Here is a 55,990-nt window from a genome sequence, read left to right on the forward strand (position 1 = left end):
TGCAGGACCAGGTCGGCGCCGCCGAGCGCCGGCTGGCCGCGCTGCGCGAGCAGTCGACCGCCCAGGACGGCCGGCTGGCCGCGCTCTCCGAGCGCGCTGCAGCCGAGGAGCGCCGCCTGGCCGGGCTGCGCCAGGCCGCCGCCGCGGAGGAGCGCCGACTGGCCGACCAGCGCCAGCAGGGCGTGGCCGAGAACGGGCGCCTCGCCGCGCTCCGCACCTCCATCGAGGAGGCGCAGCGCTCGCTCAACGAGCGCCAGCAGGCAAGCGCCGAGACCGAGCGCCGCCTCGCCGCGCTGCGCAACGACACCACGGCGGCCGAGCGCGACCTGGCCGCGCGCCGCGCCTCCATCGGCGAGGCGGACGGGCGCCTTGCCCGGACGAACCAGGCGGCCGAGGAGGCCACGGGCCGCGTCCGCGCCCTCGAGGCGCGCGCCTCCGGCCTCACGGATTCGACCGGCACCGCCGAGCGGCGCTTGGCCGAGCTGCGCGCCTCCCTCGCCACCGCCGAGAGCAGCGTGAACGACCGGCAGACGGCGGTGACGCAGGCGCAGGCGGAGTTGACGCGCATCTCCGCCGCGCGCGACGAGGCCGCCAACACGTTGCGCGGGCTGGAGGCGCGGACCGCCGAGCTCCGCACCCAGGTGGGCGCCGCCGAGCGCCGCCTCGCCGAGCTGCGCGAGGGCGCCACGGCCGAGGAGCGCCGCCTGCAGGCCGCGCGCTCCCAGGCGCAGGCCGCGGAGGCGGAGCTGGCCACGCGCCAGGCCGCGCTGCGCGAGGCCGAGGGGCGGCTGGCGGGGGTGAACCGCGCCTCCGACGAGGCCGGCGGCCGCGTCCGCACCCTCGAGGCCCAGGTCCAGCAGATCGCGGCGAGCAGCGACACGGCGCGCCAGGAGCAGGGCCAGCTTCGCGAGCAGGCGCAGAGCCTGCGCAACGAGGTCCGCGGCCTGGAGCAGCGCCGCCAGGAGCTGAGCGGCCAGATCGCCGAAGCGCAATCCCGCCTCGAGCAGCAACGCCGCGAGCTGGCGGAGCTCGGCGCGCAGCTCACGCGCGACCGGCAGGCGGCGCCGCAGCGCCTGCTGCCGACCAACGGCAGCGGGCCGGAGCAGCCCCCGGCCGGCCAGTCCGCCAGCCCCTGAGGCGGCCTAGAGGCTCATCAGGCTGGCGTTGCCGCCGGCGGCCGCCGTGTTGGTGCTCGTCGAGCGCTCGGCGGCGAGCATGTCCAGCGGGTAGACCTCGCCGCGCGCGAGGGCCCCGGGCGCGAGGGCCAGGACGGGCCGGATCGGCCCCTCCATCGCCGCGACCTCGCGGTTAAGGGCCCGCAGGCCCGCCTCCTCGCCCTCGAACAGCACGGCGTCGAAGGAGGTTCCCTCCGGCGCAAGGCGAGCGGCGACGCCGGCGGGGAGCCCGACCGGCCGCCTCGCCAGCAGGGCGCGGTTGCCCGTGGCGAGGCAGGCCGCGAGCTGCAGGGCCGTGCCCTCCTCCGAGGCGGCCTCGCAGCGCACCACGCCCCGCGGGTGCAGGGCGTAGCGGTTCACCTCCCCGACCGGCCCCGGCAGGACAATCCCGAGCCCGGCGCGGCCCGCCGAGACCTGGCGCGCGCAACGCGCGGCCAGGGCGTCCAGGCCCCGCTCCTGCAGCCAGTCGACGAAGGCGGTGGCCTCCGCCGGGGGCTCGACCGTGGGCAGCGGCGGATCGGCGGGCGCGGCGGCCAGGAGGCGCCGGAGGTAGAGCGGCCCGCCGGCCTTGGGGCCCGTGCCCGAGAGCCCGTGGCCGCCGAAGGGCTGCACGCCCACCACGGCGCCGATGAGGTTCCGGTTGACGTAGACGTTCCCCGCCGAGGACAGGCCCACGAGGCGCTCGATCGTCTCGTCGAGGCGGGAGTGCACGCCGAAGGTCAGGCCGTAGCCGGTGGCGTTGATCGAACGCACCAGCGCCTCGGCGTCCGCGCGGCGGAAGCGCAGGACGTGCAGCACGGGGCCGAAGACCTCGCGCTCCAGCTCCTCCAGCCCGCCGATCTCGATGATGGTGGGCGCGACGAAGGTGCCGTCGCGGCAGGCCTCCGGCAACGGTGCGGCGTACACCTTCCGCCCGCGCGCGCGCATCGCCTCGACATGCGCCTCGATGCCGCGCCGCGCCTCCTCGGTGATGACGGGGCCGATGTCGACGGAAAGCCGGTCGGGGTTGCCGAGGGAGAGCTCCGCCAGCGCGCCGCGGAGCATGGCCAGCACGCGGTCGGCGACCTCCTCCTGCAGGCAGAGCACGCGGAGCGCGGAGCAGCGCTGCCCCGCGCTGTCGAAGGCGGAGGCGAGGACGTCCGCCACCACCTGCTCGGCGAGGGCGGAGCTGTCGACGACGAGCGCGTTCTGCCCGCCCGTCTCGGCCACCAGCGGCACGGGCTGCCCGTCCGGGTTCAGGCGGCCGGCGAGCTGGCGCTGGATGAGGCGCGCGACCTCGGTCGAGCCCGTGAACATCACGCCCCGCACGCGCGCGTCCGCGACGAGCCGCGCGCCGACCGCACCATCCCCGGGCAGGAGCTGCAGCGCGGCGGGCGGCACCCCGGCCTCGCGCAGGAGGCCGGTGGCGAGGGCCGCGATAAGCGGCGCCTCCTCCGCGGGCTTGGCGAGGACGGGGTTGCCCGCGGCGAGCGCCGCCGCGACCTGGCCGGTGAAGATCGCGAGCGGGAAGTTCCAGGGCGAGATGCAGGCGACGGGGCCGAGCGGCCGGTGCGCGCCCGCCGCGAGGTCCTGCGCCCCGGCGGCGTAGTAGCGGAGGAAGTCGACGGCCTCGCGCACCTCCCCGATCGCGTTCGGGATGGACTTGCCGGCCTCGCGGACGATGGGGCCGATCAGCGCGTCCATCCGCGCCTCCATCAGCGCGGCGGCGCGCTCCAGCATCGCCGCGCGGTCGGCCGGAGGGGTCGCTGCCCAGGAGGCGGACGCCTCCTCCGCCGCGGCGAGGGCGGCCTCCACCGCCGCCGGGGAGGCGTCGGTGACCTGGCCGACGAGGTCGCGGCGGTCCGCGGGGTTGCGCGCCTCCCGCGCCTCGCCCTCCCTCTCTCCCCCGGCCAGCATCGGCGCCGCGCGCAGCGGACGCGTGTCCAGCGCGGCGGCGAGGGCCGCGAGGCGGTCCTCGTTCGTCAGGTCGAGGCCCGCGGCGTTCGCGCGCGCGCTCCCGAACAGCGCGCCCGGCTGCGCGATGCCGTCATGCGGCCGGCCCGGCGGCACGAGGGCTGCGGCCTCGGCCACGGGATCGGCGAGCAGCGCCTCGATCGGCACGGAGAGGTCGTTGATGCGGTTCACGAAGGAGGAGTTGGCGCCGTTCTCGAGCAGGCGGCGGACGAGGTAGGCGAGCAGCGTCTCGTGCGTGCCCACGGGCGCGTAGATGCGGCAGGGGCGGTCGAGGCCCTTCGGCCCCACGACCTCCTCGTAGAGCGGCTCGCCCATGCCGTGCAGGCACTGGAACTCGTACTGGCCCGGCGTGAAATGCGGCCCGGCCATCTCGTGGATGGCGGCGAGGGTGCGCGCGTTGTGGGTGGCGAATTGCGGGAAGACGGCGTCGGGCGCAGCCAGCAGCCGGCGCGCGCAGGCGAGGAACGACACGTCCGTGTGGATCTTGCGCGTGAAGACGGGGAAGCCCTCCAGCCCGTCCATCTGCGCGCGCTTGATCTCGCTGTCCCAGTAGGCGCCCTTCACCAGCCGGACCATCACGCGGCGGCCGGTGCGGCGGGCGAGGTCGACCACGAAATCGATCACGAAGGGCGCGCGGCGCTGGTAGGCCTGGACGACGAAGCCGATGCCGTCCCAGCCCGCCAGCCGCTCGTCGTGGCAGAGCGCCTCCAGCAGGTCGAGCGAGAGCTCCAGCCGGTCCGCCTCCTCGGCGTCGATGTTGAGGCCGATGTCGTACCGGCGCGCGCGCAGCGCGAGCCCGGCCAGGCGGGGCAGCAGCTCCGCCATCACGCGGTTGCGCTGGGCGCGGGCGTAGCGGGGGTGCAGCGCGGAGAGCTTGATCGAGATGCCCGGCCCCTCCTGGATGCCGCGCCCCGCGGCGGCGCGCCCGATGGCGTCGATCGCGCCCTCGTAGTCCCGGAGGTAGCGGGCGGCGTCCTCGGCCGTCGTCGCGGCCTCGCCAAGCATGTCGTAGGAGTAGCGGAAGCCCTTCGCCTCCATCGCGCGGCTGTTCGCGAGCGCCTCCTCGATCGTCTGGCCCGTCACGAAGCGCTCGCCCATCATGCGCATGGCGAGGTCCACGCCGCGGCGGATCACGGGCTCGCCCGCGCGCGCGACGAGCCGCGTCAGCGCCGCGCCCAGCCCCGCCTCGCCGCCGGTGGAGGCAAGGCGGCCGGTGACGACGAGCCCCCAGGTGGCCGCGTTCACGAAGAGCGAGGGCGAGTGGCCGAGATGCGCCCGCCAGTCGCCGCCGCCGATCTTGTCGCGGATCAGGGCGTCGCGTGTGGCGTCGTCGGGGATGCGCAGCAGGGCTTCCGCGAGGCACATCAGCGCGACCCCCTCCTCGCTGGAGAGGGAGAACTCCTGCACCAGCGCCTCCACCCCGCCCGGGCGGCGGCGGCCGCGCAGCGCCGTGACCAGGCGCCGCGCCAGGGCGACCGCCCGCGCCTCCGCATCGGGCGGCAGGGCCGCGGCCTCGATCAGCGGCGGCAGGCACCGCTCCTCCGGGCGCCGGTAGGCCGCCGTCACCGCCGCCCGCAGCGGGGATTGCGGCCGGAGGTCGCGGCGGGAGGCCTCGAAGGGGCGCGACGCGGCGACGGGCGCCAGGGTGTCGGAGATGCTCAAGCGGACGCTTCCTCGCTCGCGGGCCGTGCCTCGTCGCGGCCGGGGAAAAGGCACCGCGCTCCCCGCCCGTCCCGGAATATAGGCGCGCGCGCCCGGCGGGGCACCGTCCGCCACGCTTGACCTCCTCCCGGCACCGACAACCTCTGGCCAGCGCTCGCCGGACCCAGGGCGCGAAGCGCGCGGGGAGCGAGGCAGGCATGGCGGAGACGGAGGCGACCGGAAGCGGCCCGGACGCGGCGTGGATCGCGGCGCGCGGGGCGGCGTTCCGCGAGGCGCTGGGCCGCTTCGATCCGGCGTGGCCGGTGCTGGTCCTCGGCCACCACGACGCCGACGGGCTCTCCTCCTCGGCCATCCTCGCCCGCGCCCTCGCGCAGGCCGGGCGGCGGGCGGAGGTGCGGGTGCTCGGCCGGGGCGAGAACGCCTGGTCGGAGGAGATGGCAGCCGAGCTTCGCGAGCGCGCGATGGGCGGGCTGATCGTCGCCGACCTCGGGACCCGCGCGGAGCCGCCGCTTCCCGGGATGCCCACGATCCTGATCGACCACCACGTCCCCACGGGCGTGCCGGCGGAGGCGACCCTGATCGGCGGCCACGGCCTGCAGCCGACGCCGACCACCTCGCTCCTCGCCTGGTGGTGCGGCTCGGCGATCGGGGAGGCGGAGAGCCTCCTCTGGCTCGCGGCGCTCGGCATCATCGGCGACATGGAGGAGGGCGCTGGCTTCGCCGAGATGGTGGCGGCGCGGGCGCGCTGGGGCATCACCGCGTTGCGCAACGCCGCCTCCCTCGTGAACGCGCCGCGGCGGGCGAGCGCGGGCGATGCGGGCCCGGCCCTCGCGCTGCTGATGAAGGCGGACGGCCCTAAGGCGGTGCTGTCCGGCGAGCACTCGGAGACCGCGGTGCTCCGGGCCGCCAAGGAGGAGGTGCAGCAGGCCCTGGCGGAGGGGCGCCGCGCCGCGCCCCGCATCCGGGGGGAGGTCGCCGTCATCCCCCTCCACTCCGCCTGCCAGATCCACCCGCTGATCGCGCAGCAATGGAAGGGACGGCTGCGGGACAAGGTCGTCATCGCCGCCAACACGGGCTACCGGCCGGGCTGGGTGCATTTCGCGGCCCGGGCCGGGACGGGCACGGACCTCATCCGCTTCTTCGCCGAGCACCGGCCGGAGGGCGCCGATCCCGTGCACTACGGCAACGGGCATCCCCAGGCCTCCGGCGGGGCGCTGCCGCCCGAGGCCTGGGACCGGTTCCTCGCGGGGCTCGGCTTCGGGGCCGAGGCGGGGCTTGCGGCTCCGGCGGGCGGCGCCGACTAGTCCCGCCCGCGGACCCCTGGGCACCAGGACCCGCGCGGCACCGAAGCCGACGGGACACACCCCGCGCGCACCCGCCGCAAAGAGCACCGGGGCGCGAGAAAACGCTTCAACGGATTGTGATCTCCCGATAACGTGTCCGTGAGCGAGGCGGGGGCCTTGCGGGGACAGGGACCAGGGTGATGCTGGACTTCGTTGAGGCGGCTTCCGCGCGGTTCGCGGCCCTCGAACCGGCGCCGCGCCCGGGCTTCATGTTCGCGACGGGGATCGAGAACAGCGCCCCCACCATCGGGGGCGGCCGGATCCGGCGCGACCAGCTCGCCGAGTGCGGCCACTACGACCGCTGGCGGGAGGACTTCGCCCTCGTGCGGGAGGTCGGCTGCGGCTACCTCCGCTACGGCCCGCAGCTTCACCGCTGCCTCGTGGCGCCCGGCGTCTACGACTTCAGCTTCGCCGACGAGGCCTTCGCCGCCCTTCGCCGCCAGGGCACGGTCCCGATCGTGGACCTCTGCCACTTCGGCGTGCCCGACTGGATCGGCGACTTCCAGAACCCGGACTTCCCCGAGATCTTCGCCGACTACTGCGGCGCCTTCGCGCGCCGCTTCCCCTGGGTGCAGCTCTACACCCCCGTGAACGAGATGTTCATCACGGCCGTCTTCTCCGCGAAGTACGGGTGGTGGAACGAGGAGCGGAAGGACGACCGCTCCTACGTCACGGCCATCAAGAACATCGTGCGCGCGAACGTGCTGGCCATGCACGCGATCCTCGAGGTGCGGCCGGACGCGCTCTTCGTGCAGTCGGAGTCGACCGAGCACTTCCACCCGGAGTGCCCGGCGGCCCTCGCCCACGCGGAGTTCCGCAACGGGGAGCGCTTCCTCACGCTCGACCTCAACTACGGCCAGCGCGTCTGCAGCGCGATGTACGAGTTCCTGCTCGACAACGGCATGACCCGCGACGAGTACCGCTTCTTCATGACGCAGGACCTTCGCCGCCACTGCATCATGGGCAACGACTGGTACGCGACCAACGAGCACCTGATCACCGGCGAGGGCACCAGCCGCTGGGCCGGCGAGGTCTTCGGCTACGGCCCGGTCACGCGCCTCTACCACGACCGCTACCGCCTGCCGGTCATGCACACCGAGACGAACTGCGACGAGGGGCCGAACGGCGACGAGTCCGAGCGCTGGCTGTGGAAGCAGTGGGCCGGCATCATGCGGCTGCGCCAGGACGGCGTGCCGATCCTCGGCTTCACCTGGTACTCGCTGACGGACCAGGTGGACTGGGACGTCGCACTCCGCCAGCAGCGCGGGCGGGTGAACCCGCGCGGCCTCTACGACCTCGACCGTCGCCCGCGCGCGGTCGGCCGCGCCTACCAGAAGCTCATCCGCGGCTGGTCCGAGGTGCTCTCCCGCCAGAGCTCCTGCCTCCACCCGGTGCTCGCCTCCATCGCCTGAGCGGGCCGTCGCGCGGGGTCGCCGCCGCCGCCGGGGGAAAGTGCCCCCGCCGGGGAACGACGGGGGCGCCGCCACGTTCTGCCGGGACAGTGGAGGACACCCTCATGGCCCCGATTTCCGAGCAGCGCCTCTTCGACGCCCTCGCCACCATCACCCACTCCTTCGCCGACGGCGGCGTGCCGGGCGTGGAGGGGCCGGGCGCCGGCGCGGCGACGGAGAGCGGCGAGGGTCCCTCCCCCGCCATCGAGGCGCTCAGCCCCCACACGCGCGAGGTCCTGGGAGAGGCCGCCCTGGCCGTCGCCTACGGCGCCTTCGCCTCCCGGGGCGGCGAGGGCGGGGCGATGCACACGCTCATCGCGGCGATGGGGCTGATGGCGCACCTCTCGGGCGAGGAGCCCGACCCGCCCGCGGAGATCCTGGCCATCGGCGCGCAGGACGGCCGCGTGGAGGAGGAGATCGACCGCGCCGGAGACGCCGTGGACGAGGAGTTCGGCCGCGACGCCTCGCCGGAGGCTCTCGTGGCCGCGCTGGAGGCTCGGATCGTCGGGACCGCCATCACGCTTGCGGGCTGCACGCTGCCCGAGGGGGCAGGCGGCCAGGCGGCGGTCCGCCTGCGGGCGGCGCGCGCCCTGGCGCGGCTCTCGGCGGGGCTGATGGCGATGAACGTCGCCGGCGGCGTGGGGGCGGCGAGGCCCGCTTCCGATGCGGCGCCGCAGCCGGCCGAGGCGCGGTAGACCGTACCGCCGCAACGAGCCGGCGGGGACTTAGCCCCGCCGGTCAGGAGTCTCCGCGCCGGGCGCGAAGACCGGTGACACGAGAAGGCGGCGGACCGGAAGCCCGCCGCCCGTCGCCGTCAGCGCTTGTCGGCCGCGTCGCGGAGGGTGTCCTTGGCGCCGCCCATGGCGTTCTCGCCGGTGCCCTTCGCCTTGTCCATCTTGCCCTCGGCCTGCATCTTCGAGTCGCCTGTGGCCGAGCCGACAGCGTCCTTTACAGCGCCCTTGGCCTTGTCGACCGCGCCGGAAATCCGATCCTTGTCCATCTCGCGTCCCCTTGCTGCCCGTTGATTCGGGTCATGGGATAGAACGCCCCCCTCTTCCCGCGGTTTCCCCGGCCCCCCGGCCCGGCTTGCGCACCGGCCCCTCCTGCCCGGATGCTGGCGCCCGTCCCTCCCGCGCCCCTGGGTCCCGCCACCGCGCGGCGGGAGGGAGGAGGACGCCGCCATGCTTCGCCGAGCCCTGATCGCGGCCGCCGCGCTGCCCCTCGCCCGGCCCTCGGTGGCGGCCGAGGCCTTGCCCGTGCTGAACGTCCTCGTCCCCGCGGCGCCCGGGGGCGGGTGGGACGGGCTCGGGCGGGCGGTCGAGCGCGCGGCGGTCGCGGCCGGGCTGGTTGGCCGCTTCGCCTTCGAGAACGTGCCGGGCGGCTCCGGCACGGTGGGGCTCGCGCGCTTCGTCAACCAGCGGCGCGGCCGGGCGGAGAGCCTTCTCGTCGCCGGCGCGAGCGTCGTCGGCGCGGCCATCGCCAGCCGCTCGCCGGTCAGCCTCAAGGACGTCGTGCCGGTCGCGCGCCTGACCGAGGAGGCGGGCGTCATCGTCGTGCCCGCCGGAAGCGAGTACCGCAGCATCGGCCAGCTCGCCGAGGCGCTGCGGGCGGAGCCGCGGGGCATCCCTATCGCCGGGGCGGGCGGCGGGTCGGTCGACCACGTCATCCTCTGCCTCCTGCTGAAGGCGCTCGGCCGCCGGCCGCTCGAGGCGCAGCTCGTCGCCTTCCCGGGCGGCGGCGCGACGCAGGCGGCGGTGATCGGCGGGCAGGTGAAGGCCGCGGTGGCGGGCTGGGGCGAGTTCGCCGAGCAGGTCGCCTCCGGCCGCGTCCGCGCGCTGGCGACGAGCGGCGAGCGGCGCCTGCACCCGGAGGTCCCGACGCTCCGGGAGAGCGGCTACGACGTCGCCGCGACGAACTGGCGCGGCCTCTTCGCGGCGCCCGGCGTGAGCGAGGCCGCGCGGCGGGCGCTGGTGGACCTCGCCACCGCCCTGCACGGCACCCGCGCCTGGCAGGAGACGCTCGCGGCCCGCGGCTGGGACGACGCCTTCCTCGCCGGCCCCGACTTCGCGGCCTTCGTCGCCCGCGACCAGGCGGACACCGAGGGCGTGCTGCGGGAGCTCGGCCTCGCCTGAGCCCCGGCCCTCAGCCTCGCTCTCAGCTTGGGCGCCGCTGGTAGAAGGGCACGCCGCCCGTGCTCATCAGCGCGTGGTCCGTGGCGAAGAGGTCGGCGTAGTGCAGCAGCCAGGCCTCGGTTGTGGAGCCGTGGAAGGGCGCGTTGGTCGCGTGGGTCGCGACCGTGTTCACCACCCGCGGCGCGAAGCCCATCTCCCGCAGCATCATCGCCCCGGGCACCCCGTGCGGCAGCTCGGCGGCGAGCGGCGACGCCCGCACCACCCCGTCCTCCCGCCGCATCAGCAGCGGCTTGTCGATGTCGTGCAGCACGAGGATGGGCACGAGCACCTCGGGGTCGGTCTCGCGCCCCCAGTCGCGGGCGGCGCGGCGCGCGAGGTCGATCCCCGCCCGCGTCACCTCGTTGACGTGGTCCATCAGCCGGTAGGCGGGCGCGATCAGCGAGTAGGGCATCTCCTCCAGCGTCTCGAAGGGGCTCGCGGCCCAGCTCGACACCCAGGCGGTGACGATGGCCTCGCGCGTCTCCGGCCGGACGCCCTGCAGCCCGTCCAGCCAGCCCGCGACGCGCTGGCGGCGCGCGGGATCGCCGCGCTCGATCCTGTAGAAATCCATCGGCCCGGCCCCCCTGCCATCCGCCGGCATTGTCGACAACTTCGGGCGCGCGGCCTAGACCGGCGCCATGGAGACGCCGCGCCTCGCCCTCATGCGATCGAAGCTCTTCGTGCCGGGCAGCCGGCCGGAACTGTTCCCCAAGGCGCTCGCCTCCGAGGCCGACGCCCTCTCCCTCGACCTCGAGGACGCCGTCACCCCCTCGCGCAAGGAGGAGGCCCGCGCGGCCGTCGAGGCCTTCCTGCGGGGCCGGCCGGAGGGAGGGGACGGCAAGATCGTGATCGTGCGGGTGAACGGCCCCGCGACGCCCCTCTTCGAGCCGGACCTGCGGGCGGTGCTCGGCCGGGGGCTGGATGTTGTGAACCTGCCCATGGTGGAATCGGCCGCGGACATCCAGCGGGCGGTCGACGCCATGCAGCGCGTCGAGCATCTCGGCGGCCTCTCCTCCCGCGCCCGGATCCTCGCCAACATCGAGACGCCGCGCGGGCTCCACGCGGCGGCGGAGATCGCGGCCGCCCACCCGCGCGTGGCCGGCCTGCAGGTCGGCTACGGCGACCTCTTCGAGCCCGCGGGCATCGCGCGCGACCACGCGGCGGCGCTCGACCACGTCCGGCTCGTCGTGCGCTTCGCGGCGGCAGCGGCGGACATCCCCTGCTTCGACGGCGCGCTGGCGGACGTGGCCTCGCCCGAGCGCTGCCGCGCCGAGGCGGAGGCGGCGCGGCGGCTCGGCTTCGCCGGGAAGTCCTGCATCCACCCGTCCCAGGTGCTGGTCGTGAACGCCGCCTTCGCGCCGACGCCCGGGGAGGTCGCCCGCGCGCGCCGGCTGCTCGACGCCGCGCGCGAGCGGATCGGCAGCGGCACCGGCGCCTTCCTCGTGGAGGGGCAGATGGTCGACGCGCCCTTCATCGAGAGCGCCCGCGCGCTCGTCGCGCTCGCGGCGCGCCTCGGGATGCCGGAAGCGCGCGGGGAGACGCCGTGAGCGCGCCGGCGGGCGGCCCCTCCCTGCATCGGCGCCGCTTCGACCCCGGCGCGCGGGGCGCGCTCGACGGGGTGCGCGTGGTGGACCTCTCGCGCCTCGTCGCGGGCAACCTGCTGACCAAGGTTCTCGCCGACCACGGGGCCGAGGTGGTGAAGGTCGAGCCGCCGGAGGGGGACTCGCTCCGCGCCTGGAAGGTCCAGGGGGTCGAGACCTCCTGGAAGACCTGGTGCCGGAACAAGCGCAGCGTCTGCCTCGACCTCCGCCGCGCCGAGGCCCAGGCGATCGTGCGGCGCCTCGCGGCCGGCGCGGCCATGCTGGTCGAGAGCTTCCGCCCCGGCGTCCTGGAGGCCATGGGCCTCGACCCCGACGCGCTTCTGGCGGCCAACCCCGCCCTCGTCGTCGTCCGCGTCTCCGGCTGGGGGCAGACGGGTCCCTACCGGCACAAGCCGGGCTTCGGCACGCTGGTGGAGGGCTATTCCGGCTTCGCGGCCATCAACGGCTTCGCCGACCGCGAGCCCGTGCTGCCGCCGATGTTCCTGGGCGACGCCTATGCCGGCCTCTACGGCTCGGCGGCCGCCCTCGTCGCGCTTCGCCACGCCGAGGCGACCGGGCAGGGCCAGGTGATCGACCTCTCGCTCTTCGACCCGATGCTGGCCGTGCTCGAGCCCCAGGCGGCCAGCTACGCGGTCACGGGGCGGCTGAAGCAGCGCACGGGCAGCCGCTCTACGAACACCGCGCCGCGCAACGCCTACCGGACGAAGGACGGCGGCTGGGTCTGCCTCTCCTCCTCCACCCAGGGCATGACGGAGAAGCTGTTTCGCTCCATCGGGCGGTCGGACCTGATCGAGGACCCGCGCTTCCGCACCAACCCCGACCGGCTGCGGAACTGGGAGGTGCTGGACGGCATCGTGGCCGGCTTCGTCGCGGCGCGGAGCACGGCGGAGAACCTCGCGCATTTCGACGCGGCGGGCGTCACGATCGGTCCCATCAAGGACGCCGCCGGGCTGCTGGAGGACCCCTTCGTGGCGGAGCGGGAGTCCCTCATCGAGGTGCCCGACAGCGACATGCCCGGGGGCTGGCTGCCGATGCACGGGGAGGTGCCGCGCCTCTCCGCCACCCCCGGCATCCTCGCCCGCCCCGCCCCCCGCCTCGGCGAGCACAACGAGGAGGTCCTCTCCCCCCTCCTCGGCCCGGAGGAACTCGCCCGCCTTCGCGAGGCGGGGGTGATCCGGGGCTGAGGGACGGGCTTGCACCGGGGCCGCCGGGCGTGCACCCCATCCGCCCAGCAGCGTCGAGCAGGAGCATCCGCAATGAAGGCCCAGAGCGTCCTCGAAACCATCGGCGGCACGCCGCATATCCGCCTCAACCGCCTCTTCCCCGACCACGAGGTCTGGATCAAGTCGGAGCGCTCGAACCCCGGCGGCTCCATCAAGGACCGCATCGGCATCGCGATGATCGAGGCGGCGGAGGCGGCGGGCACGCTCCGCCCCGGCGGCACCATCATCGAGCCGACCTCGGGCAACACCGGCGTGGGGCTGGCCATGGCCGCGGCGGTGAAGGGCTACACCCTCGTGCTCGTCATGCCCGAGAGCATGTCGATCGAGCGGCGCCGCCTGATGCAGGCCTATGGCGCGACCTTCGACCTGACCCCGCGCGAGAAGGGGATGAAGGGCGCGATCGCCCGCGCGGAGGAGCTCGTGGCGGCCACGCCCGGCGCCTGGATGCCCCAGCAGTTCGAGAACCCCGCCAACATCGACGTCCACCTCCGCACCACCGTGCCGGAGATCCTGGCGGACTTCCCGGAGGGGGTGGACGCCCTCGTCACCGGCGTGGGCACGGGCGGGCACATCACGGCCTGCGCCCAGGCGCTGAAGCCGAGATGGCCGGGGCTGAAGGTCTTCGCGGTGGAGCCCTCGGCCTCGCCGGTGATCTCGGGCGGCGCCCCCGCCCCGCACCCGATCCAGGGAATCGGTGCGGGCTTCGTGCCCGCCAACCTCCACGCCGCGCTCCTCGACGGCGTCATCCAGGTCTCGGCCGAGGACGCGAAGGAGTACGCGCGCCGCTCCGCCCGGGAGGAGGGGCTGCTCGTCGGCATCTCCTCCGGAGCCACCCTCGCGGCCATCGCGCAGAAGCTGGCCGAGCTGCCCGCGGGGGCGCGCGTGCTCGGCTTCAACTACGACACGGGCGAGCGCTACTTCTCCGTGCCGGACTTCCTGCCGGGCTGAGGCGGGGCGCCCCGGCCGGGGGGCAGCCCGAGCCGGCAATTGACCTTTCGGGCCGGCCGTGCGGCAATCCCGGAAGGCGTCGCCGGCAACAAGGGGACCCTTTGGGCAGGGCGCCGTCACCCCCCTCGTGACGGAGACTTCCATGGCCAGCACAAACACCCGGCTGCCGCGCCGTGCCTGCCTCGCGCTCCCGGCGCTCGCCCTGCTGCCGCGCGGCGCGGCCCTCGCCCAGGGGAGCGGGGCGCAGGGCGCCTCGGCCGCCGGGTCGTCGACGCTGAACCTGGCCGTCGCGGCCCCGCCGACGACGCTCGACCCGCACTACCACACGCTCTCGCCCAACAACATGATGGCCGAGCACTTCTTCGACCGGCTGGTGGGCCTCGACTCCCGCGCGCAGCTCCGCCCCGGCCTCGCGGAGAGCTGGAAGCTGGTGGACGACAGCACCTGGGAGTTCAAGCTCCGCCAGGGCGTGAAGTTCAGCAACGGGGACGACTTCACGGCCGAGGACGTGCTGACGACGCTGCGCCGCATCCCCAACGTCGTGAACAGCCCCGGCTCCTTCTCGATCTACACGCGCGGCATCGCGTCGTCCGAGGTGGTGGACCCCCACACGATCCGGTTCCGGACGAACGGCGTCTACCCGCTGCTGCCGCAGGACCTGAGCCAGATCTACATCATCTCCCGCTCGGTGGGCGACCGCGTCTCGACCGGCGACTTCAACAACGGCCGCGCGATGATCGGCACCGGCCCCTTCCGCCTCGTCTCCTTCTCGCCGGACGACCGCGTGGTGATGGCCCGGAACGACGCCTACTGGGGCGAGAAGCCGGACTGGTCCCAGGTGACCTACCGCTTCATCGCGAATGACGGCGTGCGGGTCGCGGCCCTTCTCTCGGGCGACGTCCAGCTCATCGACGTCGTGCCGCCCGCCGACATGCCGCGCCTGCGCACCACCCCCGGCATCACCTTTGCCGAGACCCCGAGCCTGCGCTCTATCTACATCAAGCTCGACATGGAGCACGAGGTCTCCCCCTAGATCACCGGGCCGGACGGGGGGAAGCTGGACCGGAACCCGCTGCGCGACCTCCGCGTCCGGCAGGCGCTCTCCATCGGCATCAACCGCCAGGCGATCGTGGACCGGGTGATGCAGGGGGCGGGCGTCCCCAGCGGGCAGATGATGCCGGCCGGCGCCAACGGCTACGTCGCCGACCTGCCGGCCCCCGCCCTCGACATCGAGCGGGCCAAGGCGCTGCTGGCCGCGGCCGGCTACCCGCAGGGCTTCGGCATCACGCTCCTTGGTCCCAACAACCGCTACGTGAACGACGCGCAGATCATCCAGGCCGTGGGGCAGATGTGGCAGCGCATCGGCGTCCGCACGCGGGTGGAGGCAGTGCCCTTCTCGGTGCTGGCGCAGCGCCAAGCGCGCAACGACATGTCGGCCATGCTGATCGGCTGGGCCACGGCGGGCGAGCCCTCCACGGCGTTGCGGGGCAACCTCACCACCCGCATTCCGGACAAGGGCTTCGGCACGGTGAACTTCAGCGGCTACTCCAACCCCAAGGTCGACGACCTCGTGGAGGAGGGGCTGCGGACCGCGGACGACGAGAAGCGGGAGGACACCTTCAAGCGGGCGATGCGCATGGCGATGGAGGACGTCGCGCTGATCACCCTGCACATGCAGAAGAACATCTGGGCGCTCCGCAGCGGCCTCTCCTACGAGGCACGGGCGGACGAGTACACCCTGGCCATGGGGGTGAAGCGCGCCTAGCGCCCGCCGGGCGGGAAGGGTGGCGGCGGGGTTTGAAATAGTTGACGCGTGGGGCCAAATGCCGCGGAATAGGAAGGGCGCCACCGCGCCCAACAGAGGAAAGAGAGCCGCATGACCTGGAAGACCCCCAAGATCGTCGAGATCTCCGTCGCCATGGAAATCAACTCCTACGCCTGCGCCGAGGTCTGACACGGGCTCTCCCCGGCCCTCGCGGCCGGGGGAACCGACCCGGCCCGGGACAGCGATGCTGCACCTGATCGTGCTCGGCTCCGCGGCCGGGGGAGGCTTTCCGCAGTGGAACTCCGCCGGCCCGGGGTGTCTTCGCGCGCGCGCGGGCGACCCCGCGGCCAGGCCGCGGACCCAGTGCTCCCTCGCGGTGAGCGCCGACGGGGAGCGGTGGGTGCTGCTGAACGCCGCGCCCGAGTTCACGAGCCAGATCGCCGCCACCCCCGCCCTTCACCCGCGCCCGGCACCCGGCCAGGTGCGCCATTCCCCCATCGCCGCCGCCGTCCTGACGGGCGCCGAGGTGGACACGGTGGCGGGGCTCCTCTCGATGCGCGAGCGACACCCCTTCGCCCTCTACGCGGCGCCCTCGGCGCTGGCCGTGCTGGACGATAACCCGATCTTTCGCGCGCTGGACCCCGCGCTCGTCCCGCGTCGCGCGCTGACCGTCGCCGCACCGCTCCCGCTGCGCGACGCCGGCGGGACGCCCCTTGGCCTGACGGTCGAGGCCTTCCCGGTGCCCGGCAAGGTGCCCCTCTTCCTGGAGGAGGGCGAGGACCCCGGCCGCGACGAGGAGGGCGCCACCATCGGCCTCGCGATCCGGACCGGCGACGGGCCGGCCGCCTACTTTATCCCGGGCTGCGCGGCGATGACGCCCGCGCTGCGCGAGCGGCTGCGCGGCGCCGCCCTCGTCCTCTTCGACGGCACCCTCTGGCGCGACGACGAGATGCCGCGCGCCGGCGCCGGGCCCAAGACCGGCGCGCGCATGGGCCACATGAGCGTGGACGGCCCCGACGGCGTCATCGCCGCCTTCGCCGACCTCGGCGTCGCGCGGCGCGTGCTCATCCACGTCAACAACACCAACCCCGTCCTTCTCGCCGACAGCCCCGAGCGCGCGACCGCGCGGGCCGCCGGCTGGGAGGTGGCGGAGGACGGCATGAGGATCACCCTTCGCGCCATGACTGCGGCCGAACCCGCATGAGCGGCCCCCTTCTCCCGCGCGAGGAGCTGGAGGCGCGGCTCCGCGCCATCGGCGCCGAGCGCTACCACAGTCTGCACCCCTTCCACCGCCTGCTGCACGACGGCCGGCTCAACAAGGGCCAGGTCCAGGCCTGGGCGCTGAACCGCTACTACTACCAGGCGAGCATCCCCGCGAAGGACGCCTCCCTCCTCGCCCGCCTGCCGACGACGGCGCTTCGCCGGGAGTGGCGCCGGCGGCTGGAGGACCATGACGGGGACGGCAGCAAGCCCGGCGGGGTGGAGCGCTGGCTGCGCCTCACCGGCGGCCTCGGGCTGGACGAGGGCTACGTCACCTCGCTCCAGGGGCTGCTTCCCGCCACGCGGTTCGCGGTCGACGCCTATGTCCACTTCGTCCGCGAGCGCACGGTGCTGGAAGCCGTGGCCTCCTCGCTGACCGAGATGTTCTCGCCCGCCATCATCTCCGAGCGGGTGAGCGGCATGCTGCGCGCCTACGACTTCGTGGACGAGGCGACGCTCGCCTACTTCACGCCGCGCCTCACCCAGGCGCCGCAGGACGTCGCCTTCGCGCTCGACTACGTCGCCGAGGAGGCGCGCACGCGCGAGCAGCAGGAGGCCGTCATGGCCGCGCTCCGCTTCAAGTGCGACCTTCTCTGGGCGCAGCTCGACGCGCTGCACCACGCCTATGTCGCGCCCGGCCTGCCCCCGCCCGGCGCCTTCGTGCCGGAGGCCTTCGCGCCGGGCGCGCGCGTCGCCGAGCCCGCATGACGGTGGAAGGTGCCACCGTGCTCCGCCTCGCGCGCGGCATGCGCCTGCGCGAGGACACGGCGCGCGGCCGCTGGGTGGTCATGGGCCCCGAGCGGCTCTTCGTGCCCGACGAGATCGCCCTCGAGATCCTCCGCCTTCTCGACGGCGCCCGCAGCGTGGACGCGATCGTGGACAGCCTGGCCGCCCGCTACGACGCCCCGCGGGACGCCATCGGCAACGACGTCACGGCGCTGCTGCAGGACCTTGCGGGTCGCGGCGTGGTGGCGGCGTGACGGAGCCCCCCGCCCCGCTCGGCCTGCTCGCGGAGCTCACGCACCGCTGCCCGCTGCGCTGCCCCTACTGCTCGAACCCGACCGAGCTCTCCCGCGCCTCCGAGGAGCTCGACGCCGCCACCTGGGGCCGCGTCTTCCGCGAGGCCGCGGCGCTGGGCGTGCTCCAGCTCCATCTCTCCGGCGGCGAGCCCGCCGCGCGGCGCGACCTGCCGGAGATCGTCGCCCACGCGGCGGCGGCGGGCCTCTACAGCAACCTCATCACCTCCGGCGTGCTGCTCGACGCGCCCCGCCTCGCGGCCCTGGCCGCCGCCGGGCTGGATCACGTCCAGCTCTCCGTGCAGGACGCCGAGGAGGGATCGGCCGACCGCATCGGCGGGCTGCCCGGGGGCCACGCGCGCAAGCTGCGCTTCGCCGAGGAGGTGCGCGCCACAGGGCTGCCGCTGACGCTCAACGCCGTGGTCCATCGGCAGAACCTGGACCGGCTGCCAGCGCTCATCGACCTCGCCCTCGCGCTCGGCGCGGGTCGGCTGGAGGTCGCGCACGTGCAGTACTACGGCTGGGCGCTGCGCAACCGCGACGCGCTGCTCCCCACCCGCGCGCAGCTCGACGCCGCGACCGAGGTGGTGCGGGCCGCGCGGGTCGCGCTCAAGGGACGCCTCGTCATCGACTACGTCGTGCCCGACTACCACGCGCACCGGCCGAAATCCTGCATGGGTGGCTGGGGGCGCCAGTTCATCGCCGTCTCGCCGGCCGGGCGCGTCCTGCCCTGCCACGCGGCGGAGAGCCTGCCGGGCTTCCGTTTCCCGAGCGTGCGCGAGCACTCGCTCGCCGAGATCTGGTCCGGCTCGGACGCCTTCCAGCGCTTCCGCGGCACCGCCTGGATGCCCGAGCCCTGTCAGGGCTGCGAAAGGCGGGAGCTCGACTGGGGAGGCTGCCGCTGCCAGGCCTTCGCGCTGACCGGCGACGCCGCGGCGACCGACCCGGCCTGCGCCCTGTCGCCGCACCACCACCTCCTCGACCTCGCCCTGCACGAGGCGGCCGAGGCCGGCAGGGAATTCACCTACCGCGAGATGGGCCGCGCCGCCGCGGCGACCTGATCCTCAGCGCTGGGCGACGTAATGGGCGATCGCCGCGATGTCGGCGTCGCTCAGCCCCTTCACCACGCCGTTCATCTGCGTGTCCGAGCCGCGGCGCTGGTCGTCGCGGTAGGCGCGCAGCGTGCCCGCGAGGAAGTCCTCGCGCTGCGCCGCGATGTGCGGCACCTGGTTCTGGCCGGACAGGTCGGCGCGGTGGCAGATGCCGCAGCGGAGCGGCCCGGCCAGCGCCTCGCCCCGCGCGAAGGCCTCGGCGTTGCGCGCGGGCCGGTCCTCCGGCGGCGCGTGGGGGAGCGAGGCGAAATGCGCGGCGAGGTCCTCCACCTGCGCGTCGGTGAGTCCGGCGGAGGGCGCCTCCATCGGCGGCACGTCGCGCAGCCCCTCCCGGAACAGCACGAGCTGCACCGCGATGAACTCCGCTTGCTGCCCGGCGAGCGAGGGGATGTTCTCGATGGCCGAGACCCCGCGCGGCCCGTGGCAGGCGCCGCAGCCGCGCTCCTCCGCGAGGGCGGCCCCGCGCGCCGCGTCCTGCGCGCGGGCTCCGGCAAACGCGCCAAGAAGCGGGAGGGCCAGCGCGAGCGCCAGCCCTCCCCGAAGCAGTGCCCGCAAGCCCCTCACCGCCCGTAGGAGATGCGGTAGATGGCGCCGTTCTGCTCGTCCGAGACCAGCATCGAGCCGTCGGGCATCACCAGCACGTCGGTCGGCCGGCCCTTGAAGCTGTTGTCGCCGGTGTCGAGAAGCCCGGTCAGGAAGGGCTCGACCGTGCCGCGCGAGCCGTCGGCGTTCAGCGTCACGGTGACGACGTCGAAGCCGCTCTTGTCGTCGCGGTTCCACGAGCCGTGGCGGGCGACGAAGGCGCGGCCGCGATAGGCCTCGGGGAACATCGCGCCGTTGTAGAAGCGCATGCCGAGCGGCGCCGCGTGCGGGCCAAGCAGCGCGACGGGCGCCGGGAACTCGGAGCAGACCCGGCCGGTATGGCCCGGGTCCTGCCACGCCTCGCCCGAGCAGAAGGGGAAGCCGTGGTGCTCGCCCACCCGGTTCAGCCGGTGGAAGCTGTCCTGCGGCGTCTCGTTGCTCACCCAGTCGCGCGCGTTGTTGCTCGCGTAGAGCACGCCCGTGCCCGGCTGCCAGTCGAAGCCGACGGAGTTGCGGATGCCGCGCCCCACCACCTCGCGCCCGGAGCCATCGGGGTTGTAGCGCACGATCAGCGCATGGCGGTTCTCGTCGATCTCGCAGACATTACAGGGCGCGCCGATGTTCATGTAGAGCTTGCCGTCGGGCCCGAAGGCCGCGAACTTCCAGCCGTGATGCGCCTCGGTCGGCAGCGCGAAGGCCTGGGTCAGCTCGACCGGCTCGGCGTTGGGGTTGCTCGCGATGTTGTCGTAGCGCAGCACCCGGTTGATCGCGATGACGTAGAGAGCGCCGTCCCGCACCGCGACGCCATTCGGGTTGTCCAGGCGCTGGGCGAGCACCCGCGGCGTGCGCGTGCCGCCCTCGTCCTTGACCGCGTAGACGCGCCCGATGGTGCGCGTCCCCACATAGACCGTGCCGTCCTCGCCGCGCGTCATCATCCGCGCGCCGGGCATGCCGGAGGCCCAGAGCTCCGCGCGGAAGCCCTCGGGCAGTCGGATGCTGTCGAGCGGGATGCGGTCGGCGGCGGTCGCGGTCAGGCGCGGCGAGTGCGGCGCCAGCGGGCTGGACGCCTGCTCGGGGCTGCGACCCTGCGCCCAGGAGGGCGGGGCGGCCGGCTGCTGCGCGAGGGCGGGCAGGGCGAGGGCAAGGCACAGCGCGCCCGCCAGCGGCGCGCGCCAAGTGATCTGGGGCATCGGTTTCCTCCGGGATGGCGTTTGATGGGCCATTCTTGTGGAATGGTAATCACGCCGCCATCCGCAAGACAACAGGCCTTCGCACCGCGCGGGCGCCGGGGCTTGCCGTCCGCACGGGCGCGCGCCAGCCTTCCGTTCCCGCGCGAGGAACCACCGGATGAGCCGCCTCTTCGAACCACTGCAACTCGGAGGCCTCCGGCTCGCCAACCGCATCGTCATCGCGCCCATGTGCCAGTACTCGGCGACGGACGGCGCGGCGGGCGACTGGCATCTGATTCACCTCGGCCACCTCGCTCTCTCCGGCGCCGGGCTGATGATCCTCGAGGCCACCGCCGTGTCGCCGGAGGGGCGGATCTCGCCCGCCGACCTCGGCCTCTACGACGACGCGACCGAGGCGGCGCTGGCGCGCGTGCTGCCGGCCGTGCGCGCGAACTCGCCCATGCCCATCGCGGTGCAGCTCAGCCACGCCGGCCGCAAGGCCTCCAGCCGCGCGCCCTGGGACGGCGGCGCGCAGATCCCGCCCGGCGCGCCCGGCGGATGGAAGACGGAGGCGCCCTCGGCCGTGCCGCATTCCTCGGACGAGGACGCGCCGCGCGCGCTCGACCGCGCGGGGCTCGACCGCGTGCGCGGGGACTTCGTGCGGGCGGCCGAGCGCGCGGCGCGCCTCGGGCTGGACGGCATCGAGATCCACGGCGCCCACGGCTACCTCCTGCACCAGTTCCTCTCGCCGCTCGCCAACCACCGCACCGACGAGTACGGCGGCAGCCTCGAGAACCGCCTGCGCTTCCCGATCGAGGTCTTCGACGCCGTCCGCGCCGCCTTTCCCGCGGAGCGTCCGGTCTGGATGCGCATCTCCGCGACCGACTGGGTACCGGGCGGCTGGGACGTCGAGGGCACGGTCGCGCTGTCGCGGGCGCTGAAGGAGCGGGGCTGCGCGGCCATCCACGTCACCTCGGGCGGCGTCTCGCCGCAGCAGGCGATCAAGCTCGGCCCGGGCTACCAGGTGCCTTTCGCGCAGCGCGTGAAGGCGGAGGTCGGCCTGCCCACCATCGCCGTCGGCCTCATCACCGAGGCGGAGCAGGCGGAGGCGATCATTGCCAACGGCGAGGCCGACGCCGTCTCCCTCGCCCGCGCCATGCTCTACGACCCGCGCTGGCCCTGGCACGCGGCGGCCAGGCTCGGCGCGCGGGTCGTCGCGCCGAAGCAGTACTGGCGGTCCCAGCCGCGCGAGTACAAGGACCTGTTCGAGGCCGCCAGCTTCGGGCAGCGCTGAGCGAGGCCCCTAGCCGCGCCCGCCGGCGAGCCGCGCCGCGGCAGGGCTGCGGCCGAGGCGCAGCATCGCGGCGCAGCCCAGCGACGGCCCGGCCGCCAGCACCGCGAAGGCTAGGCCCCAGCCGCCGCCCTCCACGAGGACCGGCATCAGCTGGATGGTGAGCAGCGTCAGCGCGAAGCCGAGGCAGGTCTGCAGCGTCAGCATCGTGCCCGTCAGCGCGGGCTCGGAAAGCTCCGCGAGGCTCGCCGAGAACTGCGCGGAATCCGCGACCACCGCGACGCCCCAGAGAAGGCACAGCGCGAGCGTCACGGCCGGGTGCGCCCCGAAGGCGGGGCCCGCGAGGAGGCAGCAGGCGCCCGAGGTCGCCATGGCGCCGACCGTCACGCGCACCCGCCCGAGCCGGTCCGCCAGCCACCCCGCGGCCACGCTGCCGAGCGCGCCCGCGGCGATGACGAGGAAGGTCGCGAGCGAGGCCCCCGCCCCGGCCGCCTCCGCCACGCCGCGCCAGGCGCCGAAGCTCGCCGAGAGATAGAGCCCGACCCAGGCCCACATGGCGTAGAGCTCCCACATGTGGCCGAGATAGCCGAGGGTCACGAGGCGCTTGTCGCGGTCCCGCCACAGCGCCAGCGCCGCGCCCGGGCGGAACCGCGCGGCCCGCGCGTGGCGCGGCCCGGTCCGCGTCAGCCCGATCAGCCCGGCCGCCGCCACGGCCGAGAGCGAGGCCATGCCGAGCGTCACGCGCCAGTCCAGCCCGCCAAGCGCGTTCACCAGGTGCGGCGAGGCCGAGCCGAGCGTGAGACCGCCGACGACGAGGCCGATCACCCAGCCCGCGTCGCCGCGGTCCGCCCAGCCGGCCGCGAGCTTCATGCCCACGGGATAGACGCCCGCGAGCGCCGCGCCTGTCGCGAAGCGCGCCGCGATCGCCGCCGTGCCGCCGGCGGGCAGCAGGAGGATGAGCCCGTTCGCCGCCGCGCCCGCCAGCGCCGCCGCGGCGAAGACGCGCCGCGGGTCGAAGCGGTCGGGCAGCGAGAGCGCCGCGCTGGCGAGCGTGCCCGCGACGAAGCCGGCCTGCACCGCGGCGGTGAGCAGCGCCTGGAAGCCGGGCGCGGTTTCCGCGGCCTCGCGCGCCATGCCCGGCCCCGCCGCCGTGCCCGAGAACCAGAGGGCGAGCGCCATGACCTGCGCGACGACGATCAGGGCGAGGTTGGCGGCCTTCCCGGCCATGCGGTCATCCCCCCAGCGCGCCGGGCGGCAGGTTGCACAGGGCCGGAGCGCGCCGCAAGCTGGCGGCCCCGCCCGCGCCGGCCCTGCCGCGCCGCGGGACCCCAGAACCAGGACACGAGATGCCGCGCGAGATCCGCCTGAACGCCTTCGACATGGCCTGCGTCGGGCACATCCAGCACGGCCTCTGGACCCATCCCCGGGACCAGTCCACGCGCTTCGGGGAGATGGCCTACTGGACCGACTACGCGCGGCGGCTCGAGGCCGGGCTCTTCGACGGGATCTTCTTCGCGGACGTGCTCGGCGTCTACGACGTCCTCGGCGGCAGCCCGGACGCGGCGATCCGCGGCGCGGTGCAGGTGCCGGTGAACGATCCGACCCTCGTCATCCCCGCCATGGCCGCGGTCACGCGGCACCTCGGCTTCGGCGTCACCTGCAACCTCGTCTACGAGCCGCCCTTCCTCTTCGCGCGGCGGATGTCCACGCTCGACCACCTCACGGGCGGGCGCATCGGCTGGAACATCGTCACCGGCTACCTCGACAGCGCGGCGCGCGCGGCCGGCATCGGCGGGCAGATCGCGCATGACGACCGCTACGACCTCGCCGACGAGTACATGTCCCTCGTCTACAAGCTCTGGGAGGGGAGCTGGGACGACGACGCCGTGCTCGCCGACCGCGCGCGCGGGATCTACGCGGACCCGGCGAAGGTGCGCGCGGTCCACCACGAGGGGCCGCAGTACCGGCTCGACGCGATGCACCTCTCCTCGCCCTCGCCGCAGCGCACGCCGGTGCTCTACCAGGCCGGCGCCTCGAGCCGCGGGCGGCGCTTCGCGGCGACCCACGCCGAGTGCGTCTTCGTCAACGGGGGCAAGAAGGAGGCCGTGCGCGAGATCGTGGACGACATCCGCGCCCGCGCCGTGGCCCTCGGGCGCGCGCCCGGCGACGTGAAGGTCTTCATGGGCGCGACCCTCGTCCTCGGCCGCACCGACGCCGAGGCGGAGGAAAAGTTCGAGGAGTACCGGCGCCACGCGAGCAGCGAGGCCGCGATGGCCCACGCCGCCGCCTCGCTCGGCATCGACTTCGCGCGCTACGACCTCGACGAGCCGATCTCGACCGAGGGCACCCAGGCGATCGTCTCGAACGTGGAGGCGATGACGCGCAGCGCCGGCCCGCAATGGACGCGCCGCAAGCTGCTCGACCAGCTCGTCCTCGGCAGCCGCCAGCAGCCCTGGGTCGGCTCGGCCGAGCGGCTGGCGGACCGGCTGGTGGAATGGAGCGAGGAGACTGGGGTGGACGGCTTCAACCTCTCCCGCACCGTGGTGCCCGAGTGCTTCGACGACGTCGCCGCGATGCTCGTCCCCGCCCTGCAGGAGCGCGGCGCCTACAAGACCGCCTACCGGGAGGGCACCTACCGCGAGAAGCTCTTCGGCCGCGCCCGCCTGCCCGCCTCCCACGCCGCGGCGCGGCACCGGGGCGGGTGAGGCCGTCCCGTCAGATGAACTGGCCGTGCAGGAAGCCGAGCGCCGGAAGCGGGCGCCAGCTGCGCGGCAGGTCGGCGCGGCGGATCGGCGAGACGCTGTAGTTCGGCACCGGCATGCTCGAGCTCCGCAGGAAGGCCGCGTAGGCCCGGACCTGCTGCTCCCGCCAGTTGCGGTCGGCGTCCGCCGCCGCCCGGCTGGGGTAGATCTCGGCCACGCGCGTCTTGCGGCCGATGGCGGCGACGACCGCCCAGAGCTTGTCGTCGCGCGCCCGGCTGAGGCTGACGACCCGCTCGGCGGGGCTTCCCTGGACGGTCTGGTTCATGCACCGGGCCTCGTTGGTCCAACGCCGGGGGGATGGCTGCTGGCTGTCGCATGCATCCCCTCCATCTGTGCCCTGCCGGGGCCGCGCACAAGGCGGCCGGGGCACGCGGCGCCGGGGCGTCGCGCTTGCCCGCCGGCCGGGGTTCGGGAATGCTCCGCCTCCCCCGGGCGGCGCGGGGCGGGGCCGACGAGGGCCCCTTCCGGCCGGCCCGCGCGGCACGAAGCACGAGGAAGCGCCCGCCATGACGACCATCCGCCGATCGGAGTTCATCGGCCTCGCCGCCGGAGCCGCCGCCCTCGGCCTGGCCCCGCGGGCAAGGGCCGCGGACTACCCGACCCGCCCGATCGAGCTCATCGTCCCGGCCTCGGCCGGCGGCGGCACGGACGTCCTCGCGCGCGCCTTCGCGGAGGCGGCCAAGCGGCACTCGCCCCAGCCCTTCATCATCGTCAACCGCCCCGGCGCCAGCGGCGCGGTCGGCTTCGGCGAGGTGCTGAACGCGCGGCCCGACGGCTACAAGGTCTGCGTCGTCTTCGTCGAGCTCGCGATCCTTCCCTTCCTGAACCAGATCCGCTTCTCCGCAGACGACTTCCGCATGATCGCCCGGCTGAACGCGGACCCGGCCTCGATCCTCGTGCGGACGGAATCGCCCTGGCAGAGCTTCGAGGACTTCATCGGCGAGGCGAAGCGGCGGCCCGGCGGCGTGACGCTCGGCGACTCCGGCGTCGGCTCCATCTGGCACCTCTCGGGCGCCGCCATGGCCGAGAAGACCGGCACCAGCTTCCTGCACGTCCCCTATCCCGGCGCGGCCCCGGGGCTGACGGCCCTGCTGGGCGGTCATGTCGACGCCATGTGCTGCGGCCCGGGCGAGGCGAACGCGCATGTGCAGGGCGGCAAGATGCGCGCGCTCGTCGTCATGTCGGACCAGCGCGTGCCGGGCTTCGAGAGCGTGCCCACGCTGAAGGAGCGCGGCGTGGACCTGGCGATCGGCACCTGGCGCGGCCTCGGCGTCCCGCGCGCCACCCCGGCGCTGGTGCTGGAGACGCTTGGGGAGATCGCCCGCAAGGCCGCGGCCGAGCCCTCCTTCAAGGAGGCCCTGGCGCGGGTGAACCTCGGCTACAGCTACGCCGAGGCCGCCGAGTTCGACGCGAACGTGGCCGCCGACCGGGCCTTCTTCCGCGACCTGACCGCGCGCCTGAAGCTCGGCTGAGGGACTGGCGCGGCGGGCCCGGATCGCGGCCCGCCGCCTCCGGAGCGGTTGCACCGGTTCAACTGATCCATGGATCAGTTCTTCTTGATTTCACAGCCGCGTGATGCGATACCGGGGAAGTGTCGCGGGCAAGCCAGCCTCGCGTCCCGGGAACGCCGCGGTGGCCGCGATCATTCTGCCCTTCGCCCGTCCGATTCCGACGGTGCTGAGCATCACGCAGTCCGAACGGCACCTAGCCGCCGGCTGGGCCGCCCATCTCGCGGCGACCCTCGGCGGGACCTGGTGGGTCGAGACGCATCTGAGCGACGACGGGGAGGTCTGGCTCGGGGTCGTCACGCCCTCGAGCCACGGCGCGCTGGTGGGCGATCTCTCGCTCGCCTGGCTCGTCTCTCGCACGGTGGACGGCTTCGAGGTGTCGAGCGTCCCGGCCTGCACCAAGTCCGGCGTCTACCCCAGCCTGCGCCGCGCCCTCGCCGCCATCGAGGCCGCGGAGAAGACGCCGCGCGCCATCGCCTACGGTACCTGAGCGCCGCGGGCGCGTCCCACTACGACGCGCCGCTGGCGACCTTCACGGGCTCCTGCGGGGACGCGGCGGCCTCGCCCATGATGGTGCGCATCTCGCGCAGGAGGGCGGCGCCCTTGACGGTGCGCTGGACGAGGACGGAGCGGCGGTCCTGGGGGTCGGTCTTGCGGCGGGCGAAGTCGAGCTCGCCCAGCCGGTCCAGCGCGCGCGTGATGGCGGGCTTGGAGACGTTGAGCGACGCGGCCAGGCCGCGCACGGTGTGCGGCCCCTCGCCGAGGTAGACCGTCAGGAACACGCCGAGCTGGCGCGCCGAAAGGTCGGGGCCGTCGCGGCGCACGAGGGCGACGATCGTGTCCCGCAGAATTCCGACGAACTGGTCCGGTGTGCCTTGCACGGGCATCGAAGCTCCTTTTCCATGCCGGTCTGGCTATGCAACGTATCATAGATGATCGTGCGATCATATCAACAGGCGGATTGATCCATCCGACTTCCGTCGACATTTAATTATCGGCCCTGACGGATTTTCGCGGGTTAAGGCGGAAAAGCGGGCCCGCGGCACAGCCGGCAATGACCCTGACCAAGCGTGACGCGTCCCTGCCCCGTCTTTTCAAAGGCCTGCGGCAGGCCGGCGGCCCGGTCCGGCTTCCGGCCGCCTGCCGCACTCCGGCATTCCGCCCTGAGACATTTCGCTTGAAAAAATACGCGCGTTTCGTCTCTTTAGTTGAGAAAACGCGCAAAGGTTGCCGCCGCGCTTTGCCGATATCACCCACCCGGATCTTTGAGCGATATTCTAATTGGCGAAAGGTGAGTGGGCGCCGTCAGCGCGCGGGGATGGGCAGGCTGATCCGGCAGCAGACCCCGTCCGGGCGGATGGCGTAGGCGGTCTCGGCCTGGAGCTGGTAGGGGAGCGCGCGCTCGATCAGCTCCCGGCCGTAGCCCCGCTTCGCCTCGGCGCCCTCGGGAGGCGCGGGAAGGCCGACGCCCGATTCCTGCCATTCGATCTGCAGGCGCGGCTGGCCCTCGCCGTCCTGCTCGACGCACCACCGGACGGAAAGGTGCCCGCCGGGGACAGAGAGCGCGCCGTATTTGAGGGCGTTCGTCGCGAGCTCGTGCAGCGCGAGCGCCAGGGTCTGCACCTTGCCCGAGCGCAGCCCCACGCTCGCCGGTCCCTCCAGCGTCACCTGCCCGCCGTCGTCGAAGGCGCCCGGCCCGGAGAGGCTCGTACGGATCAGCTCCCCGAAGGTGACGCGCTGCCCGGTCTCCTGCCGGGCCAGCAGGCCCTGCACCCGCGCCAGCGCCCCCAGCCGGTCCGAGAAGCGACCGCGGAAATCCTCCATCGAGGCGCTCCGCGCGAGGGTGCTGTCGGCCAGCGAGCGGACCACCCCGATGAGGTTGCGCGTGCGGTGCTGGAGCTCGGCCACGAGGACCGACTGCACCTCCTGGAGGTGGCGCAGCTGGTGGACGTCGGTCGAGGCGCCCACCCACTCGCTCGCCGCCCCCTCCCCCCGCCGCACCGGCCGCGCGCGAGTCTGGTGCCAGCGATAGGCGCCGTCCGCGCGCCGCAGGCGGTGCTCGACGTAGAGGCCGCTCTCCACGGCGGCCTCGGACCAGGCCCCGCGGGTGGCCTCCCGGTCGTCGGGATGGACGGCGTCGAGCCAGCCGTAGCCGCGGCTCGCCTTCGCGCCGAGGCCGGTGAAGTCGCACCATTGCGGGCTGCTCCAGTCGCGGGCGCCCGTGGGCTCGCCGAGGAAGACGAGCTGGTCGATGCCCGTCGCGAGCGTGCGGAACAGCGCCTCGCTGCGCGCCAGCTTCTCCTCCGCCGCGCGGCGCCCGGTCACGTCCTGGCCGATCTTGAGGAAACCGCGCAGGGCGCCGTCGGCGCGGCGGAGCGCAACGGACCGCCCGTCCAGGAAGACGCGCCCGCCGTCCCGGCGAAGGTGCCAGCGGGCCGAGGGCGCGTCGCCGGTCTCGCGGGCGAGGGCGAATTCCTGGCCGGGCAGGCCGGCCGCGCGGTCCTCGGGCGTGAAGAGGACCGAGGCCGGCTGGCCGACGATCTCCTCCGGCCGCCACCCGAAGGCCGCCTCGGCGCCGGGAAACCAGCTGGTGACGACCCCCTGCGGGTCGGTGATGAGGATCGCGTAGTCGCGCACGTTCTCGATGACGAAGCGCAGCCGTTCCTCGCTCTGGCGGAGCAGCTCCTCGGCGTCGCGCCGGGCGGTCAGGTCGATCGTCACGACGAGAAGCTTCGCGGCCTCGCCCCCGGCGTCCCGCAGGCGGGTGATGGTGCTGCTGGCCCAGACATGGCTCCCGTCCGGGCGGATGTAGCGCTTGTCGAGCGAGCTCGGCTCGCCCGTGCGGAGCGTGCGGACCACCGCGTCGAGGCTGGGCAGGAGGTCGTCGGCGAAGGTGACGTCGGCGACGCCCGATTGCATCAGCACCTCGCGCGGGCGCCCCAGGATGCGGCACAGCTCGTCGTTCACCGTGATGAACCGCCCGTTGGTCCCGACCACGGAGAGGCCGACGGAGGCGTGGGTGAAGATGTCCGCGAGCTGGTCCTCGCCCACGCGGCCGACGCCCCCCGCGGCGTCGGGCGACCGGCCGGGACGGGATGGGCTGGCCGCGACGCCGCAGAAGCCGGCGACCGCGCCGTCCTCGCCCCAGACCGGCGTCAGGGAGAAGGCGGAGCGCCGCCGCGGCGTCGACGCCGTCCCCGGCAGGCCGAGCCCCTCCCAGGCCAGCCGGTGCGGTTCGCCGGCCCGAAGCGCCTCGCGGACGGGCGGCGGAAGCTCCACGTCCCGCCCGAGCGCGGCCTCGCACCCCCCGGGCGAGCCCGCCTCGCCCAGGAGGGACAGGAAGCCGTCGTTGTGGAGAAGGCAGGCGCGCGGCCCCCAGAGGAGGAAGACCGGCTCGCGCACGGCCAGCATGAGATCGACCGCCGCCCGGAGGCCCGGCGGCCAGTCGCCGATCGGGCCGAGCGCCGTGGCGGGCCAGTCATACGCCCGGATGCGCGCGGCCATCCCCCCGCCGGCCGGCCAGCCCTCGCCTCCCCCTGCGGACAGCGGCATCCTCGCGCCCTCCCCTTTTGGTCCTCGCGCAACGGCCGGCCGCTCGACCGCCACCACGAAGCGAACCCAGGCGGGAGAAGCGACCGTGAGCCGGGGCGGGATGGTGGCACATCCGGGCGGGAGAGGGGCAGTTTTCGTCGCCCGCCGCCGGCGGCCACCGCCTTGGGCAGGGGGCCGCGCCGGGTCAGCCGTCCGCCAGGCCGAGCTCCTCCTGCACGAGGCTCACCCAATAGGCGGAGCCCAGCGCCAGCGCCGCGTCGTTGAAGTCGTAGTGCGGCGTGTGGACGTTGTGGAAGCTGCCGTCGGGGTTCATCCCGTTGCCGATCCGCATGAAGGCGCCGGGCTTCTCCTGCAGCATGAAGGCGAAGTCCTCGCCGCCCGTGCTCATGGGGACGTCGCCCACCCGTCCCTCGCCCACCAGCGCCGCCGCCGCGGCCCGCGCGACGGGCACCTTCTCCGCGGCGTTCACGGTCGGCGGGCAGAGGGGCTCGTAGAAGGATTCCGCCGTGCAGCCATGGGCCTCGGCGAGCGAGCGGGCCAGCTCCTCCAGCCGCCGCCGGATGACCGCCTGCGCCTCCGGGCGGAAGAAGCGCGCCGTGCCGCGCACGACGACCTCGGACGGCATGACGTTGGGCGAGTTGAAGGCGCCGCCCGACACGTGGCCGACGCTGACCGCCGCCGGCTCGGTCGGGTGCAGGTTCCGCGGCAGGATGGTGTGGACGGCGAGGAGGAAATGGCCGAGCGCCACCGTCACGTCGGTCGCCAGGTGCGGCGCGGCGCCGCCGTGCCCGCCGGTGCCGCGGAAGGTGACCCCCCAGAAGTCCGCCCCCGCCAGGATCGGCCCGGCGCGCGTCGCGAACTCGCCCACGGGGATGCCGGGCGAGTTGTGCAGGCCGTAGACGGCGTCAACGGGAAAGCGCTCGAAGAGCCCGTCCCGCAGCATCGCCTTCGCGCCCGTCGCGGCCTCCTCGGCCGGCTGGAAGATGAACTGGACCGTGCCTGCGAAGTCCCGGTGCTGGGCGAGGTAGCGCGCCGCGCCGAGCAGCATCGCGGTGTGGCCGTCATGCCCGCAGGCGTGCATCTTGCCGGGAACGGTCGAGCGGTGGTCGAAGCCGTTCGCCTCCTCGATGAACAGCGCGTCCATGTCGGCGCGCAGCCCGATGGCGCGCTGGCCCGGGCGACGCCCCTGCAAGGTGCCGACCACCCCGGTGACGCCGACCTTCTCGGTCACGTCCAGCCCCCATTCCCGCAGCTTGCCCGCGACCAGCGCCGCCGTGCGGACCTCCTCGAAGCGGGTCTCGGGGTGCCGGTGGATGTCGCGCCGGATGGCGATCAGCTCCTCCGCGTAGCCTTCGATTTCCGTAAGAACTGCATCGCGCGGCATGGATGATGGACCCCTCGGGAAGCGGCGTGGCGGCCGGGGAGGCTGCTTGCGCCATCCCGTCCGGTCAAGGCGGCCGGCGCCGGCGGCTTCACGGGCGGCTTCACGGGCGGCTGGTCCCGGCGCCCCCTTCCCGGCAGGATCGCCGGGGACGCCGGAGGGAGAGGACGGGATGAGCCATCGAACGGGCCGCCGCGCCGCCTTGCTTGCCCTTCCGGCGCTGGCCGGCTGCGCCGCGCCGCTGCCGCCGGTCGAGGGGACGGGCACGGGGGCGGAGGCCGAGGCCCTCCTCGCCCGCAGCGCCGCGGCGCACGGGCTGCCGGCGCTCGGCGCGGCCCGCGACCTCGCCGTCCGCTACGAGGGCGAGTGGCCCGGGCTGATCGACCGCCTGCAGCCCGCGCTCGTCGACAAGGGCTTCCGCGGCGGCTCGGAGGAGCGGCTCCTCCTCCGGGCGGGGATCGTCGCCCAGCAGCACAGCGGGCCGGCCGGCCGGAAGGCGGTCGTCCGGCGCGCGGAGGCCACGGGCCCGGGGGAGGTCCGCGTCTGGTTCAACGGGGAGGAGGCGCGGGACGCGGAGCGGCGGGCGGCGGCGGCGCTGGTCGTGGACGGCTACAGCCTCTTCCTGCTCGGCCCGATGCACCTCGCGCGGCTGCGCGCCGGCGGCCGACCGATGCGGCTCGCCCTGGCCGGGGACGAGCGCGTGTCCGTAGACGGAGTGGCCCACGACTGCCAGGTCCTCCGCGCCCGCCTCGCGCCCGGCCTCGGCTTCTCGGAGGCGGAGGAGCTTGCCCTGTTCATCGACCGCGCCGAGGGGCTGATGCGCCGCGTGCGCTTCTCGCTCAATGGGCTGGAATCCACGCGGGGCGCCGTCGCCGAGGTGGACTGCTCCGGGCACTTGGCGCGCGACGGGATCCGCTGGCCCACCCGCTTCCACGAAAGGCTCCTCCGGCCCCTGCCGCTGCCGGTGCACGACTGGCGCCTGACGGGCCTCGACCTCGACCGCGGGGTCGAAGCCGGGGAGGTCGGCGGCCCCGCCTTCCTCGGCCGCGCCGCCCGGCCGGCGGCGCCCCTGGGCTGACGCCGCCTAGGCGCCGCCGGCGGGGCGGATCGCGACGGCGAGGTCGGCGCCCCCGAAGCGGAGCGGCAGGGCGAGCCCGTCGCGGCCAGCCGTGGCGGAAACCCGCCCCGCCTCCTGTCCCGCCGCCGTGTCCCAGAGAACGGCCTCGTAGGCGCCGGGCGCGAGGCCGGGAACGGTCAGCCCGACCGCGCTCTCCCCGCCGGTCGCCGCGCGCCGGAGCGCCCGGCCGCGGAAGGCCGTCGCCTCGCCGAGGACGGGCCGCAGGAGCCAGACGACCGCCTGGCGCGCGTCGGCGCAGCCGAAGACGTGGACCGGGGTGCCCTCGGCCCGGATCTCCTCGCTCAGGTTGCGGCGTCGGAACCGCGGCCAGTCCACCAGCGGGAGGAAGCGCGAGAGGCCCGCCTGCGCCTGCCGCATTCCGGGGCTGAGGACATGCGGGTGGCGGTTGGGCCAGCGCATGCCCCCGCCCGCCCCGCCCGAGGCGAGATGCGCCCACTGGATGTGCCGGAAGTACTCGTCGTCGAAGGGCTCCGGCAGGGTCGCGTGGCGGTCCTTGAAGCTGTGGATCGGGCCGTGCTCGGAATCGAGGAAGGGGCGGAGGTCCGCGATGCGCGACAGCGCGTCCCGCGTCAGCCGCCCGACGCTGACGGCGGGTGCCACGGTGTCCGCGGGGTGGTCGATCGTGCCGCTCTCGTAGAAATGGCTGCTCGCGAAGTCGAGACGCGGGTGGCGGAAGATCGGCTCCGCGATGGCCGGGCTCGCCAGCAGCTCGGGGCCGAAGACGGAGACGCATTGCGGGTGCGCGCGCCCGTGCAGGCCTGTCTCCAGGTCGCGCAGGAAGGGGCCGACGTCGTCGATGAAGGCAGCGAAGGCGCCGTGGTCGTTCTCCGCCTGGGCGGGGTGCATCTCGTTCCAGAGGTCCCAGGCGAAGACCACCCCGCTGCCGCCCCATCGCCGCGTGGCGAAGGCGAGCCGCGCCTTCACGGCCTCCCGCGCGGCGGGGCAGGTGAGGAGGCGCGTGCGCGCCGAGCAGGGACCGCCATTGGCGGCGTTGTAGGGATGGTGCCGCCAGCGGATCCAGGTGAAGAAGGTGTCGAAGGGCGTGAGGAGGACGCGCAGGCCGAGGCGCGCGCAGAGCCCCAGCAGGTCGTCCCAGAGCCGCACCATGGCCGGGACGAAGCGGCCCACCGGCCGCTCGAGGAAGCGATGGTTGCCCTGCGCGTACTCGAGCATCAGGCGCAGGCAGGTCACGCCGCTGTCGCGCAGGTGCCGCAGATGGGCCTCGACCGCCGGCAGGTCGCGGCGGCGGTAGAGCCCCTCGAGCTCGGGCCAGGTGATCGCGTCGTTCTGCCCCACGGGGGTCCAGGGGTCGCCGTCGGCGGTGACGAAGTAGGGCGCGCCGGGCGCGCGCCGGATCCAGGGCAGGTCGCTCAACATGGTCCTTCCGGGTGGGACCGGCCGTGAATTCGGCGGGGGTGGGGTGAACGCGGGCGCGCCGGTCGCGTTCCCAGCCGCGAGGCGCGCGCGGCGGCCTCCGGAGGACATGGCTTGAGCATCGGCCTGCTGGCGATCCTGGACGACCTCGCGGCCCTGACGAAGGTGGCCGCCGCCTCCCTCGACGATGTCGTCGGGCAGGCGGCCAAGGCCGGGACCAAGGCGGTCGGCGTGGTGGTGGACGACGCGGCGGTCACCCCGCGTTACGTCGTCGGCTTCGCCGCGTCGCGGGAACTGCCCGTCGTCGGCCGGATCGCGCTCGGCTCCCTCCGGAACAAGCTCCTGTTCCTCCTGCCGGGCTTCCTCCTGCTGAGCATCATGGCGCCCTGGAGCATGACGCCGCTGCTCATGCTCGGCGGCACCTATCTCTGCTTCGAGGGCGCGGAGAAGGTCCTGCACGCCCTGCGGCCACCGCACTTGCCCTCGGCGGCGGCGGCCGCCGCCCCGGCCGACCCCGCCGCGCTGGAGGAGCGGCGGGTGGCCAGCGCCATCCGCACGGACTTCATCCTCTCCGCCGAGATCATGGCCCTCACCCTCGCCTCGCTCGAGCCCGGGCCGGTGCTCACGCGCGCGCTCGTCCTCGCCATCGTGGGCACGGGGCTGACCGTGCTTGTCTATGGCGCGGTCGCCCTCATCGTGAAGGCGGACGACGCCGGCGTCGCGCTGGCGCGCAACGCCCGCCCGGCCTCGACGCGGCTCGGCCTGCGCGCCGCGCCGGGCGGGGCGCCGACCGCGGCGGACCGCGGGCTCGTCCGGCTGACCCGTCCGCTCGGCCGCGGCCTCGTGCGGGGCATGCCGCCCTTCCTGCGCGTGCTCGGCGTCGTCGGCACCGCGGCCATGCTCTGGGTCGGCGGCGGGATCGTGCTGCACGGGCTGGAGGCCTTCGGCGTCGCCGCGCCCGCGCACCTCGTGCAGCACCTGGCGGAGCGCGCGGCAGAGGCGCTTCCGTCCCTGGCTGGTGCCGCCGGATGGAGCACGGGCGCCGCGCTCTCCGGCCTGGCCGGCCTGGGGGTCGGCCTGGCGGTGATCCCGCTCGCCTCCTTGGTCCTCGCCCCGCTGGTCCGCGCGGCCGCGGCGCTGCTGCCGGGCGGGCGCAAGCAGAGCGCCTGAGGACGCCCGAAGCGCGCCCCTCGCCGGAGAGGCAAAGGGGCGCGCGGTGGCGCCGGCGTCACTCGGGGCCCGAAAGCCGCCGCCCTCGTCCTGCTGCAGTTATCGCTTGATTGCGAAAATACCCCCGGGTGCCCAGTATGGCGCCGCGAATCCGGCCGCCCGGCCGGAGCGGAAGGGGGACCGGCCATGACGCTGCGATGGGGAATCGGGCGGGTTGCCCTCGGCGCGGCGGTCGCGGCGGGCACCGCCCTCGTGGCGCCGGCGGCCATGGCGGCGCCCTTCAGCAGCCTCACCGTCTTCGGCGACAGCCTGACCGACACCGGCAACGCGCAGCTCGGCGCCCAGGCGCTCGGCCTGCCGAGCCCCACCCCGGCGGCGATCGGCTACGCGGACGGCCGCTTCTCGAACGGGCCGGTCTGGGTGGACACCCTCAGCGAGCGGATCGGCACCGGGGCCGTGGTGCCGCGGCTGGCGGGTGGCACGAACTACTCGGTCGGCGGCGCGCGCGCGGTCACCAACGCCGATGCCTCGCCCGACCTCGCCGCGCAGATCGGCGCCTTCGCCGGCGACATCGCCTTCACCGGCAAGCCCGCCGACCCGACCGGGCTCTACGTCCTCAACATCGGCGGCAACGACGCGCGCTCCATCCGCGCGGCGAACCTCGACGCGCCCGACCCCTTCGCCGTGGCGGCCGCCGTCGCGGCCGGGGTCTCCGCCCTCAACCAGCTCGGCGCGCGCAGCATCCTGGTCGCGGGGATTCCCGATGTCGGCCTCCAGCCCGAAGCGAACGGCGGGGAGGCCGCCGGGCAGGCGATTTCCGTGCTGCTGAACACCGCGCTCGGCGGCGCGCTCGACCAGCTCAGCCTCCTGCCGGGCAGCAGCCTGTATCGGCTGGACTTCCTCGGCCTGACCGACGCCATCGCGGCCAACCCGGCCTCCTTTGGCTTCACGCAGTCCATCGACACGCCCTGCCTCGCCGCGCCCGGCGCTGCGCCGGCCTGCGCGGGCTTCCTCTTCTTCGACGCCATCCACCCGACCACCGCGGCGCACCAGCTCATCGGGGCCGCGGCCGGAAGCCTCGTCAGCGTGCCCGAGCCGGCCTCGGTCGCGCTGTTCGGCCTCGGGCTGCTGGCGCTGGCGGGATGCCGGCGCCGCGCGGCCTGACGCGACGCCGGGCCGTCACGCCACCGGCGGCAGCCGGTCGAGCAGCTTGTCGAGGGTGATCGGGTAGTCGCGGACGCGGATTCCGGTCGCGTTGTGGATCGCGTTCGCCACCGCCGCGCCCACGCCGCAGAGCCCGAGCTCGCCCACGCCCTTCGCCTTCATCGGCGAGGAGATCGGGTCCGCCTCGTCGAGGAAAACGACCTCCTGGTGCGGGATGTCGGCGTGCACCGGCACCTCGTAGCTGGCGAGGTCGTGGTTCACGAAGAAGCCGAGCCGCTTGTCGACGGAGAGCTCCTCCGTGAGCGCGGCGCCGACGCCCATCGTCATTGCGCCGATCACCTGGCTGCGCGCCGACTTCGGGTTGAGGATGCGCCCCGCCGCGCAGACGGCCAGCATCCGCCGCACCCGCGTCTCGCCCGTGAAGGCGTCCACGCCGACCTCGACGAAATGCCCGGCGAAGGTGGATTGCTGGTAGCGCTTGGCGAGGTCGCCGTACTCGATCAGGTCCTCCGCCACGAGCCCGCCCTCGCCGGCGGCCTGGCCGAGCGGCGCGCGCCGGTTGCCCGCCCTCACCTCGCCCTCCGCGAAGACCGCGTCCGCCGAGTTGAAGCCGAGCTTCTGCGCCACGGCCTCGCGCAGCTTCATGCAGGCGGCGAAGACGCCCGCGGTCGAGTTGTTCGCGCCCCATTGCCCGCCCGAGCCGGCGGAAGCCGGGAAGTCGGAATCACCGAGGCGCACGACCACCTTTTCGATGGGCAGGCCCATCGTCTCCGCGGCGGTCTGCGCGATGATGGTGTAGCTGCCCGTCCCGATATCCGTCATGTCGGTCTCGACCGTCACGACGCCCTCGCGGTCGAGCCGCACGCGCGCGGCGGACTTCGTCAGCATGTTGTTGCGGAAGCCCGCGGCCATGCCCATGCCGACAAGCCAGTTGCCCTCGCGCCGCTCGCCGGGGCGCGCGTTGCGCCGGTTCCAGCCGAAGCGCTCCGCTCCCTGGCGCAGGCACTGGACGAGCTGGCGCTGCGAAAACGGCCGCTCCGGGTGCTCGGGATCGACCTGGGTGTCGTTGAGGACGCGGAACTCGACGGGGTCGAGGCCGAGCTTCTCCGCCATCTCGTCCATGGCGATCTCGAGCGCCATCAGCCCCGGCGCCTCGCCCGGTGCGCGCATGGCGTTGCCCTCGGGCAGGTCGAGCTCGGCGAGGCGAAGGGAGGTCAGGCGGTTCGCGCCGGCGTAGAGCAGCTTCGTCTGCTGCACCGCCGTCTCCGGCTTGCCGTCCTTGAGGTTGCCCGAGGTGCTCTCGTGCGCGATGGCGGTGATCCGCCCGTCGCGCCCCGCGCCGACGCGGATGCGCTGGATCGTGGCCGGGCGGTGCGTCGTGTTGTTCGCGACCTGCGGGCGGGTGAGGGCCACCTTCACCGGCCGCCCCGCGGCCCGCGCCGCCAGCGCGGCCATTACCGCGTCCGCCCGGAGGAAGAGCTTGCCGCCGAAGCCGCCGCCCACGAAGGGGGAATCCAGCCGCACGTTCGCGGCGGGGATGCCGAGAGTCTTCGCCAGGTCCCGCTTGCCCCAGGCGATCATCTGGTTCGAGGTCCAGATCGTGACCTTCTCGCCCTCCCAGGCCGCGATGGAGGCGTGCGGCTCCATCGCCGCGTGGCTCTCGTCGGGCGTGGTGTAGGTGGCGTCGAGCCGCACGGGGGCGGCCGCGAAGGCGGCCTCGAAGTCGCCGACGCGGTCCTCCGCCGGGGCGCCGCTGCCCTCCTCGCTGTCGCCGGACGAGAGCGGCGCGTCCTTCGCCGCGGCCGCGAGGTCGAAGCGTCCGGGCTCGGGCGCGTAGCTCACGCGGATCATCGCCGCGGCGTCGCGCGCCTGCTCGAAGGTCTCGGCGACCGCCACGGCGATCGCCTGGTGGTAGTGATGGACCTCCGCGCCCCCGAAGAGGAGGGCGACGTTCGTCTGGCCTTTCGCGAGGGGGGGCATGTCGAGCGTCGTGACGATGGCGACCACGCCCGGCGCCGCCTTTGCCGCCGCCGTGTCCATGGAGACGATCCGCCCCTTGGCGATGCCGGCGCCGAGGACGTGGCCATAGGCTTGGTTGGGCGCGGCGTCATGGCGCTCATAGGCGTAGGGCGCCGTGCCCGTGGTCTTGCGCGGCCCGTCGATGCGGTCGATCGGCTTGCCGACCACGCGCATCTGGTCGATCGGGTTGCGGGTGGCGGGGGTGTCGAACTTCATGGCTCAGCCCTTCGCCTCGGCGAGCACGGCGGCGAGCGCCCGCTCGGCCAGCTTCACCTTGAACGCGTTCTCATGGGTCGGGCGGGCGCCCTCCAGGATCGCCGCCATGGCGGGCCCGGCGCCCCGCGGCAGCTCGCCCTCGGCCGCCTCCACGCGCCACGGCTTGTGCGCCACGCCGCCGAGCGCCACGCGCCCCGTGCCGTCCCGCTGCACCACCGCCGCGACGGAGACGAGGGCGAAGGCGTAGGAGGCGCGGTCGCGCACCTTGCGGTAGAACTGGCGCCCGCCGGCCGGCGGCGGCAGCGTCACGGCGGTGATGAACTCGCCGGCCTCCAGCGCCGTCTCAATGTGCGGGGTGTCGCCGGGCAGGCGGTGGAAGGCGGCGACGGGGATCGCACGCTCCGTGCCGTCCGGCCGCACCGTCTCCACCACCGCGTCCAGCGCGCGCATCGCGACCGCCATGTCGCTCGGGTGGGTCGCGATGCAGGCCTCGCTGGCGCCGATCACCGCCAGCCCGCGCGTTGAGCCGCCGATCGCCGAGCACCCGCTGCCGGGCTGGCGTTTGTTGCAGGCGGTGTTGGTGTCGTAGAAATAGGGGCAGCGCGTGCGCTGGAGCAGGTTGCCCGCGGTCGTCGCCTTGTTGCGGAGCTGCCCGGTGGCGCCCGCGAGGAGCGCGCGCGAGAGAACGCCGTAGTCGCGCCGCACCCGCTCGTCCGCCGCAAGGTCGGTGTTGCGCACCAGGGCGCCAATCCGCAGCCCGCCCTCGGGCGCCGCCTCGATGCGGTCGAGCCCGAGGCCGTTCACGTCGATGAGGTGCGCGGGCGTCTCGATCTGCAGCTTCATCAGGTCGAGCAAGTTCGTTCCGCCCGCGATGAAGCGGGCGCCGGGCCGCTGCGCCGCCGCCGCGGCCTCGGCCGGGCTCCGCGCGCGCTCGTAGGTGAAGGGCCTCATGCCTGTCTCCCCGCGACCTCGGTGATCGCCTCCACGATGTTCGAGTAGGCGCCGCAGCGGCAGATGTTGCCGCTCATGCGCTCGCGGATCTCGTCCGCCGTGAGCTGCGGCGCCGCCGTCAGGTCGGCGCTCACATGGCTCGGCACGCCCGCCTTGATCTCGGCGAGCATCGCGACGGAGGCGCAGATCTGGCCGGGGGTGCAGTAGCCGCACTGGTAGCCGTCATGCTTCACGAAGGCGGCCTGCATCGGGTGCAGGTCGCCGGGCTTGCCCAGCCCCTCGATCGTCGTGACCTCGTCGCCCTCGTGCATGACGGCGAGCGTCAGGCAGGAGTAGATCCGGCGCCCGTCGACCATCACCGTGCAGGCGCCGCACTGGCCGTGGTCGCAGCCCTTCTTGCTGCCCGTCAGGTGAAGGTGCTCGCGGAGCGTGTCGAGCAAGGTGGTGCGCGCGTCGAGCTCGAGCGCGTGGCGCTGCCCGTTCACCACCAGCGAGACCTTCTCCATCGCCGGTGCCGACGCCGGCGGGCTGGCCGCCGCGCCGGTCTGCGCCTGGGCCGCGGGAGGGCCGCCCGTGGCCGCCGCGGCGGCGGCGGTCACGATCGCCAGTCCCCGCCGGGACAGCTGGAACTCCTTGCCTTCCTGCATGATCGTCTCTCATCCTTCATCGCCCACGACCGGCCGCGGCGCGCCCGCGCCGGTCCGCCCGGCGCGATCGCACCCGCGCCAGGCCGCGGTGTCGTCGGGGTGAGAACGCCCCGTGGCCGGGAAGGTGACCGGCCGGGGCCCGAAAATGAAGTTCCGGTAAGGTGACGAACGGCCGCGCGCGGCGACGAGGGTCGCTGCGCCGGTTGTGGGCTAAGGATTGAAGGACGCGCGGCGGGTCGGCGTCCGGCGTTGGGTGTGCCCGGTAAAGGGGATGGTTGCGCCCGCGGCGTCAGCGGCCTTGCGACGTCGACGGGCCGTCTGGCGGCCAAACCGGCCCCGCGCATGGGGCGCGGGGACGCCCTGCCGGACGCCGTCCGCTAGCGCGCCGCCCCTCAGGCGGCGATGGCGAGGGTCCCGGCGCCGGGGCTCGTCATCTCCGCCGCCGGTGCCTCGAGTTCCAGCGCGTCGATCCCGTTCCCGGTGCCCGGGTCGAAGCGGCTGGCGACCTCCACCCCGCGCTTCGCGTCGAGGCCGACCGCCATCACGGCCAGCGCGTACTCGCGGCCCGACCCGATGGCGGTGAACCCGTCCTCCACCGGCCACTTGCCGTCCCGCCCGTGCAGCCAGCAGCGGCCGTCCGGCGTGACCTCGAGCGCCGTGCACCAGCGCTCCGAGCCCTGCCCGTCCGGGCGGGGGCCGCCCTTGTCGAGCCAATCCATGACCGCGCAGGCCACGTACCAGTCGCCCGTGGCGCCCAGGAGGCGCCCGTCGGCGGTTCGGCGGATCTTGGTGGAACTGTAGGTGGTGGTGCCGACGCTGACCCTGCGGTCCCCCACGAGAGTCTTGCCGTCCCAAGCGATGGTGGTCATCCAACCCGCCCCAAACCGATCAGACTTCACTTTTTAGTGATCAATCGACCTTGGGGCAAGAACAACAGGGAACCGACGCGAATAGATTTCCATTCGCAACGAAATATCAGCCTGCGAGCCAGCCACCGTCGACCGGCAGCTCGATGCCGGTCGTGAAGCCGGCGGCGTCGCCCGCGAGGTAGAGCGCCGCGTCCGCCACCTCCTTGGCCTGGCCGAGCCGCCCCAGCGGGTGGCGGCTCCGGGAGCGCTCGCGCGCCTCCGCCGGATCCGCGGCGCGCCCGAAGCCACGGCGCAGCAGGGGCGTGTCGATCGCGCCCGGCAGCAGCGCGTTCACGCGCACCCCGTCCGGCGCGGAGTCGAGCGCCATCGTCCTCGTCATCGCGAGGATGCCGCCCTTCGCCGTGACGTAGGCAATGTTGTTCCGCCCGCCCGCCCGCGCGAGCTGCGAAGCAACGGTGATGATGCTGCCGGAGCCCCGCGCCCGCATGCCCGGCAGGACGGCGCGGGCCCAGAGCCAGGTGCCGTCGAGATGCACGCGGAGCACGGCGCGCCAGTCCTCAGGGCTCGTCGTCAGCGCGGTGCCGCCGGTGGAGAAGCCGGCGGCCGTCATCAGCACGTCGATGCGCCCCCAGGCGTCGAGCGCGGCCCCCGCGTCCGCCTCCGCCGCGCCGGGCTCGCCCACGTCCGAGACGCGCGCGATGGCGTCGTGCCCCTCCCCCCGCAACCGGGCCGAGAGCGACGCCAGCGACTCCTCGTCGCGGTCCACGAGGAGAAGGCGGGCGCCGTTGCGCGCGAAGAGGAGCGCCGTCGCCGCCCCGATGCCGGAGGCCGCGCCGGTGATGGCGGCGACCTTGCCCTGGAGCCTCATGCGGACCTCGGCGCCGCAATCAAGCGGGGGCGCACCGGGAACGGTGGCGAGGGTCTGTTCGGCATAGCATCGGTTCCCCCTGGCCTCCGCATTTTCTTTGCGGGGTGGCGCCGCGATTCGTAACATGCGCTCCCTACGCTGGGGTCGGGAGGTCCACGCAATGCTGGGCTCTAAGCTCGCTGGCCGGGCGCTCGCGCCCTTCCTCCTCGCCCTCGCTGGCTGCGCCAACCTGCCGGAATACCGGCCGGCCGGCGAACTCGCCTTCGCCGAGCAGAACTGGAGCCCCGCGCAGCGGGGCTGGTTCTATCACACCTCCCAGGGCACGCGGCTCATGCCCATGGCCTGGTTCCTGGCGCTCGAGCAGCCGGAGCTCAGCCTGACGGGCGCCCCGCGCTTCGCGGCGCCCGAGTACCTCGCGCGCTTCGGCTTCCTGCCCGACCCGCCCTCCGCCGCGAACCCCCAGGGCCTTCCCGTCGGCTTCGCGCCCGACGACCGCTTCCCGGGCGAGGACGGGCAGGCCCGCGAGGTGATCGTCGGCCTCACCTGCGCCGCCTGCCACACCGGCCAGATCGAGCGGAATGGCCGCGCGCTCCGCGTCGACGGCGGGCCCGCCATGACGGACACGGCCGCCTTCCAGCGGCAGCTCGGCGTCGCCCTGTTCCTCACGCAGCAGTCCGAGCCGCGCTTCGGCCGCTTCGCCGCGGCGGTGCTCGGCGCGGAGGACGGGACCGCCGCGCGCGAGCGGCTGAAGGCACGGCTGGACCGGGCCATCGCGGCCGGCCAGGACGAGACCGGCCAGGCCCGGGAGGCGCGGCTCTACCCCGTCGCCGAGGGCTTCGGGCGGCTCGACGCGCTCGGGCGCGGCGGGAACTTCGTGTTCGGCACGGTGCTCAACGACCGGCGCAACTTCGCCGTGGCGGACGCACCCGTCAGCTACCCGGCCCTCTGGGACGCGCCCTGGTTCGACTGGGTGCAGTACAACGGCGCCATCCGCCAGCCGATGGGGCGCAACGTCGCGGAGGCGATGGGCGTGCGCGCCGGCACGAAGCTGTCCGGCCCGCCGGAGGAGCTTTACCGCTCCACCGTCCGGATCGAGAACATCCACGCCATGGAGGTCCTGCTCGCCGGGCCCGCCCCGGGCGCGGGGCTGCGCCCTCCCGCCTGGCCCGAGGACCTGCTCGGCCCGATCGACCGCGCGGCGGCAGGCCGCGGGGAGGTCCTCTACCGCAATCTCTGCGCCGGCTGCCACGAAGGCCGCTGGGAGAGCGCGGCCGACCTGCCGGGCGAGCCGCCGCGGCGCGAGCTTCGCCTCACCATGGTCCCGCTGGAGCGCATCGGCACGGACCCGAAGGCCGCCACGAACTTCATCCGCCGCCGCGCCTACCCGGAGGCGGGGTCCACGGCGCAGATCTCGGCGGCCGAGGGCCTGCAGCGCGTCACCACCGGCGTCATCGGGGCCTGGTACGCCCAGAACGGCATCCCCGAGGCGCGGCGCCGCGAGATGGACGGCTACCGCGTCAACGAGTGGCGCGCCCCGGCGGCCTACCGCGCCCGCCCGCTCAACGGCGTCTGGGCCACGGCGCCCTATCTCCACAACGGGTCGGTGCCGACGCTCTACCAGTTGCTCCTGCCGGCCGAGCGGCGCGACGCTGCCTTCTTCGTCGGCAGCCGGCAGTTCAACCCGCGCGAGGTCGGCTTCGAGACCCGCCCCTTCGAGGGCGGCTTCCGCTTCGACACCGCCATCCCCGGCAACTCGAACCGCGGCCACGAATTCCGGGACGGCCCGCGCGGCAACGGCACCATCGGTCCCGCCCTGGGCGAGGACCAGCGGCGCGACCTCGTGGAGTTCCTCAAGACGCTCTGACCCCGCGGCGGCGGGGCCGCCGGGTGCTGGCGGCCATGACAGGGCGCGGCCGGCCGGGCAGGATCGCGGGCGGGGCACCGCCGGAACAGGCGGGCCCGCAGGAGGAAGGCGTCATGGACGAATTTGATCGGCCGGCCATCGGCCGGCGGGCCGGGCTGCTCGGCGCCGGGGCGGTGCTGGGCGCCCTCCCCTTCCCGGCCCGGTCCCAGGGCGGCTGGCGGCCGAGCCAGCCCGTCCGCATCGTCGTGCCCGCGGCCGCGGCCGGGACCACCGACATCATGGGCCGCCTCCTCGCCCCTTTCCTGCAGGAGCGCTGGGGGCAGCCCGCGGTGGTGGAGAACCGCTCGGGGGCCGGCGGCACGCTCGGCACGGCGGAGGTGGCGCGCGCGCGGCCCGACGGGCACACGCTCCTCATCGGCAACATCGGCCCGCAGTCGATCGCCTACTCCCTCTTCCGCAACCTTCCCTACCGGCCCGACCAGCTCGCCCCCGTCTCCAACATGATCCGCGGGCCGAACGCGCTCATGCTCCACCCCTCCGTGCCCGCGCGCACGGTTCCCGAGTTCGTGCAGTACCTCCGGGACCGGAAGGGGCGGCTAAATTACGGCACCTCGGGGCCCGGCCAGTCGGGCCACCTCTCCGCGGTCTGGTTCCAGCAGCTCACGGGAACGGAGGCCACGGCGGTGCATTTCCGCGGCGCCAGCCCGGCCATGCTGGCGCTGATGGCGGGCGACGTCGACTTCCAGATCGACAACCTGACCACGGCCGTCGAGCAGATCCGCGCGGGGAAGGTGCGCGCCCTCGGCGTGACGAGCGCCGACCGGATCGCGCAGATGCCGGAGCTGCCCGCCCTGCGCGAGACGATGCCCGAGCTCGCTTCCTACGATGTCAGCACCTGGTTCGGCGCCTTCCTCCCAGGCGGCACGCCGGAGCCGGTCGTCCAGGCCTTCAACGCGCAGATCAAGGCGATGCTGGACCTGCCGGCGACCCGCCAGCGCTTCGCCGAGATGGGCGGCGTGCCCGCCTACGGCACGGCCGCGGAGTACGCGACCTTCGTGCGGGCGGAGATCGAGAAGTGGCGCGCGGTGGTGCAGCGCGAGGGCCTTCAGATGGATGTCGGGTAAGCCGCCAGCGCCCCTTCGCCGCACCGCCCGGCCGGGTGCAACCGGCGCGAAGCCCAGGGCAGGCGCGCCGGCGCAGCACAACCTCGCGGCGATGAGACGAAGATCCACTCGCGTCGCAACGGCCGACGCGGCGGTGCCCCGCGCGGCGCGTGGGTGGACACCCCCTCCGTTCCTGCCTAACAGCCCTCCGCCCTTACGGACGGATGGCCTCGAGCATGCAGGAACGGCGCGTCGCCAACAACTTCGACCTGATCCGGCTGGCGGCCGCCCTGGGGGTGCTGTTCTCGCACGCCTTCCAGCTTTCCGAGGGGAACTACCGGAGCGAGCCCGTCTGGCAGATCGGGGCGCACCAGACGACCATCGGGCGTCTGGCGGTGATCGTCTTCTTCATCGTCTCGGGCTACCTCATCACCGCCTCCTTCCAGCGCCGGCCGGACGCCGCGCGCTTCTGTCTCGCGCGCGCCCTCCGCCTGCTTCCCGGCCTCGCGGCCATGCTCCTGCTCGTCGCGCTCCTGGCCGGCCCGGCGCTCTCCACGGTCGGCCTGCGCGACTACCTCGCCGATCCCCAGACTCACCGCTTCGTCGTCGGCAATCTGCTCGTCTTCGGCTATCAGGAGTGGCTGCCCGGCCTCTTCGCGGCGAACCCCCTGCCTCGCGTCGTCGCCGGCAGCCTCTGGACGCTGGCCTACGAGGCCGGCTGCTACGGCGCCGTCCTCGCGCTGGGCCTCGCGGGGCTGCTGCGCCGTGGGCCCGTCCTCGCGCTCTACCTGGGGCTTCTCGTCGCGAACAAGCTGTGGCTCGGGGGAGAGTGGGTGCAGCTCGGCAGCTTCTTCGCCGGCGGCGCGGTGATGCAGCTCTGGGCGGTGCCGCTGCGCGCGGGGGTGGCGTGGGGCTGCGCCGCGCTGCTCGCGGCCTCCGTGGCCATCACCGGCTTTCCGGTCGCCGCCGCCACGGCGGGCGTCTACCTCGTCATCTACCTCGCGCTCGCGACACGCCCGGTGGCGCTTCGCTTCGGCGACCTGTCCTACGGCACCTACATCTACGGCTTCCCCGTGCAGCAGGCGGCCACGATGCTGCTCGGCGCCGCCGCCTCGTGGTGGTCGAACTTCCTGGTCAGCCTGCCGGTGGTCCTGGCGCTGGCCTGGATGTCCTGGCACTGGGTGGAGGCGCCCGCGCTGGCGCTCCGCCCCTGGCTGGAGAGGCGGTTGCCACCGGCGCCGGGACGTGTGGCCCTTGGCAAGCCGCCAGCCGCCTGATCCCGCCCGCGCCGGGCGGGGCTGGTGGCCGGAGCAGGCCAGGCGCCCGCCCGATCGCCGCGCCACGCGGAACCGCCCGGCCGAGATCACGGTAAGTAGCCCATCTCCTCCGGGAAGCGGAACGCGCCCTGGGGAAGGCGGCGCCAGTCCTGGGCCACGTAGATGGCGGACCAGGCGAGCTGGCAGACCGGCAGGTAGCCCGCGCCGCGAAGGAACTCGTCGAGCGCTCCCTCGCGCCGCCCCGCCTGGAAGCCGCGGAACCCCTCGAAGTCCTCGACGATGAGAACGGTGGGCCGCATGTCGTCGAGCCCGGCCGACCGCAGAACCTCCAGATCCAGCCCCTCGCAATCGACCGAGAGCAGATCGACGTGCCGGCCGGGCAGGTGCTCGCCGACGATATCGCGCAGCGAGCGGCACTCCACGGCATGCTGGCCCTTCAGCGGATTGCCATCGGCCGCGATGAGGTTCGCCCGCTCCTCCGAGAAGGTGTTGAACTTGTCGTACTCGAATTCGTAGTAGGTCAGCGTGCTCGGCGTCTCCGCGACGCCCATGGTCAGGTAGGTGTCACGCGGCCGCGCCTTCCGGAACTTCGCCGCGAACTGCGGGTTGGGGTCGATCGCGAGCCCGCTCCATCCGAGAGAGTAGAGGAAGGCCGTGTTGGATCCTTCCAGCGGGTCGTTCGCCCCGACATCGACGAAGGTGCCCTGGGGCTGGGGACGCAGGAGCCGCAGCATCGCGTGGTCCTCGCCGAACTGCGAGAACGAGGGGAGCAGGCTGCGCAACGCTTCCGGGGGCAGGCGCGTCAGCTGGCGGACGCGGCGGTAGATTCGGTGGCTGATGCTGTGCACCATCAAGGCAGCGACCTTTTTCCCACGACGGAAGTCACCCTATGGGAGGACGTCCGCCCCGTCAGTGGCCGGCCGCTCACTTTGTCGACGGCAGGGCAAGGCTCCGTGCCAGGCCCAGGGCCGCGCGCGAGCCCTGCGCCGCCCCGGGGGCGATGCCCGGCGTTCCCGCGCCCGCGCGGCCCCGTCAGGCCGCGCGCGCCGGGCGGCTTCGCTCCAGCGCCGGGAGCGCGGCGGCAAGCTTGCGCTCCTCCTGCTCGTCGAGCGCGAGGCGGAGCCGGGTCTCACCCGGGCCTCCCGCGCCAATGATGGAGGCGGCGAGCGGGAAGGCGAGGAACGGCACGCGAAGCGTCGCGCGCGCGCCGGGCGCGAGGCCGGGGCCGCCGGTCACCCGCGCACCGCCGGCGGAGATGTCGACCAGCTTGACCGGGTGCTCCTTCCCCGCGCTCCCGAGCACCGCCTCGCACGGCATGTCGAAGCGCGGCGCGCTGCGGCGGTTCACCTCCGGCGTGGAGGTGCGCACGACCCTCACCAGCGTGCCCCGCATGCTCTCGATCTCGATCCGCGCCTGCGCTGCCGCCTCGCGCACCTGGCCGGCGCGGTGGCCCGCGTCGGCCGTGGCGGAGGACACGTGCCCGATCTGGACGGCCACCTCGCGCGCGGCGCCGGCGGCCCCGGCGACGCTCCGGGCGATCTCGTTCGTCGCCGCGGACTGCTGCTCGACGGCCGCGGCGACGGCGGTGGACATGGCGCTGATCTCGTCGACCCCGCGCGCGATCTCCTGCACGGTCCGCACGGCCTCGCCGGTGGCGGCCGAGATCTCGCCCACGCTCTGCCCGATCTCCTCCGTCGCCTTGGCCGTCTGCGCGGCGAGCGACTTCACCTCGGCGGCCACCACGGCGAAGCCCCGGCCGGCCTCGCCCACGCGCGAGGCCTCGATGGTGGCGTTGAGCGCCAGCAGGTGGGTCCTGGAGGCGATGTCCGCGATGAGCACGAGAACCTCGCTCACGCGGGACGCGGAGGCCGAAAGTCCCCGGATGACCTCCTCGCTCGCACGCCCCTGCTCCACGGCGCGAAGGGCGACGGCGGAGGCGGTGGCGATCTGCGAGGAGATCTCGCGCACGCTCGCCGACATCTCCTCCGTGGCGGCCGCCACGGTCTCGGTGTTCTCCAGCGCCTCGCGCGCCGCCGCGGCCACGGTGGCGCTGCGCTCCGCGACCGTCTCGGCCATCCGCGCCATGCTGTCGGCCTCGTCGGCCATCATCGCCGCGCGCTGGCCGATCGCCTCCACGGCGGCGCCCGTCTCGGCCTCCACGCGGCTCGCCATTCCCTGCAGCGCGCCGCGCTTCGCCTCCTCCGCGGCCTCCTGGTCCGCCGCCTGCCGCTCGCGCAGCGCGGCCGCCTCCGTCATGTGGTTGCGGAGCACGGCGAGGGCCGCGGCCATCCCGCCGATCTCGTCGGACCGCCCCTCGCCCGGGATCGCGGCCGTCGCCTCGCCGGCCACGATCCGCCGCATGGAGGCGGCCAGCTGGACCACCGGCCGCGCGAAGCCCGCGCCGATCCAGAAGCCGAGCGGCACGATGCCGAGAACCGCGGCCAGGAGGAGCACCATCCCCTTGCGCTCCACGTGGTCCAGCGCCGCGAAGGCCTCCGCCGTCGGCACGCGGACCAGGGCGGACCAGCCGAGCCCGGCGAAGCCCATGGCGCCCTTGCTGCGCGCGTAGCCCACGGCCTGGTCGATCCCCTTCCGGAGATGCAGCGCGATCATCGCGCCGCCGTTGCCGCCGGCCACCGCCTCCCTCGCGGCGGGCACGCCCTCCTCGACAAGGTTCAGGCGCCCGATGACCCCGAAGTCGCGGGCGTAGGCGCCGGGCCGCGACGCCGGGTCGTGGTCGACGATCACCGCGCCGGACGGGTCGAGGATCGTCACCTCCGCCCTGGGCATGCCGCTGGCGACGAGGCGCGCCTGGAAGTCGGAGACGATGCTCTCGACGAGCCCGAAGTCGGCGAAGTTGGCCCAGACCCCGATCAGCTCGCCCGCGAGGTTACGCACCGGCGCCGCGAAGACGATCGAGTAGCCATCCTCGCCCGGGAAGGCCGCGGCGATTTCGGCCGAGCGCGCGGGCGCCTCCACCACCGTGCCGGTCAGTCCCTCGGGACCGACGAGGAACTCCTCGCGCAGCGTCCGGCCGAGCCAGGCGGCGTCGGCGAAGGAGCGCGCGTAGAGCCCCTCCGAGGCGATCGGTGCGCCCGCGGCGTCGCGCGAGTTGACGGCGAGCACCTCCCCGGACGGGCTCACGAGAAGGGAGAGCTTGTAGACGCCGTAGGCGGCCACGTACTGGTCCATGACCCGGACCAGCGGGTTGTCCGCGGAGGGGCGGCGCCAGTTGCCGGGCTCGTGCGCCGCGGTGTTCAGCCCGAAGGCCTGCACGTCGCCGTAGCGCTCGAACAGGTTGCGGTCGATCGTGTCGCTCAGCGTCGCCGCGGCGTCGGCCAGGCGCGAGAGGGAGACCGCGCGGAGCGAGGAGCGCTCCCACAGGTAGGCACCGCCGAGCAGGGCCGCCGGCGTGAGGCCGAAGAGCAGCAGCAGCAGGACGATGCGTCCGCGGATGTTCAGCGAGGCTGATCGCACGAAGGCGCCCTCCGTTCAGCGAAACAGGCCGAGGCAGGCTGAGGGCGCGGGCTTAATGGAGGGTTTCCGCGGAAGCCCCGGCGTAACGCGCGGTGGCGCGGCGCGGAACGGCCGGCCCTGGCGGGGGGCCCGCCGCGGTGGCACCGTGCCGCGCGTCCGCCGGGGCGTGGCGGGCGAGGCGACGGGGGGAAGGGGTCAGGCCATGGACGGGATCGACGAGGCCGCGGCCGGTCGCGCGCGGCGCGACGGCGGGGACGGCGCGGTCGTGGTCGTCGGCGCCGGCCCGGTCGGGCTGGTGGCCGCGATCGAGCTCGCGCGGGCGGGCCTGCGCCCGGTCGTGCTCGACGCGAAGGAGGGCGTGGCCTGGAGCAGCCGGGCGATCTGCATCTCGCGCCGCAGCCAGGAGATCCTCGACCGGATCGGGGCCGGGCCCGCCTTCGCCGCCAAGGCCCTGCCCTGGTCCCGCGGCCGCACCTTCCACCGGGACCGGCTGGTCTTCCGCCTGGAGATGCCGCACGCGCCCGGCGACCGCCACGCCCCCTTCGTGAACCTCCAGCAGTTCTACACCGAGCGCTTCCTCCTGGATGCGCTACGGGAGCACGGCATCGAGCCGCGCTGGGGCAGCCGCGTCACCGGCCTCGCGGAGGACGAGGACGGCGTGACGCTCGAGGTCGCCGGTGCCGAGGGCGCCTCCCGGCAGCGGGCGGGCTGGGTCATCGCGGCCGATGGCGGCCGCTCGGCGCTGCGCGAGCTGAAGGGGCTCTCGCTCCGTGGCAATTCCTACGAGGGCCGCTATCTCATCGCCGACATCGAGGTGCCCGGCGCCGACTGGCCGGTGGAGCGCCACGTGTGGTTCGACCCGCCCTCCAACCCCGGCTCCACCGTGATCCTGCACGTGCAGCCCGATGGCGTCTGGCGGATCGACTACCAGCTTCGCGACGACGAGGACTCCGAGAAGGCGCTGCGCGAGGAGAACGTCCTCTCCCGCCTCTCCGCGCAGCTCGGCATGATGGGCGTGCGCCAGCCCTGGCGGCTCGTCTGGCGAAGCCTCTACCGCGCGCACTGCCTCACCCTCGACGCCTACCGGCACGGCCGCGTGCTCTTCGCCGGCGACGCCGCCCACCTGGTGCCGATCTTTGGGGTGCGCGGCCTCAACTCGGGCCTCGACGACGCGCATAACCTCGGCTGGAAGCTCGCGATGGTCGCGCGCGGGGAGGCGCCGGCGGCGCTTCTCGACAGCTACTCGCACGAGCGCCTCCGCGCCACGCGGGAGAACATCGCGGCGGCGTCGAAGAGCACCTGGTTCATGTCCCCGCCGGCCGGCGGCGTCCGCCTGCTGCGCGACGCCGTGCTGACCCTCGCCGCCGAGCATCCCTGGGCGAGCGTCCTCGTGGACCCCCGGCAATCCTCGGCCCATGTCTACGACGATTCCCCGGCCGTGCTGCCGGACGCGGCGCCGGGGGGCGCGGGCGTCGCGCCCGGCTCGCCCCTGCCGAACCCGCCGGTGGTCCTCGCGGGCGGGACGGGCGCGGAGCACCTGCACGACGCGCTGCCGCCCCGGGGCTTCGCGCTGCTCGTCTTCCCGGCGGCCCTCGGCGCCGGGCACCTCGCGGAGCTGTCGGCGCTGCCGCTCTCCGTCGTCGCGATCGGGCCGGCGGAGGGGCTCGCCGCCCGGCCGGGGGCGGGGCCGGCGGTGCTGGACCCCGACGGCGCCCTCGCCCGCCGCTTCGCCGCCGCGGCCTTCCCGATCTACCTCGTCCGCCCGGACGAGCACGTCGCCGCCCGGCTCGGACCGGCGGCGGGCGCCGGGGAGGTGGCCGCCGCGCTCGACCTGGCCCTCGGCCGCCGCGGGGCCGGCCTGCCCCGCCCCGCCGTGGCGGCACCGCCCGCCGGCGACGCCCGCGTCGGCGCCCTCGGGCGAGAGGGGCTGGAGCGCGTCTTCGAGGCCGTGAGCGCGGGCGTGGACGCGGCCGGGGAGGAGGCGGACCGCCGCTTCCTCGCCCGCCTCGCCCTGCTGCTGGCCGAGGAGGTGGGCGACCCGGCGCGCGTGCTCGCCCTCGTGGCCGCCGCGTCCGAAGCGGCAGTCCCGGCGGTGCCAGCCACGGCGGAGATGGCCTGACGCCCGGACGCGACCGTTCGGGGCGGGCAGGGCGCGGCCAGCCTAGAGCTGCGATTCCAACGGGAGGCGCCGGACGAGCCAAGCCAGCGCGCGCCGCGACGCGGAGGCCTCGGGCTCGCGGCGCCAGGCCTCGCCCGCGCCGCCGGCCGTCCAGAGCAGACCGCCCGCGGGGTCGAGTGCCAAGCGCCAGCTTCGCGCGGGGGCGCAGAGGCGCCGGTGCTCCTGTCGCACCCCCTCCGCCACCGCCCGGTCCGCCACGAAGGTGCCCATCTCGGTGTTCAGCGCCCAGGAGCGCGGGTCGAGGTTGAAGGAGCCGACCGCCGCCTGCGCCCCGTCCACCACCAGCGCCTTCGTGTGCAGGCTCGCCCCGCGCGAGCCGAGGATGCTGGCCCCGTGCTCGCCGGACTGGCGCAGCTCGTGCAGCTCGACCCCCGCGCGCAGCAGGCGTTCCCGGTAGCGCGCGTAGCCGCCGTGGACGGCGACGACGTCGGTCGCCGCGAGCGAGTTCGTCACCACCACGACCCGCACGCCGCGGCGCGCCAGGCGTTCGAGCACCACCGCCCCCGCCTCGCCGGGGACGAAGTAGGGGGAGATGAGCAGCGCCTCCGAGGCGGCGCCCTCCAGCAGCGCGCCGATGGCCGGCGCAATCCGTTCCGCGGCCTCCCCCTCACCCGCCGCCTTGCCGGGGTCGTCCGCGATGAAGCGGATGCACCCGGAGGGCACCGACGACAGGGGCGCGCGCTGGCCGCTGAGGATCTCGGCCGCCACGGGATCGGCGCGGAGCGCGTCGCGGAAGGGCCGCGCCTCCGGCCGGTCGGCCGCGCGGTCCAGCCGACGGGCCAGGCCGCGCAGCCCGCCGCGGCGCTCGTGGGCCGCGCGGCAGATCTCCGCGACCGGGCGCGAGAGGGGATGCTGCCAGTAGCGGTCGAAGACCGCCCGCGCCGCGCGCGCCTCCGGCCCCGCGACGGCGAGGTCGAGGTCGCGGAAGTTGAAGTCGCCGGAGGCGTCGAAGTACTCGTCGCCCACGTTCCGCCCGCCGCAGATCGCGACCTGCCCGTCGGCGATCCAGGCCTTGTTGTGCATCCGCCGGTTCAGGTGCCAGCCGCCGAAGAGCATCTCCAGCAGGAGGCCGGCCTTGCCGAAGCGCCGCCAGCGCGTTGCGTTGAACAGCCGCACCTCAATGAAGGGATGGGCGTCGAAGGCGGAGAGGTAGCGCTCGCGCCCGATCGCGTACATGTCGTCGAGCAGGAGCCGCACGCGCACCCCGCGCCCCGCCACCCGCAGAACCTCGCGCGCGAGAAGGCGGCCGCTGAGGTCGTCCCGCCAGATGTAGTACTGCAGGTCGAGCGTGCGCGTGGCGCCCCGGGCCGCGCGCACGCGGGCGGCGAAGGCCGCGAGCCCGCCCACCGCCAGGCCCACCTCGTTCCGCGGCGCGTCGGGCAGGGGGCGGAGGGCGGCCCGGCCGCCCTCGCTGGCGGCCGCGGGCGACACGCTCAGGCCGCCTCCGAGGCCCCGTCGAGGGCGGCGCCGCCGGCCAGGATGGCCGGGTCGAGGCGCGCCCTCAGCGGGAGATGGTCCGAGGCCAGCCGCGCGAGCGGCGTGTCGTGCGCCTCCACCGCCGCGACGAGGCCCGGGCGGTTCCAAAACATGCGGTCGAGCGCGAGCACGGGCAGGCGGCTCGGGAAGGTCGGCGGCGACGCCCGCGCGTGGCCGAAGCTCCGCTCGAGCGCGCCGAGGGAGGAGCGCTGGCCGGGTCGCCACTCGTTGAGGTCGCCCAGCACCACCGTCGGGACCTCGGGATCCTCCGCGAGCGCCGCGAGGATGGCGGCCGCCTGGCGCTCCCGGTGCCGCTTGAGAAGGCCCAGATGCGCGGCCACGACGCGGATGCGCCCGGCCGGAAGCTCGAGGTCGGCGATGACGGCACCCCGCGGCTCCCCGCCCGGGAGCGTCAGGCGCCGCACGCCCGCGGGCTGGCCGACGCGGACGAGCAGCGCGTTGCCGTGCCACCCATGGCCGCCCGGCGTGGTGGAGAGGGGCACGAGGCGCAGCCCGGTGCGGCGCTCGACGGTCGCCATGTCCAGGAGGCCGACGCGGCGCCCGAGGCGGCGGTCGGCCTCCTGCAGGGCGACGATGTCGGCCCCGGTCTCGGCGATCACCTCGGCGATGCGCGCGGGGTCGAAGCGCTTGTCCACGCCGACGCATTTGTGGACGTTGTAGGAGACGATGGTGAGGGCCCCGGACACGCGGCGCGCCGTCATCGCCGGGCGGCTGCGGGCGCGGAGCAGCGCGAGCACGCCGAGCGCTGGCGACACGGCCTCGCGGCCCCGGCGCGCGATCAACCCGTTCATTCCACGCGCGGTCCGCTCAGGGGTATCGGTCATGCGACCCTGGTTTGGCCCTTTCCGCCCGGGCCTTCAAGGCGGCTCCGGCCCGCGTGAACCCCCGGCCCGGCGCCCTCGAGGGCACCGGCGGAAGCGCACGACGCGACAGGCCGCGCACGCCGTTACAACAGCGCACCGGTTGCGTCACGCGCCAATCGCGCGCGGGTGATCGTTGGGCACAAAACCTTACTTGCGGAATGCATGGTGCAGCGCAACATAGGGGGGAGGAATAGGGAGGGAACAGGCATTAGGAGCCCCTTGCCATGTTCGCATTCCTCGTTGGCCTCGCTGCCGTCTGCGCCGTCAATGTCTGGGTCAGCCGCTCGATGCACGACCGGCACCCGCGCGGCTTCAGCAACGCCCCCGTCGGGTCGTAGCCCGGGGCCCTAGCACCGGGCTCTCGCCCGACAGCGGCCGGTGGGCGGGGGCCGGTGCCCCCGTCCTCGGCCAGCCGGGCTCCGCCCCGCCGCGCGCCGCCCATCCACTTCGGAGCGGCGGGACGGCCTAGTCGTCTCCCTCTTTCTCCCGGCCCGGCGAGGCATCACCCTCGTCCGGGGCCGGCGGCGCGGCGGGCCGCATCGTCGCCGCGGCCGCGGCGTTCGTCGCCATGGCGGCGGCCGTCAGCGCGGCGGCGCTGGCCGCGACCGCCCGGACCGTCATCGTCGCCATCGCCTCCGCGCCCGCTTGCGCGAGCGAGGGCATGCCGGCCGCGTACCAGCGCGCCCTGCTCCGCGCGGCCAGGGCTGGCGCCGCGTCCTCGGGCGTCGCGGGCTCGGTCGCCGGTGGCATCGGCGTCTCCGAGCCGGCGCGCTGCTCCTCCGGAGCGACCGGGCCACGGCCCCGGGGCTTGCTCGCCGCGGCGTCGCCGGCCGGCTGGACCGGGCGCGAGGCCGCGCGGCGGGGCGCCGGGTTGGTCTTCGGCGCCTCTGCCTTCTTGGTTGAAGCGGCGCGCCGCGTCCTGGCCGGCGACGCGCCCTTGGCCAAGGCCGGCCGGGCGCTGCGCTTTGCGGGCCGATCGGCCGCGGCCGCCTTGCCGGCGCCGCGCCGCGCCGGCTTCGCCGTGGCGGTGCCGGCCGCGCGCTTCGACGTCGCGGGGCCAGTCCTGCGCGCCGTTGTGGCCTTCGCGGCCGCAGCCCGCCCCGCGCTCGCCGTTGCGGCCGGCGCCTTCGTGGCCCCTGTCTTGCGGGGAGCCGCCTTTGCCGGCGCGGGCTTCGCCGCGCGCGCCCTGGCGGGCTCGCTCCTGGCCGCCGCTGCGGGCTTGCGCTTCGCCGCCGTGGGCCTCGGCGTTGCGGCCGCGGCGCGCGACCGCCGCCTCGCCTCCGGCGCCGGGGCGGCCTTGTCCTTGTCGCGGGGGGTCTTTGCCATGGGGATCACCTTGCTCGATCAGGCCTGATGAGGAAACGAATCGCGCGGAAGGCCGAAGGTTTCCGGCTGGTTTCGCCTGACGGTGCGTCCCAGCAGGTCCCCGGCGGCCGCTGGACAGGCGGCGCGGCGCGGGGGACGCTCGCCGGCGGAGGGCCGATGGGAAGCTGGAGCGCGATCGCCGGCGGGGAGAGCCACCGCTTCGACGGCCTGGCGACGCTTCTCGCCGCCGCCTCCCCGCGCCGCTCGGGCGACGAGCTCGCGGGGATCGCGGCCGGGAGCGACGCCCGGCGGGTCGCCGCGCGCCTCGCCCTGGCCGACCTGCCGCTCGCGGCCTTCCTTTCCGAGGCCGTCGTGCCCTACGAGGCCGACGAGGTCACGCGGCTGATCCTCGACACCCATGACGCCCGCGCCTTCGCGCCGCTCTCGGGCCTGACGGTGGGGGCCTTCCGCGACTGGCTCCTCTCGCACGAGGCGGACGGCCCGGCCCTCGCCGCGGTGTCGCCGGGCGTCACGCCGGAGATGGCGGCGGCGGTGTCGAAGCTCATGCGCAACCAGGACCTGATCGCGGTCGCGCGCAAGCGGCGGGTGGTGAGCGCCTTCCGCTGCACGCTCGGGCTGGAGGGAAGGCTCGCCACGCGGCTGCAGCCCAACCATCCCGCGGACGACCCGCGCGGCATCGCCGCCTCCACCCTCGACGGGCTGCTGAACGGCTCCGGCGACGCGGTGATCGGCGTAAACCCGGCCACCGACAGCCTGCCCACCGCGCTCACGCTGCTGGAGATGCTCGACGGGCTCCGCGCCCGCTACGACATCCCGACGCAGACCTGCGTGCTGACGCACGTGACCAACGCCATCGCCCTCATGGCGCGCGGCGCGCCGGTGGACCTCGTCTTCCAGTCCGTCGCCGGGACGGAGGGGGCCAACCGCGGCTTCGGCGTCGACCTCGCGACGCTGCGCGAGGCTCGCGACGCCGCGCTGTCGCTGAACCGCGCCGGCCCCTCGGGCGAGGTGATGTACTTCGAGACCGGCCAGGGAAGCGCGCTCTCGGCAGAGGCGCATCACG

The 55,990-nt window shown here is 74.7% G+C and carries 47 protein-coding genes and 1 pseudogene (2 of these 48 only partly in view); 27 read left to right on the forward strand and 21 right to left on the reverse strand.

The genetic code is table 11. The features are described 5' to 3' along the window. Positions 1–1,136, forward strand: the 3' portion of a protein-coding gene (locus EAH89_RS00705; RefSeq protein WP_140880848.1) for a coiled-coil domain-containing protein. It extends 439 nt beyond the left edge of the window; only the last 1,136 of its 1,575 coding nucleotides appear in the window; the start codon falls outside the window, past its left edge; it ends in the stop codon at positions 1,134–1,136. Positions 1,137–1,142: 6 nt separating this feature from the next. Here EAH89_RS00705 and putA read toward each other — a convergent pair whose 3' ends face one another. After that, a complete protein-coding gene (putA, locus tag EAH89_RS00710; RefSeq protein ID WP_241666811.1) occupies positions 1,143–4,784 on the reverse strand; it encodes a trifunctional transcriptional regulator/proline dehydrogenase/L-glutamate gamma-semialdehyde dehydrogenase in 3,642 nt (1,213 codons plus the stop codon). Positions 4,785–4,987: 203 nt separating this feature from the next. Between putA and EAH89_RS00715 the strand changes: the two genes are divergently transcribed. From EAH89_RS00715 to EAH89_RS00725, 3 genes are all read left to right on the forward strand, one after another. Beyond that, on the forward strand, positions 4,988–6,094 hold the full coding sequence (locus EAH89_RS00715) for a single-stranded-DNA-specific exonuclease RecJ family protein (RefSeq protein ID WP_140880850.1): 1,107 nt from the start codon (positions 4,988–4,990) through the stop codon (positions 6,092–6,094). Positions 6,095–6,273: 179 nt separating this feature from the next. Next, on the forward strand, positions 6,274–7,545 hold the full coding sequence (locus tag EAH89_RS00720; protein WP_206667415.1) for a family 1 glycosylhydrolase: 1,272 nt from the start codon (positions 6,274–6,276) through the stop codon (positions 7,543–7,545). Positions 7,546–7,649: 104 nt separating this feature from the next. Beyond that, a complete protein-coding gene (locus tag EAH89_RS00725) occupies positions 7,650–8,279 on the forward strand; it encodes a hypothetical protein (protein ID WP_140880851.1) in 630 nt (209 codons plus the stop codon). A gap of 119 nt (positions 8,280–8,398) precedes the next feature. On the opposite strand, the gene EAH89_RS00730 is transcribed toward EAH89_RS00725, so the two are convergent. After that, the gene (locus tag EAH89_RS00730; protein ID WP_140880852.1) at positions 8,399–8,584 is read right to left on the reverse strand and encodes a CsbD family protein; all 186 of its coding nucleotides are present in this window, start codon (positions 8,582–8,584) and stop codon (positions 8,399–8,401) included. A gap of 181 nt (positions 8,585–8,765) precedes the next feature. Between EAH89_RS00730 and EAH89_RS00735 the strand changes: the two genes are divergently transcribed. Beyond that, the gene (locus tag EAH89_RS00735) at positions 8,766–9,716 is read left to right on the forward strand and encodes a tripartite tricarboxylate transporter substrate binding protein (protein WP_140880853.1); all 951 of its coding nucleotides are present in this window, start codon (positions 8,766–8,768) and stop codon (positions 9,714–9,716) included. A gap of 22 nt (positions 9,717–9,738) precedes the next feature. On the opposite strand, the gene EAH89_RS00740 is transcribed toward EAH89_RS00735, so the two are convergent. Beyond that, complete coding sequence (locus EAH89_RS00740; protein WP_161993444.1) at positions 9,739–10,326, reverse strand: HDIG domain-containing metalloprotein; 588 nt, start codon at positions 10,324–10,326, stop codon at positions 9,739–9,741. Positions 10,327–10,393: 67 nt separating this feature from the next. Here EAH89_RS00740 and EAH89_RS00745 point away from each other — a divergent pair, with 67 nt between their 5' ends. The 9 genes and pseudogenes from EAH89_RS00745 (at position 10,394) to pqqE (ending at position 18,629) form a co-directional block, all read left to right on the forward strand. Then, positions 10,394–11,302, forward strand: coding sequence for an HpcH/HpaI aldolase/citrate lyase family protein (locus EAH89_RS00745; protein WP_206667416.1), 909 nt, complete (start codon positions 10,394–10,396; stop codon positions 11,300–11,302). After that, the gene (locus EAH89_RS00750; protein WP_140880855.1) at positions 11,299–12,540 is read left to right on the forward strand and encodes a CaiB/BaiF CoA transferase family protein; all 1,242 of its coding nucleotides are present in this window, start codon (positions 11,299–11,301) and stop codon (positions 12,538–12,540) included. Before EAH89_RS00745 ends, EAH89_RS00750 begins: the two co-directional genes overlap by 4 nt. A 72-nt stretch (positions 12,541–12,612) precedes the next feature. Beyond that, complete coding sequence (gene cysK / locus EAH89_RS00755; protein ID WP_140880856.1) at positions 12,613–13,527, forward strand: cysteine synthase A; 915 nt, start codon at positions 12,613–12,615, stop codon at positions 13,525–13,527. A gap of 346 nt (positions 13,528–13,873) precedes the next feature. Then, positions 13,874–15,292 (forward strand): annotated as a pseudogene (locus tag EAH89_RS00760) (ABC transporter substrate-binding protein). A 111-nt stretch (positions 15,293–15,403) separates the two neighbouring features. Continuing rightward, positions 15,404–15,481: a pyrroloquinoline quinone precursor peptide PqqA gene (gene pqqA / locus EAH89_RS33365; RefSeq protein ID WP_140881139.1), complete on the forward strand. Its 78-nt coding sequence runs from the start codon at positions 15,404–15,406 to the stop codon at positions 15,479–15,481. A 55-nt stretch (positions 15,482–15,536) separates the two neighbouring features. Beyond that, positions 15,537–16,496 carry a pyrroloquinoline quinone biosynthesis protein PqqB gene (pqqB, locus tag EAH89_RS00770; RefSeq protein ID WP_140880857.1) on the forward strand — a complete coding sequence of 320 codons (960 nt, stop codon included), beginning with the start codon at positions 15,537–15,539 and terminating at the stop codon, positions 16,494–16,496. Continuing rightward, positions 16,493–17,260 carry a pyrroloquinoline-quinone synthase PqqC gene (gene pqqC, locus EAH89_RS00775; RefSeq protein WP_140880858.1) on the forward strand — a complete coding sequence of 256 codons (768 nt, stop codon included), beginning with the start codon at positions 16,493–16,495 and terminating at the stop codon, positions 17,258–17,260. Before pqqB ends, pqqC begins: the two co-directional genes overlap by 4 nt. Then, on the forward strand, positions 17,257–17,532 hold the full coding sequence (gene pqqD / locus EAH89_RS00780) for a pyrroloquinoline quinone biosynthesis peptide chaperone PqqD (RefSeq protein WP_140880859.1): 276 nt from the start codon (positions 17,257–17,259) through the stop codon (positions 17,530–17,532). Before pqqC ends, pqqD begins: the two co-directional genes overlap by 4 nt. After that, on the forward strand, positions 17,529–18,629 hold the full coding sequence (gene pqqE, locus EAH89_RS00785) for a pyrroloquinoline quinone biosynthesis protein PqqE (protein WP_140880860.1): 1,101 nt from the start codon (positions 17,529–17,531) through the stop codon (positions 18,627–18,629). Before pqqD ends, pqqE begins: the two co-directional genes overlap by 4 nt. Positions 18,630–18,632: 3 nt before the next feature. On the opposite strand, the gene EAH89_RS00790 is transcribed toward pqqE, so the two are convergent. Together EAH89_RS00790 and EAH89_RS00795 are read right to left on the reverse strand one after the other, a co-directional pair. Next, entirely contained in the window at positions 18,633–19,235 is a 603-nt protein-coding gene (locus EAH89_RS00790; RefSeq protein ID WP_161993445.1) for a c-type cytochrome, read from the reverse strand. A 5-nt stretch (positions 19,236–19,240) separates the two neighbouring features. Beyond that, entirely contained in the window at positions 19,241–20,452 is a 1,212-nt protein-coding gene (locus EAH89_RS00795; RefSeq protein WP_140880862.1) for a PQQ-dependent sugar dehydrogenase, read from the reverse strand. A 157-nt stretch (positions 20,453–20,609) separates the two neighbouring features. Here EAH89_RS00795 and EAH89_RS00800 point away from each other — a divergent pair, with 157 nt between their 5' ends. Then, complete coding sequence (locus EAH89_RS00800; RefSeq protein WP_140880863.1) at positions 20,610–21,725, forward strand: NADH:flavin oxidoreductase/NADH oxidase; 1,116 nt, start codon at positions 20,610–20,612, stop codon at positions 21,723–21,725. A 9-nt stretch (positions 21,726–21,734) separates the two neighbouring features. Here the strand turns inward: EAH89_RS00800 and EAH89_RS00805 are convergent, their stop codons facing one another. Then, positions 21,735–22,949, reverse strand: a complete 1,215-nt coding sequence (locus EAH89_RS00805; protein WP_140880864.1) for an MFS transporter — start codon at positions 22,947–22,949, stop codon at positions 21,735–21,737. Positions 22,950–23,068: 119 nt separating this feature from the next. Between EAH89_RS00805 and EAH89_RS00810 the strand changes: the two genes are divergently transcribed. Next, a complete protein-coding gene (locus EAH89_RS00810; RefSeq protein WP_140880865.1) occupies positions 23,069–24,427 on the forward strand; it encodes an LLM class flavin-dependent oxidoreductase in 1,359 nt (452 codons plus the stop codon). Positions 24,428–24,437: 10 nt separating this feature from the next. On the opposite strand, the gene EAH89_RS00815 is transcribed toward EAH89_RS00810, so the two are convergent. After that, positions 24,438–24,749 (reverse strand): hypothetical protein, encoded by a 312-nt coding sequence (locus tag EAH89_RS00815; protein WP_140880866.1) that lies wholly within the window; start codon positions 24,747–24,749, stop codon positions 24,438–24,440. 241 nt (positions 24,750–24,990) lie between these two features. On the opposite strand from EAH89_RS00815, the gene EAH89_RS00820 reads away from it, so the two are divergent. Next, positions 24,991–25,956, forward strand: coding sequence for a Bug family tripartite tricarboxylate transporter substrate binding protein (locus EAH89_RS00820; protein ID WP_194152287.1), 966 nt, complete (start codon positions 24,991–24,993; stop codon positions 25,954–25,956). A gap of 160 nt (positions 25,957–26,116) precedes the next feature. Continuing rightward, complete coding sequence (locus EAH89_RS00825; protein ID WP_140880867.1) at positions 26,117–26,482, forward strand: hypothetical protein; 366 nt, start codon at positions 26,117–26,119, stop codon at positions 26,480–26,482. A 19-nt stretch (positions 26,483–26,501) separates the two neighbouring features. On the opposite strand, the gene EAH89_RS00830 is transcribed toward EAH89_RS00825, so the two are convergent. From EAH89_RS00830 to EAH89_RS00840, 3 genes are all read right to left on the reverse strand, one after another. After that, on the reverse strand, positions 26,502–26,879 hold the full coding sequence (locus tag EAH89_RS00830; RefSeq protein WP_140880868.1) for a MarR family transcriptional regulator: 378 nt from the start codon (positions 26,877–26,879) through the stop codon (positions 26,502–26,504). Positions 26,880–27,297: 418 nt separating this feature from the next. Beyond that, positions 27,298–29,544 (reverse strand): PAS domain S-box protein, encoded by a 2,247-nt coding sequence (locus tag EAH89_RS32985; RefSeq protein ID WP_140880869.1) that lies wholly within the window; start codon positions 29,542–29,544, stop codon positions 27,298–27,300. Between the two features lie 184 nt (positions 29,545–29,728). Continuing rightward, the gene (locus EAH89_RS00840) at positions 29,729–30,928 is read right to left on the reverse strand and encodes a M20 aminoacylase family protein (protein ID WP_140880870.1); all 1,200 of its coding nucleotides are present in this window, start codon (positions 30,926–30,928) and stop codon (positions 29,729–29,731) included. Positions 30,929–31,097: 169 nt separating this feature from the next. Between EAH89_RS00840 and EAH89_RS00845 the strand changes: the two genes are divergently transcribed. Then, entirely contained in the window at positions 31,098–32,003 is a 906-nt protein-coding gene (locus EAH89_RS00845) for a hypothetical protein (protein ID WP_140880871.1), read from the forward strand. A 6-nt stretch (positions 32,004–32,009) separates the two neighbouring features. Here the strand turns inward: EAH89_RS00845 and EAH89_RS00850 are convergent, their stop codons facing one another. Then, positions 32,010–33,437: a glycoside hydrolase 5 family protein gene (locus tag EAH89_RS00850; RefSeq protein ID WP_194152288.1), complete on the reverse strand. Its 1,428-nt coding sequence runs from the start codon at positions 33,435–33,437 to the stop codon at positions 32,010–32,012. Positions 33,438–33,551: 114 nt separating this feature from the next. On the opposite strand from EAH89_RS00850, the gene EAH89_RS00855 reads away from it, so the two are divergent. After that, a complete protein-coding gene (locus EAH89_RS00855; RefSeq protein ID WP_140880872.1) occupies positions 33,552–34,607 on the forward strand; it encodes a DUF808 domain-containing protein in 1,056 nt (351 codons plus the stop codon). A gap of 186 nt (positions 34,608–34,793) precedes the next feature. Next, a complete protein-coding gene (locus tag EAH89_RS00860; RefSeq protein ID WP_140880873.1) occupies positions 34,794–35,771 on the forward strand; it encodes an SGNH/GDSL hydrolase family protein in 978 nt (325 codons plus the stop codon). A gap of 15 nt (positions 35,772–35,786) precedes the next feature. On the opposite strand, the gene paoC is transcribed toward EAH89_RS00860, so the two are convergent. From paoC to EAH89_RS00885, 5 genes are all read right to left on the reverse strand, one after another. Further along, complete coding sequence (gene paoC / locus EAH89_RS00865; RefSeq protein ID WP_140880874.1) at positions 35,787–38,006, reverse strand: aldehyde oxidoreductase molybdenum-binding subunit PaoC; 2,220 nt, start codon at positions 38,004–38,006, stop codon at positions 35,787–35,789. A 3-nt stretch (positions 38,007–38,009) separates the two neighbouring features. Beyond that, entirely contained in the window at positions 38,010–38,957 is a 948-nt protein-coding gene (locus tag EAH89_RS00870) for an FAD binding domain-containing protein (protein WP_140880875.1), read from the reverse strand. Then, positions 38,954–39,604 (reverse strand): aldehyde dehydrogenase iron-sulfur subunit PaoA, encoded by a 651-nt coding sequence (gene paoA, locus EAH89_RS00875; protein WP_140880876.1) that lies wholly within the window; start codon positions 39,602–39,604, stop codon positions 38,954–38,956. The genes EAH89_RS00870 and paoA overlap by 4 nt, the downstream gene beginning before the upstream one ends. Positions 39,605–39,996: 392 nt before the next feature. Continuing rightward, positions 39,997–40,473: a hypothetical protein gene (locus EAH89_RS00880; protein WP_140880877.1), complete on the reverse strand. Its 477-nt coding sequence runs from the start codon at positions 40,471–40,473 to the stop codon at positions 39,997–39,999. Positions 40,474–40,579: 106 nt separating this feature from the next. Next, positions 40,580–41,341 (reverse strand): SDR family oxidoreductase, encoded by a 762-nt coding sequence (locus EAH89_RS00885; RefSeq protein ID WP_140880878.1) that lies wholly within the window; start codon positions 41,339–41,341, stop codon positions 40,580–40,582. A 160-nt stretch (positions 41,342–41,501) separates the two neighbouring features. On the opposite strand from EAH89_RS00885, the gene EAH89_RS00890 reads away from it, so the two are divergent. The 3 genes from EAH89_RS00890 to EAH89_RS00900 all read left to right on the forward strand — a co-directional run bounded on the left by EAH89_RS00890 (position 41,502) and on the right by EAH89_RS00900 (position 45,585). Then, positions 41,502–43,205, forward strand: a complete 1,704-nt coding sequence (locus tag EAH89_RS00890; RefSeq protein WP_140880879.1) for a di-heme-cytochrome C peroxidase — start codon at positions 41,502–41,504, stop codon at positions 43,203–43,205. A gap of 113 nt (positions 43,206–43,318) precedes the next feature. Continuing rightward, positions 43,319–44,329 carry a Bug family tripartite tricarboxylate transporter substrate binding protein gene (locus EAH89_RS00895; protein ID WP_140880880.1) on the forward strand — a complete coding sequence of 337 codons (1,011 nt, stop codon included), beginning with the start codon at positions 43,319–43,321 and terminating at the stop codon, positions 44,327–44,329. 215 nt (positions 44,330–44,544) lie between these two features. Further along, complete coding sequence (locus EAH89_RS00900) at positions 44,545–45,585, forward strand: acyltransferase family protein (protein WP_161993446.1); 1,041 nt, start codon at positions 44,545–44,547, stop codon at positions 45,583–45,585. Positions 45,586–45,671: 86 nt separating this feature from the next. On the opposite strand, the gene EAH89_RS00905 is transcribed toward EAH89_RS00900, so the two are convergent. Beyond that, positions 45,672–46,436: an FkbM family methyltransferase gene (locus EAH89_RS00905; RefSeq protein WP_140880882.1), complete on the reverse strand. Its 765-nt coding sequence runs from the start codon at positions 46,434–46,436 to the stop codon at positions 45,672–45,674. 181 nt (positions 46,437–46,617) lie between these two features. Then, a complete protein-coding gene (locus EAH89_RS00910) occupies positions 46,618–49,062 on the reverse strand; it encodes a methyl-accepting chemotaxis protein (protein ID WP_140880883.1) in 2,445 nt (814 codons plus the stop codon). Between the two features lie 145 nt (positions 49,063–49,207). On the opposite strand from EAH89_RS00910, the gene EAH89_RS00915 reads away from it, so the two are divergent. Next, positions 49,208–51,181 carry an FAD-dependent monooxygenase gene (locus EAH89_RS00915; RefSeq protein ID WP_206667417.1) on the forward strand — a complete coding sequence of 658 codons (1,974 nt, stop codon included), beginning with the start codon at positions 49,208–49,210 and terminating at the stop codon, positions 51,179–51,181. A 42-nt stretch (positions 51,182–51,223) separates the two neighbouring features. On the opposite strand, the gene EAH89_RS00920 is transcribed toward EAH89_RS00915, so the two are convergent. The 3 genes from EAH89_RS00920 to EAH89_RS00930 all read right to left on the reverse strand — a co-directional run bounded on the left by EAH89_RS00920 (position 51,224) and on the right by EAH89_RS00930 (position 54,351). Further along, entirely contained in the window at positions 51,224–52,672 is a 1,449-nt protein-coding gene (locus EAH89_RS00920) for a phospholipase D family protein (RefSeq protein ID WP_206667418.1), read from the reverse strand. A gap of 2 nt (positions 52,673–52,674) precedes the next feature. Beyond that, positions 52,675–53,562 (reverse strand): endonuclease/exonuclease/phosphatase family protein, encoded by an 888-nt coding sequence (locus EAH89_RS00925; protein ID WP_241666782.1) that lies wholly within the window; start codon positions 53,560–53,562, stop codon positions 52,675–52,677. A 504-nt stretch (positions 53,563–54,066) separates the two neighbouring features. Continuing rightward, positions 54,067–54,351 (reverse strand): hypothetical protein, encoded by a 285-nt coding sequence (locus EAH89_RS00930; protein WP_140880884.1) that lies wholly within the window; start codon positions 54,349–54,351, stop codon positions 54,067–54,069. A gap of 58 nt (positions 54,352–54,409) precedes the next feature. Between EAH89_RS00930 and EAH89_RS00935 the strand changes: the two genes are divergently transcribed. Then, positions 54,410–54,955 (forward strand): hypothetical protein, encoded by a 546-nt coding sequence (locus tag EAH89_RS00935; RefSeq protein WP_140880885.1) that lies wholly within the window; start codon positions 54,410–54,412, stop codon positions 54,953–54,955. A 128-nt stretch (positions 54,956–55,083) separates the two neighbouring features. Beyond that, positions 55,084–55,990, forward strand: the 5' portion of a protein-coding gene (locus EAH89_RS00940; protein ID WP_140880886.1) for an ethanolamine ammonia-lyase subunit EutB. The gene runs 491 nt beyond the window's last position; only the first 907 of its 1,398 coding nucleotides appear in the window; it begins with the start codon at positions 55,084–55,086; its stop codon lies beyond the right edge, outside the window.

The organism is Muricoccus nepalensis, assembly GCF_006438825.1.
Taxonomy (GTDB): domain Bacteria; phylum Pseudomonadota; class Alphaproteobacteria; order Acetobacterales; family Acetobacteraceae; genus Roseomonas; species Roseomonas nepalensis.

Coding starts and splice junctions, on each gene's coding strand:
- EAH89_RS00715 (WP_140880850.1), top strand. CDS start 4,988: ATGGCGGAGACGGAGGCGACCGGAAGCGGCCCGGACGCGGCGTGGATC.
- EAH89_RS00720 (WP_206667415.1), top strand. CDS start 6,274: ATGCTGGACTTCGTTGAGGCGGCTTCCGCGCGGTTCGCGGCCCTCGAA.
- EAH89_RS00725 (WP_140880851.1), top strand. CDS start 7,650: ATGGCCCCGATTTCCGAGCAGCGCCTCTTCGACGCCCTCGCCACCATC.
- EAH89_RS00730 (WP_140880852.1), bottom strand. CDS start 8,584: ATGGACAAGGATCGGATTTCCGGCGCGGTCGACAAGGCCAAGGGCGCT.
- EAH89_RS00735 (WP_140880853.1), top strand. CDS start 8,766: ATGCTTCGCCGAGCCCTGATCGCGGCCGCCGCGCTGCCCCTCGCCCGG.
- EAH89_RS00740 (WP_161993444.1), bottom strand. CDS start 10,326: ATGGATTTCTACAGGATCGAGCGCGGCGATCCCGCGCGCCGCCAGCGC.
- EAH89_RS00745 (WP_206667416.1), top strand. CDS start 10,394: ATGGAGACGCCGCGCCTCGCCCTCATGCGATCGAAGCTCTTCGTGCCG.
- cysK (WP_140880856.1), top strand. CDS start 12,613: ATGAAGGCCCAGAGCGTCCTCGAAACCATCGGCGGCACGCCGCATATC.
- pqqA (WP_140881139.1), top strand. CDS start 15,404: ATGACCTGGAAGACCCCCAAGATCGTCGAGATCTCCGTCGCCATGGAA.
- pqqB (WP_140880857.1), top strand. CDS start 15,537: ATGCTGCACCTGATCGTGCTCGGCTCCGCGGCCGGGGGAGGCTTTCCG.
- pqqC (WP_140880858.1), top strand. CDS start 16,493: ATGAGCGGCCCCCTTCTCCCGCGCGAGGAGCTGGAGGCGCGGCTCCGC.
- pqqD (WP_140880859.1), top strand. CDS start 17,257: ATGACGGTGGAAGGTGCCACCGTGCTCCGCCTCGCGCGCGGCATGCGC.
- EAH89_RS00795 (WP_140880862.1), bottom strand. CDS start 20,452: ATGCCCCAGATCACTTGGCGCGCGCCGCTGGCGGGCGCGCTGTGCCTT.
- EAH89_RS00800 (WP_140880863.1), top strand. CDS start 20,610: ATGAGCCGCCTCTTCGAACCACTGCAACTCGGAGGCCTCCGGCTCGCC.
- EAH89_RS00805 (WP_140880864.1), bottom strand. CDS start 22,949: ATGGCCGGGAAGGCCGCCAACCTCGCCCTGATCGTCGTCGCGCAGGTC.
- EAH89_RS00810 (WP_140880865.1), top strand. CDS start 23,069: ATGCCGCGCGAGATCCGCCTGAACGCCTTCGACATGGCCTGCGTCGGG.
- EAH89_RS00815 (WP_140880866.1), bottom strand. CDS start 24,749: ATGAACCAGACCGTCCAGGGAAGCCCCGCCGAGCGGGTCGTCAGCCTC.
- EAH89_RS00820 (WP_194152287.1), top strand. CDS start 24,991: ATGACGACCATCCGCCGATCGGAGTTCATCGGCCTCGCCGCCGGAGCC.
- EAH89_RS00830 (WP_140880868.1), bottom strand. CDS start 26,879: ATGCCCGTGCAAGGCACACCGGACCAGTTCGTCGGAATTCTGCGGGAC.
- EAH89_RS32985 (WP_140880869.1), bottom strand. CDS start 29,544: ATGCCGCTGTCCGCAGGGGGAGGCGAGGGCTGGCCGGCCGGCGGGGGG.
- EAH89_RS00840 (WP_140880870.1), bottom strand. CDS start 30,928: ATGCCGCGCGATGCAGTTCTTACGGAAATCGAAGGCTACGCGGAGGAG.
- EAH89_RS00845 (WP_140880871.1), top strand. CDS start 31,098: ATGAGCCATCGAACGGGCCGCCGCGCCGCCTTGCTTGCCCTTCCGGCG.
- EAH89_RS00860 (WP_140880873.1), top strand. CDS start 34,794: ATGACGCTGCGATGGGGAATCGGGCGGGTTGCCCTCGGCGCGGCGGTC.
- paoC (WP_140880874.1), bottom strand. CDS start 38,006: ATGAAGTTCGACACCCCCGCCACCCGCAACCCGATCGACCAGATGCGC.
- EAH89_RS00870 (WP_140880875.1), bottom strand. CDS start 38,957: ATGAGGCCCTTCACCTACGAGCGCGCGCGGAGCCCGGCCGAGGCCGCG.
- paoA (WP_140880876.1), bottom strand. CDS start 39,604: ATGCAGGAAGGCAAGGAGTTCCAGCTGTCCCGGCGGGGACTGGCGATC.
- EAH89_RS00880 (WP_140880877.1), bottom strand. CDS start 40,473: ATGACCACCATCGCTTGGGACGGCAAGACTCTCGTGGGGGACCGCAGG.
- EAH89_RS00885 (WP_140880878.1), bottom strand. CDS start 41,341: ATGAGGCTCCAGGGCAAGGTCGCCGCCATCACCGGCGCGGCCTCCGGC.
- EAH89_RS00890 (WP_140880879.1), top strand. CDS start 41,502: ATGCTGGGCTCTAAGCTCGCTGGCCGGGCGCTCGCGCCCTTCCTCCTC.
- EAH89_RS00895 (WP_140880880.1), top strand. CDS start 43,319: ATGGACGAATTTGATCGGCCGGCCATCGGCCGGCGGGCCGGGCTGCTC.
- EAH89_RS00900 (WP_161993446.1), top strand. CDS start 44,545: ATGCAGGAACGGCGCGTCGCCAACAACTTCGACCTGATCCGGCTGGCG.
- EAH89_RS00905 (WP_140880882.1), bottom strand. CDS start 46,436: ATGGTGCACAGCATCAGCCACCGAATCTACCGCCGCGTCCGCCAGCTG.
- EAH89_RS00925 (WP_241666782.1), bottom strand. CDS start 53,562: ATGACCGATACCCCTGAGCGGACCGCGCGTGGAATGAACGGGTTGATC.
- EAH89_RS00930 (WP_140880884.1), bottom strand. CDS start 54,351: ATGCCACCGGCGACCGAGCCCGCGACGCCCGAGGACGCGGCGCCAGCC.